The organism is Agrococcus citreus (assembly GCF_039527715.1).
Taxonomy (GTDB): Bacteria; Actinomycetota; Actinomycetes; order Actinomycetales; family Microbacteriaceae; genus Agrococcus; species Agrococcus citreus.
Window position 1 is genome coordinate 643,775 of record NZ_BAAAKK010000001.1, and the last position, 47,798, is coordinate 691,572.

Annotated in this window: 48 protein-coding genes; 29 read left to right on the plus strand and 19 right to left on the minus strand. The window is 72.4% G+C overall.

Features of this window, described 5'->3' with window-relative positions; translation table 11 throughout:
* Window positions 1-305: thiamine pyrophosphate-binding protein (locus ABD106_RS03220; RefSeq protein WP_343917884.1), on the minus strand; the 305-nt coding region annotated here is incomplete at its 3' end.
* A gap of 262 nt (window positions 306-567) precedes the next feature.
* Window positions 568-1,755: an ATP-binding protein gene (locus ABD106_RS03225; protein ID WP_343917235.1), complete on the minus strand. Its 1,188-nt coding sequence runs from the start codon at window positions 1,753-1,755 to the stop codon at window positions 568-570.
* An 87-nt stretch (window positions 1,756-1,842) separates the two neighbouring features.
* Here ABD106_RS03225 and ABD106_RS03230 point away from each other — a divergent pair, with 87 nt between their 5' ends.
* Both ABD106_RS03230 and ABD106_RS03235 read left to right on the plus strand, forming a co-directional pair.
* Window positions 1,843-2,535, plus strand: a complete 693-nt coding sequence (locus ABD106_RS03230; protein ID WP_343917237.1) for a lysoplasmalogenase family protein — start codon at window positions 1,843-1,845, stop codon at window positions 2,533-2,535.
* Between the two features lie 68 nt (window positions 2,536-2,603).
* A complete protein-coding gene (locus ABD106_RS03235) occupies window positions 2,604-3,419 on the plus strand; it encodes an aspartate/glutamate racemase family protein (protein ID WP_343917239.1) in 816 nt (271 codons plus the stop codon).
* Here the strand turns inward: ABD106_RS03235 and ABD106_RS03240 are convergent.
* Window positions 3,312-4,208: a LysR family transcriptional regulator gene (locus ABD106_RS03240; RefSeq protein WP_343917241.1), complete on the minus strand. Its 897-nt coding sequence runs from the start codon at window positions 4,206-4,208 to the stop codon at window positions 3,312-3,314. The two genes, ABD106_RS03235 and ABD106_RS03240, sit on opposite strands and share 108 nt — an antisense overlap.
* Window positions 4,209-4,275: 67 nt before the next feature.
* On the opposite strand from ABD106_RS03240, the gene ABD106_RS03245 reads away from it, so the two are divergent.
* On the plus strand, window positions 4,276-4,569 hold the full coding sequence (locus ABD106_RS03245; protein WP_343917243.1) for a GNAT family N-acetyltransferase: 294 nt from the start codon (window positions 4,276-4,278) through the stop codon (window positions 4,567-4,569).
* Window positions 4,570-4,574: 5 nt separating this feature from the next.
* On the opposite strand, the gene dhaM is transcribed toward ABD106_RS03245, so the two are convergent.
* From dhaM to dhaK, 3 genes are all read right to left on the minus strand, one after another.
* Complete coding sequence (gene dhaM / locus ABD106_RS03250) at window positions 4,575-5,249, minus strand: dihydroxyacetone kinase phosphoryl donor subunit DhaM (RefSeq protein ID WP_343917245.1); 675 nt, start codon at window positions 5,247-5,249, stop codon at window positions 4,575-4,577.
* The gene (dhaL, locus tag ABD106_RS03255; protein WP_343917247.1) at window positions 5,246-5,830 is read right to left on the minus strand and encodes a dihydroxyacetone kinase subunit DhaL; all 585 of its coding nucleotides are present in this window, start codon (window positions 5,828-5,830) and stop codon (window positions 5,246-5,248) included. Before dhaL ends, dhaM begins: the two co-directional genes overlap by 4 nt.
* A gap of 3 nt (window positions 5,831-5,833) precedes the next feature.
* Window positions 5,834-6,838, minus strand: coding sequence for a dihydroxyacetone kinase subunit DhaK (dhaK, locus tag ABD106_RS03260; RefSeq protein WP_343917249.1), 1,005 nt, complete (start codon window positions 6,836-6,838; stop codon window positions 5,834-5,836).
* Window positions 6,839-7,014: 176 nt separating this feature from the next.
* On the opposite strand from dhaK, the gene ABD106_RS03265 reads away from it, so the two are divergent.
* Together ABD106_RS03265 and glpK are read left to right on the plus strand one after the other, a co-directional pair.
* Complete coding sequence (locus ABD106_RS03265) at window positions 7,015-7,803, plus strand: MIP/aquaporin family protein (RefSeq protein WP_343917251.1); 789 nt, start codon at window positions 7,015-7,017, stop codon at window positions 7,801-7,803.
* A 96-nt stretch (window positions 7,804-7,899) separates the two neighbouring features.
* Window positions 7,900-9,411: a glycerol kinase GlpK gene (gene glpK, locus ABD106_RS03270; protein WP_343917253.1), complete on the plus strand. Its 1,512-nt coding sequence runs from the start codon at window positions 7,900-7,902 to the stop codon at window positions 9,409-9,411.
* A gap of 39 nt (window positions 9,412-9,450) precedes the next feature.
* Here glpK and ABD106_RS03275 read toward each other — a convergent pair whose 3' ends face one another.
* The gene (locus ABD106_RS03275) at window positions 9,451-10,404 is read right to left on the minus strand and encodes a hypothetical protein (RefSeq protein ID WP_343917255.1); all 954 of its coding nucleotides are present in this window, start codon (window positions 10,402-10,404) and stop codon (window positions 9,451-9,453) included.
* A 7-nt stretch (window positions 10,405-10,411) separates the two neighbouring features.
* Window positions 10,412-11,464 (minus strand): anthranilate phosphoribosyltransferase, encoded by a 1,053-nt coding sequence (gene trpD / locus ABD106_RS03280; protein WP_343917257.1) that lies wholly within the window; start codon window positions 11,462-11,464, stop codon window positions 10,412-10,414.
* Between the two features lie 77 nt (window positions 11,465-11,541).
* Between trpD and ctaE the strand changes: the two genes are divergently transcribed.
* From ctaE to ABD106_RS03305, 5 genes are all read left to right on the plus strand, one after another.
* Window positions 11,542-12,177 (plus strand): cytochrome c oxidase subunit 3, encoded by a 636-nt coding sequence (gene ctaE, locus ABD106_RS03285; RefSeq protein ID WP_486282180.1) that lies wholly within the window; start codon window positions 11,542-11,544, stop codon window positions 12,175-12,177.
* Between the two features lie 13 nt (window positions 12,178-12,190).
* Window positions 12,191-13,003, plus strand: a complete 813-nt coding sequence (qcrC, locus tag ABD106_RS03290; RefSeq protein WP_343917888.1) for a cytochrome bc1 complex diheme cytochrome c subunit — start codon at window positions 12,191-12,193, stop codon at window positions 13,001-13,003.
* Window positions 13,004-13,066: 63 nt separating this feature from the next.
* Window positions 13,067-14,185 carry a cytochrome bc1 complex Rieske iron-sulfur subunit gene (gene qcrA, locus ABD106_RS03295; protein ID WP_343917259.1) on the plus strand — a complete coding sequence of 373 codons (1,119 nt, stop codon included), beginning with the start codon at window positions 13,067-13,069 and terminating at the stop codon, window positions 14,183-14,185.
* A complete protein-coding gene (gene qcrB, locus ABD106_RS03300) occupies window positions 14,182-15,771 on the plus strand; it encodes a cytochrome bc1 complex cytochrome b subunit (protein WP_343917261.1) in 1,590 nt (529 codons plus the stop codon). The genes qcrA and qcrB overlap by 4 nt, the downstream gene beginning before the upstream one ends.
* A 93-nt stretch (window positions 15,772-15,864) precedes the next feature.
* The gene (locus tag ABD106_RS03305) at window positions 15,865-16,914 is read left to right on the plus strand and encodes an LLM class flavin-dependent oxidoreductase (protein WP_343917263.1); all 1,050 of its coding nucleotides are present in this window, start codon (window positions 15,865-15,867) and stop codon (window positions 16,912-16,914) included.
* On the opposite strand, the gene ABD106_RS03310 is transcribed toward ABD106_RS03305, so the two are convergent.
* Window positions 16,911-18,074, minus strand: a complete 1,164-nt coding sequence (locus ABD106_RS03310) for a phosphotransferase family protein (protein WP_343917265.1) — start codon at window positions 18,072-18,074, stop codon at window positions 16,911-16,913. The two genes, ABD106_RS03305 and ABD106_RS03310, sit on opposite strands and share 4 nt — an antisense overlap.
* 60 nt (window positions 18,075-18,134) lie before the next feature.
* On the opposite strand from ABD106_RS03310, the gene ABD106_RS03315 reads away from it, so the two are divergent.
* Window positions 18,135-19,187 (plus strand): FUSC family protein, encoded by a 1,053-nt coding sequence (locus ABD106_RS03315; protein WP_343917267.1) that lies wholly within the window; start codon window positions 18,135-18,137, stop codon window positions 19,185-19,187.
* On the opposite strand, the gene ABD106_RS03320 is transcribed toward ABD106_RS03315, so the two are convergent.
* Window positions 19,145-19,660 (minus strand): hypothetical protein, encoded by a 516-nt coding sequence (locus ABD106_RS03320; protein ID WP_343917269.1) that lies wholly within the window; start codon window positions 19,658-19,660, stop codon window positions 19,145-19,147. The two genes, ABD106_RS03315 and ABD106_RS03320, sit on opposite strands and share 43 nt — an antisense overlap.
* 33 nt (window positions 19,661-19,693) lie before the next feature.
* On the opposite strand from ABD106_RS03320, the gene ABD106_RS03325 reads away from it, so the two are divergent.
* Window positions 19,694-20,155 (plus strand): phosphohydrolase, encoded by a 462-nt coding sequence (locus tag ABD106_RS03325; RefSeq protein ID WP_343917271.1) that lies wholly within the window; start codon window positions 19,694-19,696, stop codon window positions 20,153-20,155.
* 29 nt (window positions 20,156-20,184) lie between these two features.
* On the opposite strand, the gene ABD106_RS03330 is transcribed toward ABD106_RS03325, so the two are convergent.
* The 4 genes from ABD106_RS03330 to ABD106_RS03345 are packed head-to-tail and all read right to left on the minus strand — an operon-like array spanning window position 20,185 to window position 24,240.
* Window positions 20,185-21,249, minus strand: coding sequence for a lipid II:glycine glycyltransferase FemX (locus ABD106_RS03330; protein WP_343917273.1), 1,065 nt, complete (start codon window positions 21,247-21,249; stop codon window positions 20,185-20,187).
* 9 nt (window positions 21,250-21,258) lie between these two features.
* Window positions 21,259-22,326 (minus strand): lipid II:glycine glycyltransferase FemX, encoded by a 1,068-nt coding sequence (locus ABD106_RS03335; RefSeq protein ID WP_343917275.1) that lies wholly within the window; start codon window positions 22,324-22,326, stop codon window positions 21,259-21,261.
* Window positions 22,323-23,393 (minus strand): lipid II:glycine glycyltransferase FemX, encoded by a 1,071-nt coding sequence (locus ABD106_RS03340; protein ID WP_343917277.1) that lies wholly within the window; start codon window positions 23,391-23,393, stop codon window positions 22,323-22,325. Before ABD106_RS03340 ends, ABD106_RS03335 begins: the two co-directional genes overlap by 4 nt.
* Before the next feature lie 31 nt (window positions 23,394-23,424).
* A complete protein-coding gene (locus ABD106_RS03345) occupies window positions 23,425-24,240 on the minus strand; it encodes an EI24 domain-containing protein (protein ID WP_343917279.1) in 816 nt (271 codons plus the stop codon).
* A 64-nt stretch (window positions 24,241-24,304) separates the two neighbouring features.
* Between ABD106_RS03345 and ABD106_RS03350 the strand changes: the two genes are divergently transcribed.
* The 8 genes from ABD106_RS03350 to metE all read left to right on the plus strand — a co-directional run bounded on the left by ABD106_RS03350 (window position 24,305) and on the right by metE (window position 32,909).
* Complete coding sequence (locus ABD106_RS03350; protein WP_343917281.1) at window positions 24,305-25,345, plus strand: DMT family transporter; 1,041 nt, start codon at window positions 24,305-24,307, stop codon at window positions 25,343-25,345.
* Window positions 25,308-26,192, plus strand: a complete 885-nt coding sequence (locus ABD106_RS03355) for an SDR family oxidoreductase (protein WP_343917283.1) — start codon at window positions 25,308-25,310, stop codon at window positions 26,190-26,192. The genes ABD106_RS03350 and ABD106_RS03355 overlap by 38 nt, the downstream gene beginning before the upstream one ends.
* On the plus strand, window positions 26,192-26,449 hold the full coding sequence (locus tag ABD106_RS03360) for a DUF7218 family protein (protein ID WP_343917285.1): 258 nt from the start codon (window positions 26,192-26,194) through the stop codon (window positions 26,447-26,449). The genes ABD106_RS03355 and ABD106_RS03360 overlap by 1 nt, the downstream gene beginning before the upstream one ends.
* A gap of 22 nt (window positions 26,450-26,471) precedes the next feature.
* Entirely contained in the window at window positions 26,472-27,023 is a 552-nt protein-coding gene (locus tag ABD106_RS03365) for a DUF6328 family protein (RefSeq protein WP_343917287.1), read from the plus strand.
* 90 nt (window positions 27,024-27,113) lie between these two features.
* On the plus strand, window positions 27,114-28,313 hold the full coding sequence (locus tag ABD106_RS03370; RefSeq protein WP_343917289.1) for a MalY/PatB family protein: 1,200 nt from the start codon (window positions 27,114-27,116) through the stop codon (window positions 28,311-28,313).
* Between the two features lie 8 nt (window positions 28,314-28,321).
* The gene (locus ABD106_RS03375; protein ID WP_343917291.1) at window positions 28,322-29,629 is read left to right on the plus strand and encodes an O-acetylhomoserine aminocarboxypropyltransferase/cysteine synthase family protein; all 1,308 of its coding nucleotides are present in this window, start codon (window positions 28,322-28,324) and stop codon (window positions 29,627-29,629) included.
* Complete coding sequence (locus ABD106_RS03380) at window positions 29,626-30,630, plus strand: methylenetetrahydrofolate reductase (RefSeq protein WP_343917293.1); 1,005 nt, start codon at window positions 29,626-29,628, stop codon at window positions 30,628-30,630. The genes ABD106_RS03375 and ABD106_RS03380 overlap by 4 nt, the downstream gene beginning before the upstream one ends.
* Complete coding sequence (metE, locus tag ABD106_RS03385) at window positions 30,627-32,909, plus strand: 5-methyltetrahydropteroyltriglutamate--homocysteine S-methyltransferase (protein ID WP_343917295.1); 2,283 nt, start codon at window positions 30,627-30,629, stop codon at window positions 32,907-32,909. Before ABD106_RS03380 ends, metE begins: the two co-directional genes overlap by 4 nt.
* A 23-nt stretch (window positions 32,910-32,932) precedes the next feature.
* On the opposite strand, the gene ABD106_RS03390 is transcribed toward metE, so the two are convergent.
* Window positions 32,933-33,826 carry a DUF808 domain-containing protein gene (locus ABD106_RS03390; RefSeq protein ID WP_343917297.1) on the minus strand — a complete coding sequence of 298 codons (894 nt, stop codon included), beginning with the start codon at window positions 33,824-33,826 and terminating at the stop codon, window positions 32,933-32,935.
* Between the two features lie 174 nt (window positions 33,827-34,000).
* Here ABD106_RS03390 and ABD106_RS03395 point away from each other — a divergent pair, with 174 nt between their 5' ends.
* From ABD106_RS03395 to ABD106_RS03435, 9 genes are all read left to right on the plus strand, one after another.
* Window positions 34,001-34,213 (plus strand): KTSC domain-containing protein, encoded by a 213-nt coding sequence (locus ABD106_RS03395; RefSeq protein ID WP_343917299.1) that lies wholly within the window; start codon window positions 34,001-34,003, stop codon window positions 34,211-34,213.
* A gap of 13 nt (window positions 34,214-34,226) precedes the next feature.
* Window positions 34,227-34,610, plus strand: a complete 384-nt coding sequence (locus ABD106_RS03400; RefSeq protein ID WP_425545705.1) for a hypothetical protein — start codon at window positions 34,227-34,229, stop codon at window positions 34,608-34,610.
* A 528-nt stretch (window positions 34,611-35,138) separates the two neighbouring features.
* Window positions 35,139-36,737, plus strand: coding sequence for a TIGR04028 family ABC transporter substrate-binding protein (locus ABD106_RS03405; protein WP_343917892.1), 1,599 nt, complete (start codon window positions 35,139-35,141; stop codon window positions 36,735-36,737).
* Between the two features lie 7 nt (window positions 36,738-36,744).
* Window positions 36,745-37,680 (plus strand): ABC transporter permease, encoded by a 936-nt coding sequence (locus tag ABD106_RS03410; RefSeq protein WP_343917301.1) that lies wholly within the window; start codon window positions 36,745-36,747, stop codon window positions 37,678-37,680.
* Complete coding sequence (locus ABD106_RS03415) at window positions 37,677-38,522, plus strand: ABC transporter permease (protein WP_343917303.1); 846 nt, start codon at window positions 37,677-37,679, stop codon at window positions 38,520-38,522. Before ABD106_RS03410 ends, ABD106_RS03415 begins: the two co-directional genes overlap by 4 nt.
* The gene (locus tag ABD106_RS03420; RefSeq protein ID WP_343917305.1) at window positions 38,519-40,201 is read left to right on the plus strand and encodes a dipeptide ABC transporter ATP-binding protein; all 1,683 of its coding nucleotides are present in this window, start codon (window positions 38,519-38,521) and stop codon (window positions 40,199-40,201) included. The genes ABD106_RS03415 and ABD106_RS03420 overlap by 4 nt, the downstream gene beginning before the upstream one ends.
* Window positions 40,201-41,232: an LLM class flavin-dependent oxidoreductase gene (locus ABD106_RS03425; protein WP_343917307.1), complete on the plus strand. Its 1,032-nt coding sequence runs from the start codon at window positions 40,201-40,203 to the stop codon at window positions 41,230-41,232. Before ABD106_RS03420 ends, ABD106_RS03425 begins: the two co-directional genes overlap by 1 nt.
* Window positions 41,222-41,866: a CMD domain protein gene (locus ABD106_RS03430; protein WP_343917309.1), complete on the plus strand. Its 645-nt coding sequence runs from the start codon at window positions 41,222-41,224 to the stop codon at window positions 41,864-41,866. Before ABD106_RS03425 ends, ABD106_RS03430 begins: the two co-directional genes overlap by 11 nt.
* A complete protein-coding gene (locus ABD106_RS03435; protein WP_343917311.1) occupies window positions 41,863-42,459 on the plus strand; it encodes an alkylhydroperoxidase domain protein in 597 nt (198 codons plus the stop codon). Before ABD106_RS03430 ends, ABD106_RS03435 begins: the two co-directional genes overlap by 4 nt.
* A 33-nt stretch (window positions 42,460-42,492) precedes the next feature.
* Here the strand turns inward: ABD106_RS03435 and ABD106_RS03440 are convergent, their stop codons facing one another.
* From ABD106_RS03440 to ABD106_RS03455, 4 genes are read right to left on the minus strand one after another with little or no spacing between them, the layout of a single operon-like run.
* Entirely contained in the window at window positions 42,493-43,338 is an 846-nt protein-coding gene (locus tag ABD106_RS03440) for an ATP-binding cassette domain-containing protein (RefSeq protein WP_343917313.1), read from the minus strand.
* Window positions 43,335-45,125: a dipeptide/oligopeptide/nickel ABC transporter permease/ATP-binding protein gene (locus ABD106_RS03445; protein WP_343917315.1), complete on the minus strand. Its 1,791-nt coding sequence runs from the start codon at window positions 45,123-45,125 to the stop codon at window positions 43,335-43,337. Before ABD106_RS03445 ends, ABD106_RS03440 begins: the two co-directional genes overlap by 4 nt.
* On the minus strand, window positions 45,122-46,063 hold the full coding sequence (locus tag ABD106_RS03450) for an ABC transporter permease (RefSeq protein ID WP_343917317.1): 942 nt from the start codon (window positions 46,061-46,063) through the stop codon (window positions 45,122-45,124). Before ABD106_RS03450 ends, ABD106_RS03445 begins: the two co-directional genes overlap by 4 nt.
* A 59-nt stretch (window positions 46,064-46,122) precedes the next feature.
* A complete protein-coding gene (locus ABD106_RS03455; protein ID WP_343917319.1) occupies window positions 46,123-47,646 on the minus strand; it encodes an ABC transporter substrate-binding protein in 1,524 nt (507 codons plus the stop codon).
* Window positions 47,647-47,798 lie beyond the last annotated feature (152 nt).

Genomic DNA, 47,798 nt, shown 5'->3' on the forward strand with positions numbered 1-47,798 from the left:
CCGACGGCGGTCGCGATCGCCGACTGGTCGACGTCCCACGGGCGCCGGCCCGCGGTCGGCTGGTCGCCGACCACGAGCACGAGCGGCACGCGCGCGATCGCCGCCTCGGCGAGCGGCGTGATCGCGTTCGTGTAGCCGGGCCCGTAGGTCGTGGTCGCGATCGCGAGGCGCCCGCTCGAGCGGTAGTAGGCGTCGGCGGCGGCGACCGTCGCGGCCTCGTGGCGCACGGCGGTCACGGTCATGGCGCCGCGGCGCACGACGGCGTCGAGGAACCAGGCGTTGCCGTTGCCCATGAGCCCGAACACGTCGGTCGCGTGCTGCTCGAGCTCGGCGGCGATGGCTGCCGAGACGGTGGTGGCTGCGGGCGCGGTGCTGGCGTCGGAGGCGGTGCTGGTGGTGGTCGCGTCGGAGGTGACGGCGGTGGGGTGAGACACGGAGTGCTCCAGTGGAGACAGGAGGTTCGGCGACACTGCACGGAACCTCATCGATGGGGTCCATGTGTGTCGCGCGCTGCCGCGTGGCCCCATTTCTCGAGGCCCGGCGCTCGAGGCGCCTGACATGGTGATGCTAGTCGACGGCGGCGTCCGCGCCCGCATCCGCCTCGTCGCGGAACGTCGCGCGCGCCGCGGTCGGCAGGCCGAGCTGCGCGTCGTGCGGATGGTCCCGCAGGTGCTCGCGCATCCGCGGGATGGCGAAGTCGACGCGCCCGCGCTCCGGGGCGACGATGATGCCCGCGTCGAGCAGCCGCGCGCGCTGGCGGCCCGCGTTGCCGACGGATGCGCCCATCCGCTCGGCGACGTCGGTGGTCGACGCGGGCCCGTCGTCGTCGGCCATCGCGATGAGGTAGTCGCGGTCGCGGCCCGACAGCCCGCGCAGCGCCGGCACGATGACGCTCTCGCCCATCGCCGCGTGCGCGACGGCGACGGCGTGCTGCACCGCGTCGGGCACGATCTCGGTGACGCTCGGCTGGTACTCCCACGCGCGGGCGCCGATCGACTGCACCAGGAAGGGATAGCCCTCGCTCGCTCGCGCCGCCAGGTCGAGCGCCGGCTCGCCGATGGTGCGGCCGCGCTCGCGCACCGGCACCGCGATCGCCGCGCGCGCCTCGGCGAGCGTGAGCGTGTCGAGCCGCACCTGCTGCGCGCGGCGGAAGAACGTGAGCCCGTCGGCCTCGAGCGCCGCGGCGATCGAGGCCGGCACGCCCGCCGCGACGATCGCGATGCGCCGGTCCTCGCGCATGAGGTGCTGCACGGCGATCGCGATGCGGCGCAGCTCGTCGAGCGATGACGCCGAGACCTCGTCGAGGGAGAGCAGCACGCCGGCGCCTCGCGCCTCGGCGAGCTCGACGAGCCGCTCGAGCATGCTCTCGAGCCGCCGCTCGCGCGGGTACTGCGGCACGACCTGCGTCGTCGCACCGCCGAGCTGAAAGACCGTGAGGCCGGTCCACTCGCGCGCGTACGCCTCGGGGTCCTGCTCCTCGAGGAGCGCCGGCAGCCGGTCGTGCTCGAGCACCTCGATGAAGCCGACGTGCAGCGTGCCGTGCACGACCGTCCAGTCCCGGGCCCGTGCCTCGTCCTCGAGCGCGTTGAGCAGCACGGTCTTGCCGACGCCGCGCATCCCCGTGACGAGCGCGGCGCGGTAGGGCGACCACGCGCCGAGATCCAGCACCTCGCGCCACTCGTCGAGCAGTGCGTCGCGGCCCGCGAGCATCGGCGGCGAGATGCCGAAGCCCGGTCGGAAGGGATTGTCGTGCACGGCGACACTCTCCCACCCGCCGCCGACACCGGCGCGCGCCACACGGCCCGGCGAGCCGAGGGGCCCGGTCCGTGGAACGATGGGGCCATGCCCACGACCCCGCTGCCCCGGCCGCTGCGCGTGGGCTTCTGGATCGCCGGCGTGCTGCTCGTCGTCAACCTCGGTGCGGCGACGCTGCTCGCGCTCGAGATCGGCGACGCGGGGCTCCTCGAGCAGCTGCGCGTCGCCCTCATGTGGGCGCTCCTGCCCCCGATCTGGATCGCACTCCTCGCGCTCGGGGCGCTCCGGCATGCGGTCGGCCGCTGGCACGTCGCGGCAGCGGTGCTGTGCGGCCTCGGCGACGGGCTCGGCGCGACGACCGGGATCACGATCGTGCTGCTGGGGCTGTTCCTGCTCGGCCACATCGCCTACCTCGTCGCGCTGTGGCCGACGCGCCGCCGCTCGCTCGCCTGGGGTCCCGCCGCGATCGCCTACGCCGTCATCGCGCTCATCGCGGGCGGCGTCATCGCGATCGGCGCCGGCCCGCTCGCCGTGCCCGTGCTGCTCTACTCGCTCGTGCTCGCCGCCGTCGCGGCGCTCGCCGCGATCGATGTGCCCGGACTGCTCGGCGGCCTGCTGTTCATGGTCGGCGACCTCGTGCTCGGGCTCGGCCTGTTCGTCGTCGACATCCCCGACCCGCTGCGCTCCATCGTCGTGCTCGTCGCCTACGCGGCCGCGCAAGCGCTGCTCGCACTGAGCCTGCAGCAGCGGCTCCGCTTAGGGCTCGCGGTCGTCCCATAACCAGTGGTTGGCGCCGGGCGAGGCAACACGGTCTGGACGATGTCCCGCCGGTTTGCTGAGATCGACGCATGGACACCCCTCGGGAGCACGTGCTCGGCATCCTCGGCGGCATGAGCTGGCACTCCACGGCGCAGTACTACCGCGCGATCAACGAGCGCGTCGCGGTGGCGCGCGGCGGGCACGCATCGGCGCGGATCCTGCTCTCGAGCCTCGACTTCGCGGTCGTGCGCGACTGCCAGGTGCGCGACGACTGGGCGACGGCGGCCGCGATGCTCGCGGGCGAGGCCGCGGCGCTCGAGCGCGCGGGCGCCGGGTCGATCGCGATCGCCACGAACCTCATGCACCGCGTCGCCGACGAGGTGCAGGCGGCCGTCGGTGTTCCGCTCGTGCACATCGGCGACGCCGTGGCGGATGCCGCGGGCGCGCTGGGCGCACGGACGCTCGGCGTCGTCGGCACGCAGCGCGTGATGGCCGAGCGGTTCTACGCCGAGCGGCTCGGCCGCCACGGCATTCGCGTCGTCGTGCCGCCCGTCGAGGCCCAGGCGACGATCGACGCGATCATCTTCGACGAGCTCACGCGCGGCGTCGTGACGGATGCGGCGCGCGCCGTCTTCCGCGACGCGTTCGCGGCGCTCGTCGACGCGGGCGCCGAGGCGGTCGTGCTCGCCTGCACCGAGATCATGCTGCTCGTCGACGACCGGGACGCCGCGGTGCCGGTGATCGACTCATGCGCCGCGCACGCCGACGCGCTCGCGCGCATCGCGCTCGGCGAGCGCTCAGCGAGCGCGCTCGCTCCAGAGCTGCTGCATGGCGTCGAGCACGGTGCGGATCGCGGGCACGCGCTCGGCGCCGTGCCGGTGCCGCAGCGAGACCGTCCGGCCTGAGCCGTCGGCGAGCGGCGCGACGACGACGTCGTCGCGCGTGAGCACGCGCAGCGCCATCGACGGCAGCAGCGTCACGGAGCCGGTCGCGGCGACGAACGACTGGGCCGCGACGAAGTCGTCGGTCTCGAACTGGATCGTGGGCGCGAAGCCCGCGTCGGCGGCGAGCGACTCGAGATGGCGTCGGCAGCGCTCGCAGCCGCCCACCCAGTCGGCGCCGGCGAGCGACGCGAGCTCGATCGGCGAGCCGTCGGCGAGGGGGTGGTCGATGGGCAGCACGATGCACGACGGGTCGGCGCCGAGCGCGATGCGGGTCAGCTGCACGTCGTCGTGGAGCTCGTCGTACTCGAACGCGACCGCGACGTCGGCGTCGCCCGCGAGCACCGCCTCGATCGCCTCGGGCGGCTCGAGCTCGATCACCCGCGCGGTGAGGCCCGGCACCGCGAGCCTCGCCGCGGCGATCGAGCGCGGCACGAAGTCGGCGAGCGCCGACGGGAACGCGGCGATCGTTACGGTGCCCGCGCCCTCGGCGAGCGAGCGCAGCTCGGCCTCAGCCGAGCCGAGCAGCCCCGCGATGCCGTCGGCGTGCCGCAGCAGTCGCTGCCCGGCCTCGGTGAGCGTGACGCCGGTCGACGAGCGCAGCAGCAGCCCCTGCCCGACCTCCTCCTCGAGCAGGCGGATGTGCTGGCTCACGGCCGGCTGCGTCCACCCGAGCGCTCGGGCGCCACCGGAGACCGATCCCTCGCGCGCCACGGTGCGGAAGATCAGGATGCGTCGAGGGTCCAGCTGCATGGCTCCAGCATGCCGCACCGCCCGCCCGTTGCGGTGACCCTCAGGATCCCGGCGTAGCGTCGCGGCCATGAGCGAGCAGCAGGAGCAGATCGAGATCGTGGACAACCCCGAGCGCCAGCGGTTCGAGGCGCGCGTCGGCGGTGCTGTCGCCGGCTTCGCCGACTACCGCGACCGCGAGGGCGTCCGCGCGTTCCCCCACACCGAGGTCGACCCGTCGTTCGGCGGCCGCGGCATCGGATCGACGCTCGTCGACGAGGCGCTGCGCGCGACGATCGCCTCGGGCAAGCGGATCGTGCCGCAGTGCTCCTTCGTCGCCGCGCGCGTGCAACAGGACGAGTTCGCCGCGCACGTCGCGCAGTAGCGCCGCTACGACTCCCCGAAGCGGTCGCGCACGAGCGCGCCGATCGCGTCGATCGCCTCCGCCGCTTGCGGTCCGGTCGCCTCGAACGTCGCGAGCGCACCGCGGTCGAGCCCGAGCGCGAGCACGCGCAGCAGGCTCTTCGCGTCGACGCCGTCGACGGTCACCGAGGCGTCGAAGCCGGTCACCGTGCGGACGAGCTCCGACGCCGGCCGGGCGTGCAGGCCGTGCTCGTTCTCGAGCGCGATCTCGAGCCGCGCGGTGGCCGGCTCGGCGCGCTCGGCCGCCGGCTCCGTCGGCGCCGGAGCGGCGGTCGCGGCGGGCTCTGCGGCCGCGACCACGCGGTCGAGCGGCTCTCCCGCCTCGGCCGCGACCGCGGCCGCGACCGCGCCCTCGACGATCGGCGCGTCGGCGATGCGGATGCGCTCGGGCGCGTCGGCGAAGTCGAGCGCCGTCTCTGCGGTGAGCACCGCGGAGCCGAGGTCGCACAGCACGACGACGCCGTCGCCCGACTCCGCCTTGGCGAGCGCGGCCTGGACGCGGTCGAAGCTCGTGCCGATCCCGCCGTCGTCGGTGCCGCCGGCGGCGACGATCGCGACCGACGGCGCCATCTGCGCCGCGAGCTCGACGACGCCCTCGGCGATCCGTGCCGAGTGCGAGACGATGACGAGGCCGACCGTCACCGGGTCTCCGCGGCGGCGCGCAGCATGAGCGCGGTCGACTCGCTGCCGGGATCGCGGTGGCCGACGGCCCGCTCCCCCAGGTACGACGCACGACCCTTGTGGGCGACGAGCGGCTCGGTCGCCGCCGCTCCCTCGGCGGGCGCCGCGGCTGNCGCCGCGTCGACGGCCGGCGTCCACGCATCCACCATCGTCTTGTCGCCGGGCTCCGCCTTGCCGCGCGCCACGATGCCGTCGCGCGCGGCCGTGAGCACCTCGACGAGCGCCGGGGCGTCGAGCTCCGCCCGATCCCCCGCCGCCATCGCGCCCTTGAGGAACGCCGTGCCGTAGAGCGGCCCGGCTGCGCCGCCGACGGTCGAGATGAGCGTCGTCGCGACGAGCTTCAGCACCGCGCCCGGCGTCGCGCCGTCATCGAGCGCGTCGAGCTTGCCGAGCACGGCCTGGAACCCGCGATCGAGGTTCTCGCCGTGGTCGGCGTCGCCGATCGCTCGGTCGAGCGCGGTCAGCTCGAGCTTGCGGCGCGCGACCTCCGCCGCGACCGCCTCGATCCAGCGGCGCGTCCATGCGCCGTCGAGAGCGGCCAAGGCCTACCGCCCCCAGCGCAGCGCCGCGGTGTGCACGGGCGCGTCGTAGAGGCCGAGCATCTCGTCGTCGACCTGCAGCAGCGTGATCGAGACGCCCTGCATCTCGAGGCTCGTCACGTACGAGCCGACGAGCGAGCGGGCGAGCTCGATGCCGTGCTCGGCGAGCACCTCGGCCGCGCGCCGGAAGACGATGTAGAGCTCGGACTGCGGCGTGCCGCCCATGCCGTTCACGAGCAGCACGACGCGGTCGCCCTTCGAGAACGGCAGGTCCTCGAGGATCGGCTGCATGAGCCGGTCGACGATGCGGTCGGCGGGCTCGAGCGCGATGCGCTCGCGCCCCGGCTCGCCGTGGATGCCGATGCCGATCTCGACCTCGTCCTCGCCGAGCGTGAAGCTCGGCTCCTGGGCGTGCGGCACGGTGCAGGGCGAGAGCGCCATGCCCATCGTGCGGACGCGGCTGTTCACCCTGCGCGCGACCTCGGCGACCTCGTCGAGCGAGTCGCCGCGCTGCGCCGCGGCGCCCGCGAGCTTCTCGACCAGCAGGGTGCCGGCGACGCCGCGCCGGCCAGCCGTGTAGAGGGAGTCCTTCACCGCGACGTCGTCGTCGACGATGACGGTCTGCACCTCGATGCCCTCGGCGAGCGCGAGGTCGGCAGCCGTCTCGAAGTTGAGCACGTCGCCCGTGTAGTTCTTCACGATGTGCAGCACGCCCGAGCCGGCGTCGACCTGCTTCGTCGCCTCGAGGATGGGATCGGGGGTCGGCGAGGTGAACATGGCGCCGGGCACCGCGGCGTCGAGCATCCCGAAGCCGACGTAGCCGGCGTGCAGCGGCTCGTGGCCCGAGCCGCCGCCCGAGACGAGGCCGACCTTGCCCTGCACGGGCGCGTCGGCGCGGACGACGACGAACGGCGGGTCGATGACGACGCGCACGAGGTCGGCATGCGCTGCGGCGAAGCCTGCGACGCCTTCGTCGACCGTCTTCGTGGGGTCGTTGATGAGCTTCTTCACGGTGCGACTCTCCTTCTTGGTGGCCGGTGCGGCTCACGCTACGCCCCGACGCCGGGAATCTCGATCGTGCAGTGCGAAGATCTCTCGGATTCTTGGCGCGACCGGGCTATCGTGTGCCGTACCACCCGCGCGGGCGGTACGGGCGATGACGCCCGTGGAAGAGAAAGCAGGTACCTGTGGACCTCGACATCGGTCTGGTATTCCTCTCAGAGCTCGTGGGCACGGCGTTGCTCGTCCTGCTCGGCTGCGGCGTCGTCGCCAACGTCGTGCTCAAGGGCACCAAGGGCTTCGGCGGCGGCTTCCTGATGATCAACTTCGGCTGGGGACTCGCGGTCTTCTCCGGCGTCGTCGTCTCCATCTACTCCGGTGCGCACATCAACCCGGCCGTCACGTTCGGCCTGCTGTCGAACGCGCTCGCGACCGGCGCGGACTACCAGTGGGCGGCGCTCCCCGCCTACCTCGGCGGCCAGCTCCTCGGCGCCTTCCTCGGAGCGGTGCTCTGCTGGCTCGCCTACAAGCAGCACTTCGACGCCGAGGAGGACCCGGGTGCCAAGCTCGGCACGTTCTCGACCGGCCCGGCGATCCGCTCGACCGGCTGGAACCTCATCACCGAGATCATCGGCACGTTCGTGCTCGTGTTCGTCGTCATCGCGTTCGGCTTCCAGGGCGGCGCGGACAGCGACACGCCCGCCGGCCTCGCCTCGCTCGGCGCGCTGCCTGTCGCGCTGCTCGTCGTCGGCATCGGCGCATCGCTCGGTGGACCGACCGGCTACGCCATCAACCCGGCCCGAGACCTCGGCCCGCGCATCGCGCACGCAGTGCTGCCCATCAAGGGCAAGGGCTCGAGCGACTGGGGCTACGCCTGGATCCCGGTCGCCGGCCCGATCATCGGCGGCGTGCTCGCGGGGCTCGCAGCTCCCGCGCTCGTCGCGATGATCGCCGCGGGGCCCGCCGTCGGCGCCTGATCGCACGGGATGGGGGCCGACCCGGCCCCCATCCCGCCGCGGCCCCGTGCCGCTCCACACGCAGCAGCGCTTCCATCACCCAACGAAGGAGTTCCGGTGAACGACTACGTCATCGCCATCGACCAGGGCACGACCTCGACTCGCGCCATCCTCTTCGACCACGCCGGCAGCATCGTGTCGACGGGCCAGCTCGAGCACGAGCAGATCTTCCCCCAAGCCGGATGGGTCGAGCACGACCCGAAGGAGATCTGGAACAACACCCGCGAGGTCATCGGCCAGGCGCTCTCGAAGGCCAACGTCACGCGCCACAACGTCAAGGCGATCGGCATCACGAACCAGCGCGAGACCGCGGTGGTGTGGAACAAGACGACCGGCGAGCCCGTCTACAACGCGATCGTCTGGCAGGACACCCGCACGCAGAAGATCGTCGACCGGCTCGCCGACGGCGACACCGACCGCTACAAGCCGAAGGTGGGCCTGCCGCTCGCGACCTACTTCTCGGGCACGAAGATCGTCTGGATCCTCGAGAACGTCGACGGCGCGCGCGAGGCGGCGGATGCCGGCGACCTGCTGTTCGGCACGACCGACTCGTGGGTGCTGTGGAACCTCACGGGCGGCGTGAACGGCGGCGTCCACGCGACCGACGTGACGAACGCCTCGCGCACCCTGTTCATGGACCTCGAGTCGCTCGAGTGGGACGACGAGATCCTCGCCGACTTCGGCGTGCCGCGGTCGATGCTGCCCGAGATCAAGCCCTCCTCGGGCGAGTTCGGCATCGCGGCGTCCGAGTCGCTGCTGCGCGAGACGCCGATCACCGGCATCCTCGGCGACCAGCAGGCCGCGACGTTCGGCCAGGCCGCCTTCGACAAGGGCGAGGCGAAGAACACCTACGGCACCGGCAACTTCCTCATCTTCAACACGGGCGAGGAGATCGTCCACTCGAAGAACGGGCTGCTCACGACCGTCGGCTACAAGATCGGCGACGAGCCCACGCACTACGCGCTCGAGGGCTCGATCGCGGTCACCGGCTCGCTCATCCAGTGGCTGCGCGACAATCTCGGGCTCATCAAGGACGCGCCGTCGGTCGAGCAGCTCGCGAAGACGGTCGACGACAACGGCGGCGCCTACTTCGTGCCGGCGTTCTCGGGCCTCTTCGCGCCGTACTGGCGGCCGGATGCGCGCGGCGCCCTCGTGGGCCTCACGCGCTACGTCAACAAGGGCCACATCGCGCGCGCGGCGCTCGAGGCGACCGCGTTCCAGACCGCCGAGGTCGTCGACGCGGTCAACGCCGACTCGGGGGTCGACCTCACCGAGCTCAAGGTCGACGGCGGCATGATCGCGAACGACACGCTCATGCAGTTCCAGGCCGACATCCTGCAGGTGCCGGTCATCCGTCCCGTGGTCGCCGAGACCACGGCGCTCGGCGCCGCCTACGCCGCCGGCCTCGCGGTCGGCTTCTGGGCATCGCTCGACGAGCTGCGCGAGCAGTGGCAGGAGGACTCGCGCTGGGAGCCGCAGATGGAGCAGGAGGCGCGCGACCGCACCTACCGCAACTGGAAGAAGGCCGTGCAGAAGACGCTCGACTGGGTGGACGACGACGTGTCCTGACCCGCGGTGCGAGCTGAGGGGGCGGCTGCGGCCGCCCCCTCAGTGCTGCGCGCGGTAGATCGGGTCGCTCAGCCAGATCACGGCGGCCGCGATCGCGAGCACGACCATCGTCGTGCGCGCGGTCGAGACGGCGAGCACGATCGACGCCCACCAGTCGTCCTCCGTCGAGAGCCGGCCGCGAGCCGTCGGCTGCTTCGCCGAGATGGCGACGGGGATCGCGATGAGGTCGAGCCCGGCGAGCATGGTGATAATCGCGGATCGCAGGCGCTGTCCCTCGCCCGTCCGCGACGCGCGCCCCGAGCCGTGCGGCTCCGCGACGTTCGCGACCGGCAGCAGCGCGCGCATCCAGCCGTCGAGCCACCAGCCGAGCAGCACGAGGCCGAGCACGAGCACGAGCATCACGCCGCGCGCGACCACCTCGTCGGCCGCGGTCTGCGCCTCCTCCCACGGGTTCGCGGCGAGCTGCCGCCGGATCGTCGGCAGCGCACGGGCGAAGAACGCGGCGCCCGCCGTCGCGTAGCCGAGCGCGACGATGAGGATCGTGAGCGGATGCCGCATCCGCACGAGCATCCACACCATCACGAGCGCGCCGCCAGCGCAGAACTGGATCGCGTCGAGCGCGCCGTAGGTCGTCGCGCCGAGCAGCGGGGTCGACTGGATCAGGATGATGGCGACGTGGCAGAGCGCGAAGAGCGCGATGCAGTACACCGCGCCGAGCCGATAGCTGCTCGAGGCCGGCGCGACGAGCGCGGCGAGCAGCAGCAGCAGCACGCCGATGCCGCGCAGCGTCAACGACGGCGCGAAGGTCGGCGGCCGGTGGAGCAGCAGCGTGAGGCCGTAGCACGCGAGCAGCCCGCCGATCGCGAGGGCGACGAGCAGGATCGACCGCGAAGCGCGATCCGCCCACGACAGCGGCCACGAGTGCCAGACCTCGTCGCGCGACCAGGTCGACTGGCGCTGCGCGCGCGGTCGCTCGGCGACCTCGGCGGTCACGCGCGGCTCAGCTCGCGGCGGCGCGCCAGGCCTCGAGGGTGCGCGTCGCCGCCCCCGAGTCGATCGCCGCGCGCGCGACCTCGAGCTCCTCCGCGAGCCGCTCGACGAGCGGGCGGTCCTTCTGCCGCACGTCGCCGTCGAGGCGCCAGGCGACGAGCGCGGCTGCCGCGTTCAGCAGCACGATGTCGCGCACCGCGCCCTGCTCCCCCGCGAGCGTCCGTCGCAGCACCTCGGCGTTCTGCTGCGCCGAGCCGCCGCGCAGGTCGTCGAGCTGCGCGCGAGGGATGCCGAGCTCGCGGGGATCGATGTCGTGCTCCACGACGTCGCCGCGCGCGACCTCCCACAGCGCCGAGTGACCCGTGGTCGTGAGCTCGTCGAGCCCGTCCTCGCCGCGCACGACGAGCGCGGTCGCGCCGCGGGTCGCGAACACGCCCACGAACTGCTCGATGACGCGCTTGTCGGCGACGCCCACGAGCGAGACCTCGGGCCGCGCCGGGTTGACGAGCGGGCCGAGGTAGTTGAAGACGGTCGGCACGCCGAGCTGCGCGCGCACGGGCCCCGCGTGCCGGAAGCCGGGGTGGAACCGCGTCGCCCACGCGAACGAGATGCCCGCCGCGTCGAGGATGCGTCGCACGAGCGCCGGATCGTCGTCGGCCGGCACGAGGCCGAGGGCGTCGAGCACGTCCGACGCGCCCGAGGAGGATGAGACGGCGCGGTTGCCGTGCTTGAGCACCGGCACGCCAGCGGCCGCGACCACGATGCTCGCCGTGGTCGAGATGTTGACGGTGTGCTGCCGGTCCCCGCCGGTGCCGACGATGTCGACCACCCGCGTCTCGCCGGGCAGCGGCACGGCGGCCTCGAGGATCGCGTCGCGGAATCCCACGAGCTCCTCCGCGACGACGCCCTTGCCGCGCAGCGCGATGAGGAAGCCGGCGATCTGCGACTCGGTCGCGCGCCCCGCCACGATCTCCGCCATCGCCCATTCGGCCTGGCGGATGGCGAGATCCTCGCCGTCGAGGAGCGTCTCGAGCACGACTGGCCAGGTCAAGAGGCGATCCATGCTCCAAGCCTAGCTTTCCGCGGCACGCTGGCCCGCCGGGTCCGCCGGACGCCGAGTTCTGTCACTAGGATGGGAGCGTGTCCACTACTGCGCTCTCCCCGTCGCCGTCGGCGCCGATGATCAGGCGGCCGAACACCGTTGCGGTCGGCACCATCGTCTGGCTCGGCAGCGAGGTCATGTTCTTCGCCGGCCTGTTCGCCATCTACTTCACGCTGCGCTCGATGTCGGGAGATCTCTTCTCGACCGAGGCCGAGAAGCTGAACGTGATCTTCGCCACCGTCAACACGACCATCCTGCTCGCCTCGAGCTTCACGTGCCAGGCCGGCGCCAACGCCGCCGAGCACCATCAGGCGTTCCGCACCGGCGGCAGGTTCCAGCTCTCCAAGTGGGGCATGGTCGAGTGGTTCTACCTCACCTACGCCATGGGCGCGATCTTCGTCATGCTGCAGGTGTTCGAGTACATCGTGCTCATCAGCGAGAACGTGACGCTGTCGTCGAACTCGTACGGCTCCGCGTTCTACCTCACCACCGGCTTCCACGGCCTCCACGTGACGGGCGGGCTCTTCGCCTTCCTCTTCGTCATCGGCCGGGCGTACGCCGTCAAGCGCTTCGGGCACAAGGAGGCGACGAGCGCGCACGTCATCTCCTACTACTGGCACTTCGTCGACGTGGTCTGGATCGGCCTGTACCTCGTCATCTACTGGCTCAAGTAAGCAACGGTTGGGACTGAGAACGTTGGCATCACGCAAGAAGACCGGTCGTCGGCACCCGCTCGCCAGCGCGGCGCTCCTCATCATCGGACTCGTCGCCGCAGGCGGCGCGTCCGTCGCTGTGGGCTCCGTCGCCAACGCCGAGCCGGCGACGACCCCCCACTCCCAGCTCACCGCGGCAGACGGCGAGGCGATCTTCCGCGCCAACTGCGCGTCGTGCCACGGCCTCAACGCCGAGGGCACCGAGAACGGTGTGAGCCTCATCGGCGTCGGCGCCGCATCCGTCAACTTCCAGGTCATGACCGGCCGGATGCCGATGGCCATGCAGGGCCCGCAGGCGCTCGAGCGCGAGCCGATGTTCACGCAGGAGCAGTCCGACGCGATGGGCGACTACATCGCCTCCCTCGCCCCCGGGCCCGACCGCCCCTCCGAGGAGATGCTCGACACGTCGGTCGTCGACGCCGAGGGCATCGCCTCCGGTGGAGCGCTCTTCCGCATCAACTGCGCGATGTGCCACAACGTCGCCGGCGCCGGCGGTGCGCTCACCGAGGGCAAGTTCGCGCCGCCGCTCGGCGGCGTCGCCCCCGAGCACATCTACGAGGCCATGATCACGGGCCCGCAGAACATGCCGGTGTTCAACGACGCCAACATCTCGCCGGAGCAGAAGCGCGAGATCATCGCCTACCTGCACTACCTCGACGAGAACCCCTCGGTCGGCGGCTTCGACCTCGGCAACCTGGGCCCGGTCTCCGAGGGCCTGTTCATCTGGATCTTCGGTCTCGGCGGCATCGTCGCGATCACGGTCTGGCTCACCTCGAAGCCCAACTGAGCCATGGCCCAGGACACAGGCTCCAGGAACGCAGAGACCCAGCACCCCGAGAGGACCAGCAGCATGTCGGCTGAAGGCCAGTCCGTCCCCGCCCAGCAGCACGAGGTCGCGGTGTACGACCGCGGTGCGGCTGTCGTGCAGTCGGACGCGTTCGAGAACCCCGGCCTGCCGCCGCACCGCCCGCGCCAGACCGACCTGCACCCCGAGAAGGCCCGTCGCGCCGAGCGCCAGGTCGTCGGCTGGTTCCTGCTGTCGATGCTCGGCTCGGTGCTCGCGATCGTCGCGTACATCGCCGTGCCGATCGAGTCCGGCGACATGGGCACCGTGCGTTTCAACAACCTCTTCCTCGGCCTCGGCATCGCGCTCGCGCTGCTCGGCGTCGGCTTCGGCGGCATGCACTGGGCCCGCCAGCTCATGAGCTCGCACGAGGTCGTCGAGGAGCGCCACCTCTCTCGCGGCTCCGAGAAGAGCCGTGCCCGCGCCGTCGAGATCTTCCAGCTCGGCGACGAGGAGTCGGGCTTCTCGCGCCGCTCGCTCATCCGCAACACGCTCATCGGCGCCGTCGCGCTCCTGCCGCTGCCGGCCGTCGTGCTGTTCCGCGACCTCACCCCGTCGACCGACCCGGTCGCGGAGCTGTCGTACACGATGTGGAAGCCGGGCTCGCGCCTAGCGCTCGACCCCTCCGGCACCCCCATCAAGGCATCCGACGTCACGATCGGCTCGGCCTTCCACGTCATCCCCGAGGAGCTCTCGGAGATCGGCCACAACGAGGGCTACCTCGACCAGAAGGCCCTCGCCGCCGTCCTCCTCGTCCGCCTGCCGCTCGACCGCCTCAACGAGCAGCCCGACCGTGCCGGCTGGTCGTACGACGGCATCGTCGCCTACTCGAAGATCTGCACGCACGTCGGCTGCCCCGTGGCGCTGTACGAGCAGCAGACCCACCACCTGCTCTGCCCCTGCCACCAGTCGACCTTCGACGTGACGAACCACGCCAAGGTCATCTTCGGACCGGCCAAGCGCGCGCTCCCGCAGCTGCCCATCACCGTCGACGACGAGGGCTACCTGGTCGCGCAGCGCGACTTCACCGAGCCGATCGGCCCCTCGTTCGCCGAGCGCCTGGGTCGCGTCGACCCGGAACACGTGCCGCTGTCGTCGGCGGCTGACATGGAGAACCGCGCATGACCTCCACAACCCCCCGCCCCACCGTCACCGCTGCGGCGGCGAACTACCTCGACGAGCGCACGAGCCTCTCGACGATGGTCGCGACGCTCGGCCGCAAGGTCTTCCCGGACCACTGGTCGTTCATGCTCGGCGAGATCATCCTGTACTCGTTCGTGGCGATCCTGCTCTCGGGCACCTTCCTCACGTTCTTCTTCGAGCCGTCGATGACGGCCGTGCACTACGAGGGCTCCTACGTGCCGCTCAAGGGCATGGAGATGTCGGCCGCCTACGCGTCGACCATCAACCTCTCGTTCGACGTGCGCGGTGGCCTGCTCATGCGCCAGCTGCACCACTGGTCGGCGCTGCTGTTCGTGGCCGCGATCGGCCTGCACATGCTCCGCGTGTTCTTCACCGGCGCGTTCCGCAAGCCCCGCGAGATCAACTGGGTCGTCGGCTTCATCCTCTTCATCCTCGCGATGGCCGAGGGCTTCACGGGCTACTCGCTCCCCGACGACCTGCTCTCGGGCAACGGCCTCGCGATCATCAACGGCATGGTCAAGGGCATCCCGTTCGTCGGCAACTGGGTCTCGTTCATGCTCTTCGGCGGGCTGTTCCCGGGCGACGACGTCGTGCCGAGGCTCTTCGTGCTGCACATCATGCTGCTGCCGGCGCTCGTGATCGCGTTCATCGGCATCCACCTCGTGCTCATGGTCGTCAACAAGCACACGCAGTTCGCCGGCCCCGGCAAGACCAACGACAACGTCGTCGGCGCGCCGATCATGCCGCTGTTCGCCGCGAAGGCCGGATCGTTCTTCTTCATCGTGTTCGGCGCCCTCGTCGCGATCGCGTCGACCTTCACGATCCTGCCGCTGTGGGAGTACGGACCGTACGACCCCTCACCCGTCTCGGCCGGCACCCAGCCGGACTGGTACATCGGGTTCGCCGACGGCGCGCTCCGCCTCGCACCGGGCCTCGAGTCCGAGATCCTGGGCCTGACGATCTCGTGGAACATCCTCGTCCCGATGGCGGTGCTCGGCCTCTTCATCGTGCTCGTGATGTTCTACCCGTTCATCGAGCAGTGGATCACGGGCGACAAGCGCGAGCACCACCTCGCCGAGCGTCCCCGCAACAACCCGACGCGCACGGCCATCGGCGTCGCCGGCATCGTGTTCTACGCGGTGATGTGGGCCGCGGCCTCGTCCGACCTGATCGCGACGCACTTCCACCTCAACGTGTTCCAGGTCACCTGGGTGCTGCAGGCGACCCTCATCCTCGGCCCGATCATCGGCTACTGGGTGACGAAGCGGATCGCGATCGGCCTCCAGAAGAAGGACCGCGAGATCCTGCTGCACGGCTTCGAGTCGGGCAACATCCGCCGGCTCCCGGGCGGCGAGTACATCGAGGTGCACGAGCAGCTCGACGAGTACGAGTCGTGGAAGCTCAAGGCCTTCGACACCTACGAGCCCGTCATGGTGCGACCGAACGCCAAGGGCAAGATCACCCCGGCGACGCACGTGCGCGCGGCGCTCACGCGCTGGTTCTTCGAGGACCGCATCGCTCCCGTGAGCCGCGGCGAGCTGGAGGCCGCGAAGCACGACCACCACTGATCAGGCACCACTGATCAGGCACGCGAAGGGCCCGGGAGCGATCCCGGGCCCTTCGTCGTGGAATGCCGGCCCTCGCGGCGCGTTGCCCTGAGCATGCCCCTCGAATTCGGTGTCCACACCTTCGCGTCCATCCCCGTCGTCGACGGTGCCCCGCTCAGCCCCGCGCGCGTCCTCCGCGACGTCGTGCAGGAGGGCATCGCGGCCGACCGGGCCGGGCTCGCGTTCTTCGGCGCCGGCGAGCACCACCGGGCGGACTTCGCGATCAGCGCCCCCGAGATCGTGCTGGGCGCGCTCGCGACGGTGACGGAGCGCATCCGGCTCGGCACCGCGGTCACCGTGCTCTCGTCGAACGACCCGGTGCGGGTCTTCGAGCAGTTCGCGACCCTCGACGGCGTCTCGAGCGGCCGCGCCGAGCTCATCGTCGGCCGCGGCTCGTTCACCGAGTCGTTCCCGCTCTTCGGCTACCGCCTCGAGGACTACCAGGACCTCTTCGAGGAGCGCCTCGAGCTGCTCGCGGCGCTCGTGCGGGAGGAGCCCGTCACGTGGTCGGGCCGGCTCCGCGCCCCCCTCGCCGAGCAGTCGGTGCACCCGCGCTCGCACGCAGCCGAGCACGGCGGGCGGATGCCCGTGTGGGTCGGCGTGGGCGGCTCACCCGAGTCGGTCATCCGCACCGCCCGCCACGGCTTCGACATGATGCTCGCGATCATCGGCGGCAGCCCGGCGCAGTTCGCGCCGTTCTCGGGCCTGTACCGCAAGGCGATGGAGCAGTTCGGCCACAGCGGCGGCCGCGTGGGCATGCACTCCCCCGGGCTCATCGCCGAGACCGACGCCGAGGCGAAGCGCACCCTCATGCCGCAGTGGCTCGTGTACCGCAACCGGCTCGGCCTCGAGCGCGGCTGGGGCGAGGGCACCGAGCGCGAGTTCGACGCGGGCGCGGCCGAGCACGGCGCGCTCTTCGTCGGCAGCCCCGAGACGGTCGCGCAGAAGATCGTGTGGGCGCACGAGACGCTCGGCATCGAGCGCTTCGACCTCAAGTACGACTCCGGCACTCGCCACGAGGACAACCTGCGCTCGATCGAGCTGTTCGGCCGCGAGGTCGTGCCACGCGTGCGCGCGCTGCTCGGCGAGCAGCCGGAGGGCTAGGCCAGCAGCGCCTCGGCGCGCTCGAGCAGCTCCTGCGCCGATGCGCTGCCGCGGTCGTCGCCACGGCCGGCGTTGGCGAGCGCATGGCCCATGAGGTGGGTCGCGGCGATCGCCGCGACCCACCGGTCGCTCACCCAGCCGGCCTGCAGCTCGTCGGCGAACGCGGCGAGCGCCCGACCGGCGTCGGTCGCGGGCGTGCGCTCGATCGCCGACACGACGACGTGCCCGAACAGCGCGCCGCGGTCATCGGCCGGGTCGCCGAGCCCCGCGGTGTCGATGTCGAGGATGCCGGTGACCGTCGAGGGCGCGGTGCCGTCGACGAAGATCTGGCCGAGGTGCAGGTCGCCGTGGATCGTCACGGGGCGAGGCTGCGGCGTCGCGCCGTAGTGCTCCGCGACGGAGCGCGCGAGCCGCGCGGTCTGCCGGCCGAACAGCGGGGCCGTCTCCTGCATCCGCTCGGCGTACCAGTCGACGCGTCGCGCGAGCGACTCGCGCGCGCCGATCGAGACGGGCACCGACGCGATGTGCTGCGTGAGCTCGTCGAGCCCGCGCGCGAACTGGGCGCGATCGATGCGGTCGAAGACGTCGATCGCCGGCACGCCGGGCAGCTCGCCCAGCAGCACGAGGCCCGCCTCCGAGAAGCCGAGCGATCGGGGCACGGGCACGCCCGCCGCCCGGAACCGCTCGTGCAGGTCGTGGATCGACGAGGCAAGGGATGGATGCACGACCTTCGCGAACCAGCGGTCGGTCGCCGTCTCGACGCGGAGCACGGCTCGCTTCCCTGGCCGGTACGCCTCCATCCGCAGCTTCGCGCCCTCGGCGGCGATGCCGAACTTCGACAGCACGACGCCCGCGGCCTCGGGGTACGACACCGCCGGGAGCGACGGCAGCGCGGGGTCCTGCGGGTACGCCCACGCGGTCAGGCGACGGCCGGAGGCGTCGACGAGCTCGACGGTGTGCTCGTCCATCGGCGCGCTCGGCGACGTGTTCACGTAGATCGTCACGCGCTCGATGACGTCCTCGCGCGTGCGCACCCCGCACGAGAACCCGACGATGAATCCCTCGTTGACCGGCTCGACGTCCTTCTGCGCGAAGTCGACGAGCTCGCGCCCGCTCTCGGCGACGAGCCGCATCAGGACGGCGGCGGCGTTGTCGAGCATCCCCCCATCCAACACTGCTCGCGCCGGTTCCGGCTGCGACGCGCGTATATCGTGGGGCACATGCGGTGGCTGGGACGGCTCACGGGCGAACAGCAGGCCCCGTGGCTGCAGGTGCTCAAGGTGCTCGTCGCGATCGCGGTCGCGTGGGGCGTGAGCACCCTGCTGCTCGGCACCGAGCTGCCGATCTTCGCGGCGATCGCCGCGCTGCTCGTCGTCGCGCCGAGCGTGAGCCAGTCGATCGGCAAGGGCGTCGAGCGGTCGGCGGGCGTGCTCGGCGGCGTCGTGCTCGCGTGGCTCGCGACGCTCGTGCTGCCATCCGGTCCGCTCATCGTGCTCGCGGTCACCCTCGTCGCCGTCGTCGTCGCCCGCGCGCTGCGGCTCGCGCCGATGGCGGCGAACCAGCTGCCGATCAGCGCGATGATCCTGCTCGCGCTCGGGGCGGGCGCCGGCCCGCTGTTCGGCTTCGAGCGCGTCATCGAGACGGTCATCGGGGCGGCGTGCGCGCTGCTCATCAACCTCGTCGTCGTGCCGCCCGTGCAGCACGAGCCCGCCGAGCAGGTCATGCGCGAGACGGCGCACGCCGTCGCGGACGCCTACGAGCACGTCGCGCGCGCCCTCACCGCGCACGACGACATGGACGGCGCGAAGCTGCTCGCCGAGGCGCGCGCGCTGCGCGCCGGCATCCAGCGCACGCGCGCCGCGATGGACGCGCTCGAGGAGTCGACGAGGCTCAACCCGCGCGCGCGATCGATGGCCGAGCGGATCGAGCGCGACGAGCGGCTGCTGCTGACCCTCACGGTGCTCGTGAACCGCGTGATCGGCATGGCGCGCAGCATCGCCGACCGGTTCGAGGCATCCGTCGCCGACGACCCGACCGTGCACCGCGTGGGCGCAGAGGCGCGCCGCATCGCGCACACGGTGCGCACGCTCGTCGACAGCCACGCGATCGACGACGGCCGCACGCGCTCGATGACGCTGCTCGAAGGGCCGACGCTCACGACCCCGATCACCGTGCCGCGACCGCACCCCACGCACTGGGTGCTCATCGGCGCCCTGCTCGAGGACGTGCGTCAGGCGCGCGAGTCGCTCGAGGCAGGAGCCGTCGGCGAGTAGGGCGCGAGCCACTGCAGCCGCCAGAACTCGTCAGCCGAGAGCTCGAAGGAGTGCGTGTCGATCGCGACGGCGCGGCGCACCGCGTCGGGGTCGAGGTGCGGGCGCGCGAGGATCGAGACCGCGCTCTGCCGCAGCAGCGCCGACCTGCCGTAGTGGATGGCGAGGATGTCGCCGGTCGCGGGCGTGTCGGAGACGACGTAGGCGCTCGAGAGCAGCCGCGAGCGGCCGAGCATTCGCCACGAGAAGTGCCGGCCGGCCCACGCGGCCTCGGCGATCACCTCGCGGTCTCCCTTGTCGGGGCGGTGGTACTCGTACACCTCGCGCAGCTGGAGCGGCGAGTTGCGCACGAGCTCGAAGGTGACGCGCGGGTTCCTGCGCTCGGGGTGGGTCCAGTACGGGAACGTCGTCGCCCGGATGGCCCACGTGCCGCGCAGCAGCCGCGCCAGCTCGGCGGGATCGGCGACTCGTGACATGCGTTCAGGATAGCCACCGGATACGCTCGCGTCATGGCGCATGACGACCTCGACCGCGCGATCGCCGTCGCGGCCCGCGCCTTCGACGGCCGCGTCGACCGGCAGGGAGAGCCCTACATCGCCCACGCCCTCCGCGTGACGCTCGACGTCGAGGGCGACGACGAGCGCGCCGTCGCGATGCTCCACGACGTGTTCGAGTGGGGCACGGTGTCGCTCCGCGAGTTCCACGCGCAGAAGTTCCCCAAGCGGATCGTCGACGCCGTCGACGCGCTCACGAAGCGGCAGGGCGAGTCGATGCCCGAGCACGTCGAGCGCGTGCGCGCGAGCGAGCTCGCGATCGCCGTCAAGATCGCCGACCTGCGCGACAACGCGCTCGCGTGGCGGCTCGACGCGCTCGACGCCGGCACGCGCGACCGGCTCGTGCGGATGTACCGCGAGACGGCGCAGCTGCTCGGCTCGAGCCTCGACGAGATCTGCGGTCGCGAGGTCGAGTAGGTCTGCTGCAGCTGCGGTCCCAGCCGCTGCTACCAGATGCCCCAGGGGCGTCGGCGCACGCGCCGCTCGATCGGCAGCAGCAGCCGCAGGAACAGCCGGTAGCGCGCCTCGTCGAGCACGAGGTCGTGGCTCGGCAGGTGGTCGGTGATCGGCCCGAAGAGGCGCTTGAAGACGCCCGGGCCGTGCATGCGGTGCGACTCGTCGTCGGCCTGCCACGACGGCGGGGTCGCGTACGTGTCGTAGACCTCGCGCCCCTGCTCCTTGAACCACTGCATCGCCGTCCAGCGCATGAGGTGGGCGCCGCCGCGGATCGCGCGGTCCGGCACGCTCCCGCCGTCCTTCGCGAGGGCGTAGCGGCCGAAGCCGATCATGAACGCGGATGCCTGCGGGCCGTCGTGCGCGCCGTCGTAGCCGAACCAGAAGTGGCCCTGCCCGCGCTCGCACAGCTCGCTCCAGAGCGTGCGGTAGTAGTCGTACGACTTCATCGTCGCGACGCCCTTGCCGCCCGCGACGGTCTGCATGAGCGCGTACATCTGCTCGTACGTCTCCTCCGAGTGCGGCGCCTTCTCGACCCGGTACCCGTGCTTGATGGCGTTGCGGATGTGGTTGCGCAGCTTCTTGTTGAAGCCCGCGAAGATGTCGTCGACCGGCGGAGTGAGGTCGACGAGCACGGTGTGCACGTTCTGCTGGATGGTGTTCGTCGCCCGCAGCCCCGCGGCTCTCAGTGCTTCCCGACGCTCGGGCGTGTCGACCTCGAAGGGCTCGAGCTTGATCGCGAAGACGCCCTTGGTGACGTCCTCGCGCGCGGCGCGCAGCGCATCCGCGATGCCCGCGAGGTCGTCGAACGCTGCTCCCGGGCCGAGCGGCAGGTACCAGAAGCGGCCGGCGGCGCTGCGGTGCTCGAGCGCGAGCGCGTGCACGGTCGTCTCGCCGCGCGCGAGCACGAGGAAGACGGGGTGGAGGCGCTCCTGCGCCTTGAGCCGCGCGTAGGCGAGCCCCTGGGTCCACTGGCCCCCGTCGGGGTTGGCCTGCACCCGGGCGTCCCAGTCGGTGAGCTCGTCCTGCCTCGCGCGGCGGATCGTCCATGCGGTCATGCTCGGCTCCTATCGCAGGGCGTCGGTGCCGGGCTTGATGCGCCACTCGATGCGGCGCACGACGTGCTCCCACAAGCGGTGCCGCGTGCCGCGCAGCACGATGTCGAAGGACGGCAGGTAGCTCACGACCGGCCCGAACTTCTTCTTGAACTGGCCGACGCCGTGGTACCAGTGGCTCTCGTCGTCCATGAGGTCGGGGCGAGGGGTGCCGCACAGGTCGAAGGCGGTCCTGCCGTCGGCCGCGGCGTCCTGCATCGCCCGCCACAGCAGCAGCGCCGCACCCCCGGCGATGCTCCGGGTCGGTCGCGACCCGCCGTCCTTGTAGACGGCCGTGCGGCCCGCGAGCGACACGAAGATCGCGGCCTGCGCCTCGTCGGAGTCGTCGTCGTAGCCGAAGTAGAAGCGGCCGTTGCGGGTCTTCGCGAACTCGCCCCAGAAGAGCCGGTAGTACGCGTACTCCCGCATCGCCGCGACGCCCTTGCCGCCGTTGATGGTCCTGAGCAGCTCGTAGAAGCGCTCGAAGTCGTGCTCGGTCGCGTCGTGCGCCTCGATGCGCTCGACCCGGTAGCCCTTGTTCTCGGCGCCCCGGATCGACGAGCGCAGCTTCTTCTGGAAGTCCATGATGAGCTCGTCGCCGCGCGTGAGGTCGAGCACGACCGTGTGCGTCAGCAGCTGCATGTCGCGGCTGCGGATGGCGCCGGTCGCCTCCATGCGCGCGATGCGCTCGGGCGTGCGCAGCAGGTGCGGCTCGACCTTGATCGCGAGCAGCCCCGGTTGGCGCGCGCCGAACTCGCGCATCGCGGCGACCATGCCCTCGAGGTCGTCGCACGTCGGGCCGAGCGGGATGTACCAGTAGCGGCCGAGCCACACGCGGCCCTCGTGGGCGAGCGCGTAGACGGTCTGCGGCCCCTCGACGACGAGGAACCGCGGCTCCAGCCGGTCGTAGCGCTTGATCTCCCCCATCGCGCGCGCGCTCGTCATGATGCCGCCGTCGGGGTTCTGCTCGATGAGCTCGTCCCAGCGCGCGATCTCGTCGTCGGTCGCGAAGCGGACGCTCGTGGTCGCCTGTGCTGTCATCGGAGCGTGTCCGGGCCCTTCCTGATGCGCCACTCGACGCGGCGCACGACCTGCTCCCACACGCGGTGGCGGAGCGGGTGCAGCACGAGGTCGAACGACGGCAGGAAGTCGGTGATCGGGCCGAAGCGGAGCTTGAACTGCGCGAGCCCGTGGAAGGGGTGCGACTCGTCGTCCGCCTGCGCGGCCGGCGGCGTGCCGGCGAGGTCGAACGCGAGCATGCCGTCGGCTGCGCAGTCCTGCATCGCGGTCCACAGCAGCAGCGCGGAGCCGCCGTTGATCTTGCGGTTCGGCCGCGAGCCGCCGTCCTTGTAGACGGCGGTGCGGCCGGCGGTCGTGACGAAGATGCCGGCCTGCGGCTCGTCGCCCTCGTCGTCGTAGCCGAAGTAGAAGCGGCCCGTGCCCGCCTCGGCGAACGCGCCCCAGAACCGGTCGTAGTAGGCGCGCTCGCGCATCCCCGCCATGCCCTTGCCGCCCTGCACCGTGAGCATCATCGCGTGCATGCGGTCGAAGGTCTCCTGGGTGGGCTTCGGCCGCTCGACGCGGTAGCCCTTCTTGACCGCGCCGCGCACCTGGCGGCGGATCATCTGCGAGAAGGAGGCGAACAGCTCCTCCTCGCCCTGCGCGAGGTCGAGCACGACGGTGTGCGTCATCACCTGCATGTCGCGGCTCTGCTCGAGGCCGAGCGCGACGAGCTCCTCGATGCGCGCGGGGCTCGACTCGAGGTGCGGCTCGATCTTCACCACGAGCAGTCCCGGCTGCTGCCGCGCGAACGCGCGGAGCCCCTCGACGACGGCGGGCATGTCGGTCGCCGTCGGTCCCATGGGCAGGTACCAGTAGCGGCCGAGCGACACCTTGCCCTCGAGAGCGAGGGCGTGGATGCGCTCGGTGCCGGTCGGGGACGGCGCGTCGATCACGAGGAAGACGGGTTCGAGGCCGTCGAACCGCTTCGTCTCGGCGAACGCCGACGACTGCACCATGTGCCCGCCGTCGGGGTTCGACTCGATCCGCGCGTCCCAATCGGCGATCTCGTCGGGGGATGCGCGGCGGACGGCAGCTGGAGCGGGCATGGAACCTCTCGGTCGTTCGGGCGGCTCCAGCCTACTTGGCCCGCGGGCCGGGGTCGGCGGCGCCGGGCGCGAGGCCCTGGTCGGCGGCGGGCGTCGTCGGCTCGCCGCGGAGGTCGCGCACGAGCAGGGTGCCGCCGACGATCGCCGCCGGCGTCGCCACCACGGCGAGGCCGGGCACGAGCAGCAGCAGGTAGGCGACCATGCCGAAGCCGAGCGAGCGCCAGCGGTGCTCGGCGAGCAGCGCGCGGCGCTCGGCGAGCGTCATCCCGCGCGCGTCGCCGGCGATGCCGGTGAGCTCCCTCGCGAGCGCTCGGCCGCCGAGCAGCGCGCCCGTGACGAGGCCGAGCACCGTGCCCACGAGCGGGATGAGCCCGACGACGAAGACGACGAGCGCGGTGCCGACGGCCATGCCCAGCAGCGCGATCCCGTCGCGCAGCCCCTTGCCCACCGACCGCCAGAAGCCCTCGTCGGGTGCCCGCTGCACGCCGCCGAGCCGAGCCTCGACCGAGCGCGAGATGCGCTCGTAGAACGGCTCGCCGACGGTGAGGGTGATGGCCGCGAAGGTGAGCACGCACAGCACGATCGCGCCGACGAGCATGCCGAGCGCGAGCGCCGTGCGCAGCACGTCGGCCCAGACGCGGTCCCAGCCGTCGGCGAAGGGCGTGAGCGCGGTCGCCCAGCCGCCCACCTGGAAGCCGAGCAGGATGAGCAGGCCGAGCATCACGAGGCCCACGAGCAGCGCGGGCACGGCGCCGAGCAGCATGAGGCCGGGATCGCGGGACCAGGTGGCGAAGCCTCGCAGCAGCAGGCCCGCGCCGGCGAGCAGCTCGGAGAGTCGTTGGCGCATGCGGCAATGCTGGCACGCGGGGCCTGGCCGCTCGCGGAGCACGCCGCGTCCGTAGGATCGACGCGTGCCGAACCCGCCCGTCCCGCAGCTCGGCGGGCGTCGACCGTCGCACGCGATCGCCGTGCTCCTCGCGGCGGTGCTCTGGGGCACGACCGGCACGGTCGCGCACTTCGCCCCGCCGGGATCGTCCGCGCTCGCCATCGGGCTCGCGACCTTCGGCATCGGCGGTGTCGTGCTCGCGGCGATCTCGCTTCGCCGCGTCGCGCGGGTCCTGCGCCGCCGTGCCGACCTCGGCTGGCTGCTCGCCGGCGCCGTGGGCGTCGTGCTCTACCCGGCGGCGTACTACCCGTCGATGACGCTCGCGGGCGTCGCCGTCGGCAACGTCGTCGCGCTCGGCTCCGGCCCGATCTTCGCCGCGCTGCTCGAGTGGGCGGTCGACCGCCGCCGACCGGATCTGCGCTGGACGGCTGCGACCGGCATCGCGGTCGTCGGCATCGTGCTGCTCGCGATCGGCGGGCACGGCGGCGGCGCGGCCGCGTCGACCGCCGATGCGCCGGCGGGCGTCGCGCTCGCGCTCGTCGCGGGCTTCGGCTACGCCCTCTACGCGTTCGCCGGTGCGCGGCTCATCGGGCGCGGCGCGAGCGCGACGGGGGCGATGGGTGCCCTCTTCCTCGTCGGCGGCCTCGCGTGCCTCGGCTGGCTCGCGATCATCGGCCTCGGACCGCTCGCCTCCGTCGCCGGAGCGGCGACGATCGCCTACCTCGCGCTCGTGCCTATGGCGCTCGCGTACCTGCTCTTCGGCTACGCGCTGCGCGCCCTGCCCTCGTCGAGCGCGACGACGCTCGCGCTCGCCGAACCGGTGGTCGCGACGCTGCTCGCCGTGCTCGTCGTCGGCGAGCGGCCGACAGCGATCGGCTGGGCGGGGCTCGTCGTCGTCGCGGTCGGGATCGCGCTGCTCACCGCGCCGAGAAGGCTGGACGTCCGCCCATTGACGCGCCGACGCCCGCGGGTAGGTTCGGGAAGCACCGACGCAGGACGCATTGCCGAGCCCGGAGGAAATTCCGACCATGACGGAGCAGGACCCCCGCACGAAGCACCACGCTGACGACTTCCCCACCCAGCAGCAGCCGCGACAGCCGGGGCTCACCGAGGCGATGGACCCGAAGCCCGACCACGGCGAGTCGAGCTGGGTCGGCCGGGGCAGGCTCGAGGGCCGGCGCGCGCTCATCACCGGCGGCGACAGCGGCATCGGCCGCGCCGTCGCGATCGCCTACGCCCGCGAGGGCGCCGACGTCGCGATCGTGCACCTGCCCGAGGAGGCCGACGACGCGGCCGCGACCGGCAGGCTCGTCGAGCAGGAGGGCCGGCGGTTCCACGCGATGGCGCTCGACCTCACCGAGGAGCAGGCGTGCATCGACGCCGTCGCGGGCGCCGTCGAGGCGCTCGGCGGGCTCGACATCCTCGTGAGCAATGCCGCGTACCAGCGGCAGCGGGACGGCATCGAGAGCATGCAGGTCGACGAGATCGACCGCGTCCTCCGCACGAACCTCGTCGCCGCGATCCTGCTCGCGCGCGAGGCCGTGCCCCACCTGCAGCCGGGCTCGTCGATCATCTCGACCACGTCGATCCAGGCGGAGGAGCCCGCGCCAGGCCTGCTCGACTACGCCATGACGAAGGCGGCCCTCGTCGCCTTCACCGAGGCGCTCGCGCTCGAGCTCGGGCCGCGCGGCATCCGCGTCAACGCGGTCGCGCCCGGCCCGATCTGGACGCCGCTCATCCCCGCCACGGACTTCCCGGACGAGAAGGTCGAGACGTTCGGGCAGGAGGAGACGCCGCTCGGCCGCGCCGGGCAGCCGGCGGAGCTCGCGGGCGCCTACGTGTACCTCGCGAGCGAGGAGGCGTCGTACGTCTCCGGCGCGATCGTGCCCGTCACCGGAGGGAGGGGGTTCTGATGCCGAATCCGAGCATCAAGGACGAGGAGCTGTACCGGAAGCTCAAGGACGAGGGCAACTCGTCCGAGAAGGCAGCGCGGATCGCCAACGCGGCGGCCCGCGACGGCAGGTCAGAGGTCGGCGAGCGCGGCGGCGACGCGGAGCGCTACGAGGACCGCACGGTCGACGAGCTGCGCGAGCGCGCGAAGGAGATCGGGCTCGAGGGCGTCTCCCGCCTCAAGAAGGCCGAGCTCATCGAGCGCCTCCGCGACCACTGACGCTCGTGGCAGGATGCGTCCTGTGAGCGAGGGCGCGATGCACCAGGCAGGTGGCGACGGGCCGGCGCGCCCGCGGGGCGAGCGCAGCGGTGGCGCGCGCGACGACGGTGGCCGCGACGAGACGCCCGACGAGCGCGCCGACCGCAACTTCTCCGACATCCTGCAGGAGCTGCGCGTCGTGCTCACGGGCACGCAGCTCATCTCCGGGTTCCTGCTCGCGGTCGCGTTCCAGTCGGGCTTCCGCGACCTCGATGCCGACGAGGTGCAGCACTACCTCGTGCTCGTCGCGATCGCGGCGCTCGCGACCCTGCTCGGCATGACGCCGGTGCTCGTCCACCGCCTCCACTTCCAGCGGCGCATGAAGCGCGAGATCGTGCGGCTCGCGAACGTGCTGCTCATCGCGACGCTCGCCGTCGTGTCGATCCTCGTGATCGGCGTGACGAGCTTCATCTTCGAGGTGGTCGTGTCCGCCGCGGCCGGGCTGTGGGCGTCGATGGGATGCGCCGTCGCGGTCGTCGCGCTCTGGGCGCTCGCCTGGGCGGCCCGCAGGAACGGCGGCGACGACCGGGCCTGAACCGCCTGCATGTCGCCGTGTTACCGGCCCGCTGGGCCTCACTCGGCTCGCCTGCTTGTCTGAATCCGTCACCACGACGGAGGGATGGGCATGGACGAGCACCGCCGCGACGCGCACGCCTGGGATGCGATCCAGCGCGTCGATCTCGAGCGCCCCTCGAGCCGGAAGTGGAGCCTCCACCCCGGCACGATCGGCGCTTGGGTCGCCGAGATGGACTTCGGCACCGCGCCGGTCGTGCGCGAGGCGCTCGGCCGGGCGATCGCCGACGACGTGCTCGGCTACCTCTCCCCCGCGACCGCCGCAGAGCTGGGCGAGGCGACCGCCGCCTGGCAGGCGCGCGAGCACGGCTGGCACGTCGACCCCGAGCGCGTGCACGCCGTCTCCGACGTGATGGCGGCGCTCGGCGTCGCGGTCGAGGAGTACTCCCCCGCGGGCTCGGCCGTGATCGTGCCGACCCCCGCCTACATGCCCTTCCTCACCTACCTCGAGCGGCTCGGCCGCTCAGTGGTCGAGGTGCCCGGCGTCGTCGTCGACGGTCGCTGGCAGCACGACCTCGAGGGCCTCGACCGCGCCTTCGCCGCCGGCGCACGCACCCTCGTGCTCTGCAACCCCCACAACCCGACGGGCACCGTGCTCCCGCGCGACGAGCTCGAGGCCATCGCCCGGCTCGTCGATCACCACGGCGGTCGCGTGTTCGCCGATGAGATCCACGCGCCCATCCGCTTCGACGGTCGCCGGCACGTGCCGTATGCATCCGTCTCGGAGGCGGCGGCCGCCCACACGGTCACGGGCACGAGCGCGTCGAAGGCCTGGAACATCCCGGGCCTCAAGGCCGCGCAGCTCATCACCTCGAACGACGCCGACGAGGCCGTCTACCGCCGCTTCGGCTTCGCGGTCGTGCACGGCGCCTCGACGCTCGGCGTGATCGCCGCGACCGCCGCGTACCGCGACGGCGACGCGTGGCTGCGCGGCGCGATCGCCTACCTGCAGCGCAACCGCGACCTGCTCGGCGCGCTCCTCGCCGAGCGGTTGCCGGCGGTGCGATGGCAGCCGCCGGAGGCGACCTACCTCGCGTGGCTCGACCTCGGCGCACTCGGGCGCGAGCGGCTGGGCGGCTCCCCCGCGACGCTGCTGCTCGAGCGCGCGGGCGTCGTTCTCACCGACGGCGCGCTGTGCGGCAGCGGCTTCGACGACCACGTGCGGCTCGTCTTCGCGACGCCGGCGCCCGTGCTCGAGGAGGCCGTCGACCGCATCGCCGCCGCGCTCGCACCGGCCGGGGCCGTCCGATGACCGGCGCGGTGAGCGAGCTCGGCTTCGAGACGCGCCAGGTGCACGCCGGCTCGATCGTCGACGCCGAAGCGGGTGCTCGCGTCACGCCGATCTACCAGAGCGCCGGCTACGTCTTCGACAGCTTCGACGACGGCGTGGAGCGCTTCGCGGGCCGCAGCGCCCGGCGCGCGTACTCGCGCAACGACAACCCGACGAACGTGGTCGCAGCGCGGCGCATCGCCGATCTCGAGGGCGGCGTCGACGGCGTGCTCGTCGCGAGCGGGCAGGCGGCGATCGCCATGGCGCTCAGCGCCCTCGCCCAGGCCGGCGACCACATCCTCACGACCGACCGGCTGTACGAGGGCACGCGCGAGATGATCCGCGGCGCGCTGCGCCGCAACGGCCTCGAGTTCGAGGCGGTGCCGATCGATGCCGACGAGGATGCGTGGGTCGCGGCCGTGCGGCCGCAGACGCGGGCGATCTACGCCGAGTCGATCGCCAACCCGCTCGGCGAGGTCGCCGACCTCGCGCTGCTCGGGCGCGTCTCGGCCCGCACCGGCGTGCCGCTCGTGGTCGACAACACGGTGGCGACCCCCTACCTGTGCCGACCGATCGAGCACGGCGCGGCCATCGTCATCCACTCGACCTCGAAGTGGCTCGGCGGGCACGGCTCCTCGATCGGCGGCGCGATCGTCGACGGCGGCCGCTTCGACTGGACCGCCGCGGCCGCGCGCTTCCCGCACCTCCACGAGCCGCGCCCGCACGGCGCGCCCTCGTTCGCCGAGCGGTTCGGCGACGCGGCGCTCGGCGCCTACCTGCGATCGGTCGTGGTGCTCGAGCACGGCCCGACGGTGCCGCCGACGAGCGCGTTCCTGCTGCTGCACGGCATCGAGACGCTGTCGCTGCGCATGGAGCGGCACGTCGCGAACGCCGTCGCGGTCGCCGCGGCGCTCCGCGAGCACCCGGCGGTCGCGCGCGTGCACTACCCGGGCGTCGGCGACGGGCAGGCGGACAAGGTCGCGCGGCTCCTGCCCGACGGCGCGGGCTCGATCGTCTCGATCGAGCTCGCCGGCGGCAGGGATGCGGCACGCACGTTCCTCGACAGCCTGCGGCTCGTGAGCCAGATGACGCACATCGGCGACGTGCGCACGCTCGCGATCCACACCGGCTCCACGATCCACGGCAAGCTGCGCGGCGAGGAGCGCACGGCGCTCGGCATCACCGAGGGCCTCGTGCGGCTCTCGATCGGCATCGAGCTCGTCGACGACATCGTCGCCGACCTGCGGCAGGCGCTCGACGTCGTGCCCTCCCGCGTGCTCGAGGTGGTGCGAGCGTGAGCGGGCTGCGGTACTCCTTCGAGCTCTTCCCGCCACGCGACGCGGCGGCCGCCCGACGCGTCGAAGCCGCGGTCGACGCGTTCGCCGCGCTCGAGCCCGAGTTCGTCTCGGTCACCTTCGGCGCCGCCGGCTCCTCGACCGCCCACTCGCTCGAGGTGCTGCAGCGCCTGCTCGACCGCGGCGCGAGCCCCATGGCGCACTTGACGTGCGCGGGGGTCGAGGTGGACGAGACCGCTCGGCTCGTGCGGCAGTTCCTCGACGCGGGCGTCTCGAAGTTCCTCGCGCTGCGCGGCGACCCGCCGCTCGAGCAGGCCGAGCCCCCGCGCCGCCCGCTCGGCTCCGCGGCGGAGCTCGTGCAGCTCATCGGCCGCGTCGAGGCGGAGCGCGTGCCCTACGCCGAGACCCCGCTCGCGGACCTGCGGGGCGCAGCGCTCGGTGCGCGGCGCGGCGCCGCCCTCGCGGAGCGGCGTGCCGCGACCGAGATCGCCGTCGCCGCGTTCCCCAACGGCCACCCCGGTGCGGGGACGGGGCGACGCGACGTCGACGCGCTGCTCGCCAAGCAGTCGGCGGGGGCCACCATGGCCATCACGCAGCTGTTCTTCGACCCCTACGACTACGCGCGGTTCGTCGAGCTCGCCCGCGCGCGCGGCGTGACGATCCCGATCGTGCCGGGCATCGTCGTGCCGACCACCGCGCGCCGGCTCACGCGGTCCGCGGAGCTCGCCGGCGAGGCCGTGCCGCGCGTGCTCGCCGAGCGGCTCGAGGCCGCCTCGCCCGCCGATGCGCGCCGGCTCGGCGTCGACGCCGCCGTCGCGCTCATCGGCGCACTCGCCGAGCACGACCCGGGCGCCGTGCACCTCTACACGTTCAACGAGCACGGCCCCGCGATCGAGGTGCTCGACGGCATCGGCGCGCTGTCGACCCCGACTCCCGCCCCCGTGCCCGCCGGCGCACCCGGCCCTGCCCCCGATCCCCTCCCCGTACCGACCGGAGCATCATGACCACCACCGCCACCTCCACGCCCGCCTTCCCGGGCGGGACGATCCTCGGCTATCCGCGGATCGGCCGCCGCCGCGAGCTCAAGCGAGCGCTCGAGGCCCATTGGCGCGGCGCGATCGACGACGCCGCGTTCCACGAGGCCGCCCGCGCCAACCGGCTCGCCGATCTCCGGCGGCTCGTCGCGCTCGGGCTGCGGGCCGACGACGCATCCATCCCGGTCGAGGGCGCGCACTACGACCACGTGCTCGACGCGACGCTCACGTTCGGTGCGGTGCCCGCCCGTCTGCGCGGTCGCCTGCCCGAGGGGCTTGCCGGCGAGTGGCTGCTCGCGAGGGGCGACGGCGACGACGTGCCGCTCGAGATGACGAAGTGGCTCGACTCGAACTACCACTACCTCGTGCCCGAGCTCGACGCCGACTCGACCTTCGCGCTCGCCGACTCGCGCATCGTCGACCGCTTCGGCGAGGCCGGCGAGGCTGGCGTGCATGCGCGGCCCGTGGTCGTCGGACCCGCGACGTACCTCGCGCTCGCGAAGGGCACGGGCATCCGCCCGCTCGACCTCGCCGAGCGGCTGCTGCCGGCGTACGCCGAGCTCGCCGCCGCGCTCGCGGCAGCGGGTGCCACCTGGATCCAGCTCGACGAGCCCGCCCTCATCGCCGACCACGACGACGCGACCCTCACCGAGCTGCAGGCGATCGCCCGCGCGGGTGCCGACGCCGCGCGCGCCGCGGGCCTGCGCGTGCTGCTGCACGTCGGCCACGGCGACGCCGCGGGCCGCGTCGAGCCGCTCGCCGACGCGGTCGACGCGATCGCGGTCGACCTCGTGCGCGGCACGGCGCCCGACGTCGCCGCCGCGCAGCTCGTCGCCGGCGTCGTGCACGGCCGGAACGTCTGGCGCACCGATCTCGACGCCGCCCTCCAGGCGCTGCGCGCCCTCGCCGAGCGCGGCCCGGTCTCGGTCGGCACGAGCACGACGCTCCTGCACGTGCCGCACGACCTCGCCGCCGAGCAGGCGCTCGAGCCGCGGCTCCGATCGTGGCTCGCCTTCGCCGACCAGAAGGTCGAGGAGGTGGCGGCGCTCGCCGCCGCGCTCCGCGGCGATGAGGTCGACGAGTCGGCGTTCGCCGCGGCGCGCGCGTCGATCGCCGACCGCCGGGCGGCACCCGGGGTGCGCGACGGCGGCGTGCGGGCACGACTCGCGAGCCTTCCCGCCGACGCCCGCAGCCGCATCCCCTACCCGGAGCGCGACGCGCTGCAGCGCGCGGCGCTCGACCTGCCGCCGCTGCCGACCACGACGATCGGCTCGTTCCCGCAGACGGGCGACATCCGCGCTGCCCGCGCCCGCAACGCCCGCGGCGAGCTCAACGACGCCGCCTACGCCGAGGTGCTGCGCGCCGAGGTGCGGCGCGTCGTCGAGCTGCAGGAGGAGCTGGGCCTCGACGTGCTCGTGCACGGCGAGCCGGAGCGCAACGACATGGTGCAGTACTTCGCCGAGCACCTCGACGGCTTCGCCGCGACCGAGCACGGCTGGGTTCAGTCGTACGGCTCGCGCGCGACACGCCCGTCGATCCTCTGGGGCGACGTCTCGCGGGCCGAGCCGTTCACGGTCGAGTGGATCGCGTTCGCGCAGTCGCTCACCGACAAGCACGTCAAGGGGATGCTCACCGGTCCCGTGACGATCCTCGCGTGGTCGTTCGTGCGCGACGACCAGCCGCTCGCCGAGACCGCCGATCAGGTGGCGCTCGCGCTCGCCGACGAGATCGCCGACCTCGAGGCGGCGGGCATCCGGATCGTGCAGGTCGACGAGCCGGCGCTGCGCGAGCTGCTGCCGCTGCGTCGCGAGGCGCGACCCGCCTACCTCGACTGGTCGGTCAGGGCGTTCCGCCTCGCGACCGCCGCGGCGGCGCCCGAGACGCAGATCCACACGCACCTCTGCTACTCCGAGTTCAACACCGTCGTCGACGCGATCGACGGTCTCGACGCCGACGTCACGAGCATCGAGGCGGCGCGCTCGAGCATGGAGGTCGTCGACGCGCTCGCCGAGCACGGCTTCTCACGCGGCATCGGGCCAGGCGTGTACGACATCCACTCCCCACGCGTGCCGACGCGGGACGAGCTCGACGAGCTGCTCGCGACCGCGACCCGGGCGATCCCGGAGCGCCTGCTCTGGGTCAACCCGGACTGCGGGCTGAAGACGCGCGGCTACGCCGAGACGGTCGAGAGCCTCGGGAACCTCGTCGAGGCGGCCCGCCGCGCTCGCGCGGACGTCGCGGTGCGGTGAGCCCGCGTGCCGCTCGGCATGCCTCAGTGGGCGGCGCCGACCGGCGGGTTGCGCTTGAGGACGCGGCTGACACCGAGCACGATCCCGACGACGACCATGCCGAGCACGAAGCCGAGCACAGCGGACACGGCGGTGTCGGCGAGCCACACGATGACCGGGCCAGCCGCTGCGACCGCGTCCGTCACCGCGTGCAGCAGGTCGTAGGGAGCGTGCCAGAAGGTCTCGGCGAGGTTGGCGATCACCAGGTGCCCGCCCACCCACAGCATGGCGACCGTGCCGACGACGCTGATGACCTTGAACACGGCCGGCATGGACTGCACGATGCGTGCACCGGTGCGGCGCGCCGCCGGCGCCTCTCTGGTCATGAGGTGCAGCCCGACGTCGTCGATCTTGACCAGCAGGCCGACGGCACCATAGACGAGGACCGTCATCCCGAGGCCGATCACCACGAGTGCGGCGAGCGTCATCCAGATGCCGAGATCCGGATCGAGGCTCGCGAGCGAGATGAGCATGATCTCGGTGGAGAGGATGAGGTCGGTGCGGACGGCGCCGGCCACCAGCTTCTTCTCATCCCGCGCCTCGGTCTCCTCGGCCTTGTGATGGAAGCCGAACCACTCCATGACCTTCTCGGCACCCTCGAAGCACAGGTACGTCCCGCCCACGATCAGCAGGTACGGCAGCACCCAGGGCGCGAATGCCGAGAGGAGGAGCGCGAGAGGGATGATGATCAGGAACTTGTTGAGCAGGCTTCCGCGAGCGATCCGCCAGACGACGGGGAGCTCGCGCGCTGGGCTGAGCCCCTGGACGTACTGCGGGGTGACGGCGGCGTCGTCGATGACGACGCCGGCGGTCTTCGCACTCGCCTTCAGTGCGGCAGAGAGTATGTCATCGACGACGGCGAGCAGTCCGACCGACAAGGGAGCTCCTCAATTGGGGTTGTTGCACCGCTTGCAACATGGCGGCGTGACCGAGGATAGCCGCTGCCCTCCACCCATCCTGTGCGCTCGAAGGGCTCGGCAGCGAGAATCTCGGAGTCGCGGTGCGCTGAACCTGCACCGCTTCGGTGCTTCGGACAGCACTACCGTGGATGCATGCCGCGGATGCAGCCGGTCGAGTCGTCGAGCGTCGACGCGGTCGGCTTCGATCCCGCGCGGAACGAGCTGACCATCCGGTTCGTCGACGGCGGCACCTACGTCTACGGCATGGTGCCGATCGCGATCTTCGAGGCGCTGCTCGACGCCGACTCGATCGGCCGGTTCGTGAACGATCGCATCAAGCCGCGCTACCCGTTCCGGAGCGCGTGATGGTCTGGGGCTCATGATGCTGACGCTCGAGCTCGCTCGCCGCATCCGCGATGCCGGCGTGCTGTGGGAGCCGGCCCCCGGCGATCGCTTCACGATCGACCGCGACAGCGTGGCCGGCGAGGTCTTCTGGATCAGCCACCTCACGATCGACGTGCACGTGATCCAGGGCCAGCCCGTGCTCGGCTTCAACGGCACCACGGAGTGGGCCCTCGACTCCGTCAGCCTCGACAGCGCGCTGTGGCTGCCGCGCGAGGACCAGCTCCGAGAGCTGCTGGGCGACCGGCTGCTCGCGCTCGAGGCGGGCCACGGCTGGGTGGTCCGGACGGTCGACGGGCGCTTCCGCGACCCCGACGCCGAGATCGCCTACGCGCTCGCGCTGCTCGCGGCGCTGGAGTGAGGCCGCCGGGGCGCTCGGCCTCGGCGGGGGTGCCTGCGGCTGTGACCCCACGGCCTTGACGGCGCCGAGCACGCGCCGGTGGCGGCCCGCGCCGCAGCTCATGTGCACGCTGTTGCGGTCCCACGACCTGCCACGCAGCAACAGCGTGCATACGGGCTGGCTCGGTCGCGGCGCGTGTGCACGCAGGTGTCGTCCCGAGCCGCGGCAGACGACAACAGCGTGCACACGGCACGGCCGCGCGCTCCCTGCCCCCCCCCCGCTCCCCTGCCACCCCTGTGTCCCTGCCTCCCCTGCCTCCCCTGCCTCCCTGCCTCCCTGCCTCCCTGCCTCCCTGCCTCCCTGCCTCCCCGGCCTCCGCCGCTCCTTGTGTGACGCCGTGTTGCGCCGCCATGTGCGACGCGCCCCGCGATCGGCTTCGCTTGTGCCAGCACCAAGCACCGCTTATGGAGGTACATCGTGAACCGCACCCCGCGCATCCACAGCCCGCAGCGCATCCGCATCGCGCTCGCCGCCGGCGTCGCGACCACGATGGCGCTCACGGCATGCGCCACGAGCGAGGCGGCCGCGCCCGCCGCGGTCGGCGACGGCGCCCCGGTCGCGGGCGGCACGCTCACCTACCTCGAGCACCAGGCGTACACGACGCTCTACCCGCCGGCCGCAGGCTTCTACCCGAACGGCGCGCTCGTGCACAACCTCACCGCGCGGCTGCTGCACCAGGATCCCGAGACCCTCGAGCTCGAGCCCTGGATCGCGACGGCGCTCCCCGAGGTCAACGCCGACGCGACCGAGTACACCTTCGACCTGCGCACCGACGTCACCTACTCGGACGGCTCGCCGCTCACGGCGGCGAACGTCGTCGCGAACCTCGACCTCTTCGGCACCGGCGACCAGGACCGCGCGCTCATCGTCTCGGAGGCGATCAACGACTACGAGCGCGGCGAGGTCGTCGACGACGACACGGTGCGCTTCCACTTCAGCGCCCCCGCGCCAGGCTTCGCGCAGGCCGTGTCGACGATCAACTCCGGGCTGCTGGCGGACGCGTCGCTCGAGCGGGACTCCGAGGGCTTCGGCCCCGGCAGCGCGACCGAGATCATCGGCGCCGGCCCGTTCACGGTCGAGTCCGAGCAGGTGGGCACGAGCATCCGGCTCGCCGCCCGCGAGGACTACGCGTGGGCACCGCCGTCGGCCGAGAACCAGGGCCGCCCCTACGTCGACGCGGTCGACATCGTGATCGCACCCGAGGACAGCGTCCGCATCGGCTCGCTCGCCGCCGGCCAGGCGCACATCGCGCGTCAGGTCGAGCCCCAGCACGAGGAGCAGGTGACGGCCGCGGGCCTCAGCCTGCACGCGGCGCAGACGAACGGCGTCAACAACGGGCTGAGCCTGCGCTTCGACCACCCGCTGCTGCAGGACATCCGCGTGCGGCAGGCGCTCATCGCCGGGATCGACCGCGAGGAGGTCGTCTCGTCGATCTTCTCGGACGCCTACCCGCTCGCATCGTCGTCGCTCAGCCGCACCGCGCTCGGCTACAGCGAGCAGGACCCGTACGCGCACGACCCGGCGCTCGCCGAGCGCCTGCTCGACGAGGCGGGCTGGGTGGTCGGCGCCGACGGCATCCGCGTCCGCGACGGGCAGCGCCTGCACCTCGTCGTGAACGAGGCGCTCCCCCAGCCCCGCTCGCGCGACGTCATCACGCTCGTGGCGCAGCAGCTGCGCGAGATCGGCGTGGAGCTCGAGCTCTTCCAGGGCGACCAGGCGGCGCAGACCGCGGCGGCGAGCGACATCGACCAGGTGCAGATCTACCACTCGATGGTCGGCCGAGCCGACTTCGACGTCATCAAGAGCCAGTACTCGATCGAGAACCGCGACACGCTGCGCAACGCCGACGAGAGCGGCGAGCCGATCGACGCCGAGCTCGAGGCGCTCCTGCAGCAGGTCGCGTCGGAGCCCGATGCCGAGGCGCGCGCCGCCGCGTCGGCCGCCGTGCAGGCGCACCTCGCCGAGCACGCGTACGTGCTGCCGTTCTTCGAGGAGCCGCAGGTGTACGGCCTGCAGCCGCAGGTGCACGGCTTCGCGACGGAGTCGGTGGGCCGGCCCTCGCTCGCGGGCGTCTGGCTCGAGGGCTGAGCGCCGGATGCGCTACGCGCTCCGTCGCACGGGTCAGGCCGCGCTCGTCGTGGTCGCGACCTTCGTGCTCGCCTTCCTGCTGCTGCAGGCGCTGCCGGGCGACGCCATCGCCGCCCGCTACGCGAGCCCTGAGCTGGGCCTCTCCGCGGCCCAGCTGCAGGAGCTGCGCGTCGTCTACGGCACCGACCAGCCGGTCTGGGTGCAGCTGTGGCACTCGGCGCTCGGGTTCGTGACCGGCGACCTCGGCACCTCGCTCCAGAGCGGCGCGAGCGTCGAGACGCTCATCGGCTCGGCGCTGCCGTCGACCGCGCTGCTCGCCTCGCTCGGCTTCGTCGCCGCCGTGCTGCTCGCGGTCGGCGTCGCCGTCGCCGCCACCAGCGCCCGCGCCGGCTGGCTGCGCCGCGCGTTCCGCTCGCTGCCGCCGCTGCTCGTCTCGATCCCGGTCTTCTGGCTCGGCATCGTGCTGCTGCAGGTCGTGTCGTTCCGCCTCGGGCTCGTACCGGTCATCAACGCGAGCCCCGCGCAAGCGCTCATCCTGCCGGTGCTGACGATCGCCGTGCCGATCGCGGCGCCGCTCGCGCAAGTGCTCATCCGCAGCATCGACGACACGGTCGCCGAGCCGTACATCGCGGTCGCCCGCTCGCGCGGTGCCGGTCCCGGCTGGATCCTGACGCGCGAGGTCGCGCGCAACGCGCTCCTCCCGACGCTCACGATCGCAGGCGTGCTGTTCGGCGAGCTCATCGCCGGCGCCGTGGTCACCGAGACGGTCTTCGCGCGCACCGGCCTCGGCCGCCTCACGCAGGAGGCGGTCGCGAATCGCGACATCCCCGTGCTGCAGGCGATCGTCGTCGTCTCGGCGATCGCCTTCGTGCTCATCAACCTCGCGGTCGACCTCGTCTCCCCCGCGATCGACCCGCGGCTGCGCCGGGCGGTGCACGCATGAGCGCCATCGCCGCGGTGCTCGGCGAGCGCGGCGCCCGCCGAGGCCGTCCACGACCTGCCGCGACGCTCGTCGTCTCGATCGCCGTGCTCGTCGTGGCGCTCGCGTGGGCCGTGCTGCCGTGGCTCTTCACCGGGCACGACCCCATCGCCGGCGTCGCGGCCGACGCGCTGCAGGCGCCGAGCGCCGCGCATCCGTTCGGCACCGACGCGACCGGCCGCGACCTGCTCGCGCGCGTCATCTTCGGAGCCGGCAACTCGCTCTCGGGCGCGGCGATCGCCGTGCTCGTCGGACTGGTCATCGGGACCGGCATCGGCGTGCTCGCGGGCTCGCTCGGCGGCGTGCTCGAGGAGGCGCTCATGCGCGTCGTCGACGTGCTGCTCGCGATCCCCGGCCTGCTGCTCGCGCTCAGCGTGATCGTGCTGCTCGGCTTCGGCGTCGCGAACGCCGCGATCGCGGTCGGCGTCACCTCGATCGCCGTCTTCGCGCGGCTCGCCCGCTCGCAGGTCGTGCGGGTGCGGCGCAGCGACTACGTCGAGGCGGCGTTCGGCTCGGGCGGCTCGTTCCTCGCCGTGCTCGGCCGGCACGTGCTGCCCAACTCGCTCGGTGCCGTGCTCGCGCTCGCCGCGCTGCAGTTCGGCAGCGCGATCCTGCAGATCTCGACCCTCGGCTTCCTCGGCTACGGCGCACCGCCGCCCATCCCCGAATGGGGCCTCCTCATCGCCGAGAGCCGCGACTACGTCGCGACGGCATGGTGGCTCACCACGCTGCCCGGCGTCGTCGTCGCGGCCGTCGTGCTCTCGGCCAACCGCGTCGCCGCATCCATCAGGGAGAGAAGCGCATGAACGACCCACTGCTCCGCATCACCGACCTCGCCGTCTCGTACCGCGCTGGCCGCACTCACCGTGGACACGGACGGCGCACCGTCGTCGACGGGGTGAGCCTCGAGCTCGGCCGCGGCCAGGTGCTCGCGCTCGTCGGCGAGTCGGGCTCCGGCAAGACCACCATCGGGCAGTCGATCATCGGCCTGCTCGCCGCCGGCGGCCGCGTGGACCGCGGTGCCATCGAGCTGCGCCTCGCGGGCGGCCCCGTCGACCTCGCGAGGCTCCCCGCGCGCGCCGTGCAGGAGCTGCGCGGCCGACGGATCGCGCTCGTGCCGCAGGACCCGGGCACGTCCCTCAACCCTGTGCAGACGATCGGCGACTCGGTCGCCGCGCCCTTGCGCATCCACCGCTGGGGCAACCCCGACCGCATCCGTCGCCGGGTCGTCGAGCTGCTCGATCGCGTGGGCCTCGACGACCCCGAGCGACGTGCCCGGCAGTACCCGCACGAGCTCTCGGGCGGCATGCGGCAGCGCGCGCTCATCGCCGCCGCGATCGCGCTCGAGCCGGAGCTGATCATCGCCGACGAGCCGACGAGCGCCCTCGACGTGACCGTGCAGCGACGCATCCTCGACCTGCTCGACGACCTGCGCCGCGAGCTCGGCTCGAGCGTGCTGCTCATCACCCACGACCTCGCGGTCGCCGCCGAGCGCGCGGACGCGATCGCCGTGCTCCGCGCCGGGGCGCTCGAGGAGACCGGACCGGCGCGAGCGGTGCTGCGCGACCCGTCGAGCCCGTACACGGCCGCGCTGCTCGCCGACGCCCCGTCGCTCACCGACGAGTCGCCGCGGCCGCCGCGGCTGCCGGGCGAGCCGCTGCTCGTGGTCGACCGGCTCGCGCACGACTACGGGCGGGGCTCGGATGCGTTCCGCGCCGTCGACGACGTCTCGTTCGCCGTCGAGCGGGGCACGACGCACGCGCTCGTCGGCGAGTCGGGATCGGGCAAGACGACGATCGGCCGAGCGGTGGCGGGCTTCCACGCACCGACCGCGGGCGGCATCCGGATCGGATCGCGCGACGTGCGTGCGGAGCGCCGCGATCGTGGGCTGCGCCGCGTCGTGCAGCTCGTCTCGCAGAACCCGTACGCGTCGCTCGATCCGCGGCGCACCGTCGGCCAGTCCGTCGGCGAGCCGCTGCGCAACTGGAGGGCGGTCGACGGAGGTGTGCGCGATCGCCGCGAGCTCGCGCGGCGCGTCGCCACCGCGCTCGACCGGGTGGCGCTGCCCGCCGACGCCGTCGACCGGCTGCCTGCGGAGCTCTCGGGCGGGCAGCGGCAGCGCGTCGCGATCGCCCGCGCGCTCATCATCGAGCCCGAGCTCGTCGTGCTCGACGAGGCGGTCTCGGCGCTCGACGTCACGGTGCAGTCGCAGATCCTGGCGCTGCTCGACGAGCTGCAGCGCGAGCTCGGCCTCACCTACCTGTTCATCACCCACGACCTCGCGGTCGTGCGACGCATCGCCGACACCGTCACCGTGCTGCGCGGCGGCAGGGCGGTCGAGACCGGCACCGCCCACCAGGTGCTCACCGCGCCGCAGCACGACTACACGAGGGCGCTGCTCGACGCGGTGCCCGCTCCCGATCGGCTGCGCGACCGCAGCCGACCTGATCCCCGAGACCGAACGACAGCACTGGAGGTGGCGTGATGGCGCCAACGATCGGATTCTTCACCCGCGTCCTCGACGACGCCGACGCCGCAGCGCGCTACCGCATCGCGCTCGACCAGATCTCGCTCGCCGAGCAGCTGGGCTACCGCAGCGCGTGGGTCGCGCAGCACCACCTCGACGGGGCGGAGGGCGGCCTCCCGTCGCCGTTCGTGCTGCTCGCGGCCGCCGCCGCCCGCACGTCGCGCATCCGACTCGGCACCGCGATCCTCACCCTCGCGCACGAGCACGCGACGCGCGCGGCCGAGGATGCCGCCGTGCTCGACGCGCTCTCGGGCGGCCGCGTCGAGGTGGGGCTCGGCACCGGCGGCAGCCCGCGCACGCTGACGGCATTCGGCGAGGATCCGGCGCTGCGGCGCGCGGTCTACGACGCGAAGCTCGAGCGGCTGCGCGCGCTGCTCGCCGGCTCCGCCGACGTCGAGCTCTACCCGCGCGCCGACGGCCTCGCCGAGCGACTCTGGCAGGCGACGTTCTCGGCGGCGGGCGCGCGCGCGATCGGCGCGAGCGGCGACGGGCTCATGCTCTCGCGCGTCCAGCCGCCGCCCGCCGACCTCGCCGACGGCGCGACGCCGCCGCGCGTGTGGGACGTGCAGCTGCCGCTCGTCGACGCCTACCTCGAGGCGCTGCCCGCGGGCGTCGCGCCGCGCATCCTCGCGTCGCGCAGCGTCGTCGTCGTCGATCCCGCTGAGCGCCGCGCCGTGCGCGCGCACGCGGAGCACGGCATCGGGCGCCAGCTCGAGCAGCTGCACGGCGTCGTGCCGGGCTCCCTCTCGATCGACGAGCTGCTCGAGCGCAGCGAGACGCACCTCGGCACGACGGCCGAGGTGGCGGAGTCGCTCGCCGCCGACGTCGTCGCCGCCGGCGCGACCGAGGTCTCGATCCAGGTCCACTCGGTCGATCCGCAGCCGCGCATCGCGGCGCGCTCGCTCGAGCTGTTCGCGCACGAGGTCGCGCCCGCGCTCGGCTGGACGGTCGGGCACCAGCACCGCGAGGAGGTGCGCCATGTCGCATGACGTCATCGACCACCTCGCCGAGATCCCCGCGGGGTCACGGCTCGACGAGATCCGACGAGCCCGGCCCGACGCGCGCGAGCACGCGCAGCAGAGCTTCCTCGCGCTGCTCGAGCCCGCCGACCCCGGTGAGCTCGCGCTCGCCGACCGCTACGCCGTCGCCGCGTTCGTGGCGCTGCTGCATGACGTCCCGGGCGAGCCGACGCGGGCGTCGTCGTTCTACCTCGAGCTGCTGGACGACGAGGCCGAGCCCGAGCTCGTGCGCGCCGTGCGCGGCGCGGCCAACGCGGGTCGGGCATCCGGGCCCTACGGGGACTATCGGGAGCCGGGGCTCGCGGCTGAGGCACGACCGGGGCCTGTCGCCGCCGTCGACCGCACGGTGATCGGTGACCGGCTCGCCGCGCTCCTCGAGCACGCGCACCTGCTCGTGCTGCACCCGCGCGACGCCCGTCCGGATGCGCTGCGCGCGCTCGTCGACGCAGGCTGGTGCGCCGACGCCATCGTCTCGGTCAGCCAGCTGGTCGCCTTCCTCGCGTTCCAGCTGCGCCTCGTGCACGGCCTCCGCACGCTCGCCGCGACCGCGACCGCGACCACTGCCACGACCGCCGAGCCCGAGCTGGAAGGGGCGCGCGCATGACCGACATCCAGGACCACGTCGGCCTCTCGCGGCCGGAGCGCTTCACGCAGCGCGGCCTCGGCTGGGTGCCGTGGGCGCCCCCGGTGCCCGAGGACGAGCTCACCGAGCTGCAGCGCCACGCGCTCGTCGAGGCGTCGCGCTCCTCGAGCCCGTACTTCCGGCTGCTCGCGCGCGACCCCGAGGCGCTGCGGGCGCGCACCCTCACCGACCTCGACATCTTCACGAACGAGGCGGGCGGGCTCCCCCGCTGGGAGCGGGAGCTCTCGGCTGCCGCGGCGTCGCGCGTGAACGGCTGCGTGTTCTGCGCCTCCGTGCACGCCCGCGCCGCCTCCCGGCTGTCGGAGCGCGGCGACGACGTGCAGCGGCTCCTCGACGAGGGCGTCGCCGCCCGGGTCGACGATCGCTGGGATGCCATCGTCGACGCCTCCGCAGCGCTGACGGCGACGCCCGCGGCGTTCGGCCCGGAGCACGTCGAGCGGCTGCGCGCCGCGGGCCTCGACGATGCCAGCATCGTCGACCAGATCGCGGGCGCCGCGTTCTTCAACTGGGCGAACCGGCTCATGCTGTCGCTCGGCGAGCCGGAGGTGGCCTGAGGCGCGAGCGCGGTGCGCTCGTGCCCGGCGGCGTCAGGTGAGCCGCATGTACTCCCGACGGCGCGCGGCCTGGCGCTCAGGGTCCGGGACCGGCGAGGCCAGGAGCAGCTTCTGCGTGTAGGGATGCGTGGGCGTGGAGGTGATGATCTCGCCGGTGCCGGTCTCGATGATCTCGCCGCCGAGCATCACCGCGACGTCGTGACTGATGTACCGCACGACGGCGAGGTCGTGGGTGACGAACAGGTACGAGACACCCGTCTGCTCCTGGATGTCGATGAAGAGGTCGAGGATCTTCGACTGGGTCGAGAGATCGAGGGCGCTCACCGGTTCGTCGCACACGATCAGCTTCGGTTCGAGGGCGAGCGCGCGGGCGATCGCGATCCTCTGGCGCTGGCCACCCGAGAACTCCCGGGGCAGGCGCCGCCCCGAGTCCGCCGCGAGCTGGACGCTGTCGAGCAGGGCACCGACCCGCCTCGACGCATCCCTGCGGCTCATCCCGTGCGCGGTGAGCGGCTCTGTGAGGATCGCCTCGATCGTCATCGCCGGATTGAGCGAGGAGTACGGGTCCTGGAACACCACGCCGATGTCGCGGCTCAGGCGCCTTCGCCGCCGCGTAGAGAGCATGGAGATCTCCTCGCCCTCGAACCGGATGCTGCCCGACGCGACGGGAACGAGGCCGACGATCGCGCGACCGAGTGTCGTCTTGCCCGACCCCGACTCCCCGACGAGGCCGAGCGTCCTGCCGCGGTCGATCGAGATCGACACGTCGGTGAGCGCACGGAACGGTGTGCGACGGAAGCCCTTCGCCCGGTAGACGACGTCCAGGTGCGAGACGTCGAGGAGCGGTGGCGCGGCTTCGTGCTTCGCCTCGGTGATCACAGCGCCCCGTTCCCGGTCGGGCGCTGAGAGCGGGGGCGGGCGTCCTCGAGCGTCGCATCGAGCAGCATGCGGGTGTACGGATGCTGCGGCGCAGCGAAGAGCTCACGGACACCGCGCTGCTCGACGATCACGCCGTCCTGCATCACCGCCACGCGGTCGCAGATGTCGGCGACGACGCCGAGGTTGTGGGTGACGAGGATCATGGCCATGTTCCGCTCCCGCTGCAGGTCGCGCAACAGGTTCAGCACGTCGGCCTGCACCGTCACGTCGAGGGCCGTGGTCGGCTCGTCCGCGATGAGGAGCTCGGGGTCGCACGACACGGCGCCGGCGATGAGCACGCGCTGCGCCATGCCCCCGCTGAGCTGGTGGGGATACGCCGCCATGGTGCGGACCGGGTCCGGGATGCCGACTCGATCGAGGAGCTCGCGGGCTCGCTGCGTCGCCTCGGCCTTGCCGATGCCGAGCTTGTGGCGCATCGGCTTGGTCAGCTGCGTGCCGATCGTGAACGACGGGTCGAGGTTCGACATCGGCTCCTGCGGCACGTACGCCATCCGGGTGCCGCGCAGTGCTTGGAGCTGCTGCTCAGAGGCACCGATGAGGGTCGCGTCGCCGAGGGTCATGCGCGCAGCGGAGACTCGCGCCTCGGGCGGCAGGAGCCCGAGGATGCCGAACGACGTCTGCGACTTGCCGGAGCCGGATTCGCCGACGAGGCCGAGCACTTCCCCCCGGTCGACGTGGAGGGAGATGCCTCGCACGACCGGCTTCTCGGTGTCGCCGTCTCCGGGATACGTCACCCGGAGGTTCGCGATCTGGAGCAGCGCATCCTCCGCCGGGACCACTGCGCCCTCGATGGTCGAGACGTCGAGCGACGGTTCGGCGAGCCCCGCTGCCGAGGCGCGCCGCTGCTTCGCCTTCCCGGTGCCGTCGCCACGGTCTGCCCCAAGGGCGTCCGCCATGGCAGCGCCGAAGACGACGAGCGCCATCACGGTCAGGCCGATCGCCGCGCCGGGCGCGATCACGAGCTCGGGCGCGCGATAGATCGTCTGGAACGCTTCGCTGAGCATGCCGCCCCAGCTGGGCCGCGACGGGTCTCCGAAGCCGAGGAACTCGAGCCCGGACTGCACGATGATCGCGAGGCCGAAGACGAAGGAGGCACGCACGAGCAGTGGCCCGAGCACCACCGACAGGATGTGCCGGAAGATGATCCGCGTGCTGCCGAGGCCCGACACGCGGGCGGCGTCGATGTAGAGCTCGTCCCGCACGTTCACCACGACGCTGCGCGTGAGGCGGAACAGGTCCGGCGATGCGAGCACCCCGAGCGTCACCATCGTCGGTGTCAGGCCGCTGCCGAGCGACGTGATGACGACGATGATGACGAGGATCTCCGGCAGCGACATCAGCAGGTTCGCGCACCAGTTGGCGACGCCGTCGAACCAGCGGGAGGAGTACCCCGCGATGAGGCCGGTCGGGACGCCGCAGAGGATGGCAGTGCCGATCATGATCGCGCCGGCCTGCAGACTGACCTGTGCACCCCAGAGCAGCCGGCTGAGCACGTCGCGCCCACTGGCATCCGTGCCCAGCAGGTGCGCACCGCTCGGCGGCAGCAGGGTCTCGGAGAGCTGGATGAGGTTGGGGTCGTACGGAGCCAGCTGCCTCGCGAACACCGCGAGCACCAGGATGCTCAGGAGCACCGCGGCGGCCGCCATGCCGATGGGGTTGCGAGCGAACCGCTTGATCCTCCTGAGCCGGATGCCGTCGGTCGGCGTGGCCTGCACTGCTGCCGTCATGCGTTCCGAACCTTCGGGTTGAGTGCACCGTAGACGACGTCGACGGCGAGGTTGACGAGCACGACGAGGGCCACTGTGAAGAGCAGGACGCCCATGATCACCTGGATGTCGCTGTTGCCGCTGGCGTTGATCGCCACCGAGCCGATGCCCTGCAGGCCGAACACCCGCTCGATGATGGCGGCGCCGCTCATCGCGGCGATGAACTGCAGCGAGAGCATGGTGAGGGCGGGCGGCGCGGCGTTGCGCAGGACATGGGTCAGCAGGATGTTCCGCGACGGCAGCCCCCGGCTGCGCAGCGTCCGGATGTAGTCCTGGCTGTAGACGCTGATCACCGAGTTGCGCAGCTGCTGAGCGATCGCGGCGATGGACCCGATGGCGAGCGCGATCACCGGCAGGGTGATGCTGAGGAGCCAGCCGCTCGGGGAGTCGGCGATGTGGATGTAGCCGGTGGCGGGGAACCATCCGAGGTTCACGGCGAAGACGATCGCCAGGATGATCGCCACCCAGAAGTTGGGGAGCGCGAAGCCGATCACCATGACGACCTGGAGCAGTCGATCGATGCGACCGGGCTTGATGGCGGCGACGAGGCCGAGGAGCACCCCGATCGTCGCGGCGACGACGATGGCGCCGAGCGCGAGGGACACGGTGACGGGCAGCCTCGTGACGAGCAGCTCGATGACCGGCGTGCTCTGGGCAGACGACATCCCGAGATCCCCCCGGATCGCGTGGCCCAGCCAGTCGAGGTACTGCTCGACGACGGGGCGGTCGAGGCCGAGCTGCTGGCGGCGAGTCTCGACCTGCGCCTCGGTGGCGTAGAGCCCGAGGGCGCCTCTGGCTGGGTCGGTGCCGGTGAGGTGGAGGAAGAAGAACATCCCGGTGACGACGGTGAAGGCCAGGCCCAGTCCTGCAGCGGCGCGACGCGCGATGAACCGCAACATGGTGGCTCCTTGGTGGGAGGTGCGGTGGGGCGGACCGGTGGTCCGCCCCACCGCACGGGTCAGCTGGCCGGGGCGAAGAAGCGGAGGCTCGGAACCAGCTGAGCCTGCTGCATCGTCACCGAGATCTCCTCCGAGGAGAGGTAGACGTTCTGCTGGGTCACGATCGGCGCGAACCAGGCCTCTTCGACGAGGTGCGTGTTGAGCTCCCGGTAGAGCTGCGCCTGCGCATCGCCGGTCGCGGCTGGGATCTCCTCGAGCAGTCGCGTGACGGTGTCATCCGTGTAGCCGAAGCTGTTCCACAGCGCCGTCGGGGTGAGCTTGTTCAGCACGTCGGTCCAGGCGGGGATGTTCGTCGAGAACGACAGCATGAACGCGGGCTGCGCGATGAGCGTCTCGAGACCGCCATCGGAGAAGCCGTTGATCGGCACCTGCTCGACCTCCACGCCGATGTCGCCCAGGTACTGGGCGACGATCGGCACGAGCGGCGACATGAAGCCCTCCGAGTACCCGATCGGGATCGAGAAGCCATCGGGATAGCCGGCCTCGGCGAGCAGCTCCCGTGCCCTCTCGGGGTCGTACGGGTAGGCCTCGTTGAGCTCATCGACCCAGGCCTCGCTCGCCGGGTTGAAGGTCTGCGTCGAGACCTGGCCGAATCCGCTGTAGTAGCTCTCGAGGATCGCCTCGCGATCGAGCGCATAGTTGAACGCCTGTCGCACGCGGACGTCGCCCAGGGCCGGCAGCACGGAGCCCCCGCGGTCCTGCATGATGATGCCCTGCCACTCCCCTGGCACAGTCTGCACCGTGAAGCCGGCCGACTCCGCCTGCGCGACCATGTCGGAGGTGCCGTACATGAACTGGATCTGGCCGGTCGCGAGTGCGTTGTATCGAGCGGAGAAGTCCTCGTACGGGCGAATCTCGATCGTGTCGAACGGGTACGCCTCGGCGTTCCAGTAGTCCGGTGCGGCGTCGAACACGTAGCGCACGGCCGACTCCGACTCGCCCGCGTTCAGCGTGTACGGCCCGCTTCCCACCGGCTCGCTGCCGAGCGTGCCCGCCTCGATGGCGGCAGGGCTGGCCATGAACCCGAGGTAGGTGGCCAGGGCCGAGAGCAGCCCCGGGTTCGGTGCCTCGAGGTTGAGCTGCACGGTGTAGTCGTCGATCACGACGACCTCGGTGATCGTCTTCGCCGCCTCGGACGCGCTTCCGGCGCCGGCCCTGCGCGCCTCGATGTTGGCGACCACAGCGTCGGCGTCGAAGGGAGTGTCGTCGCTGAACACCACGTCCTCGCGCAGCTCGAGCGTGAGCTCGGTGAGGTCGTCGTTGTACGTGAATGCCGTGGCGAGGTTCGCCTCGATGGTCGCGTCCGCCGTCTTGCGCAGCAGCGGGTCGTAGACGGCTTCCGCGTACTGGATGATCGCGCCCTCCTTCATCTCGGCGGGGTCCCAGGTGATCGCGTCACCGTTGTTGCCGATGACGAGGCTGGTCGCGGCGGGATCTGCCTCGGGGGTCGCTCCCGGGCTGCATCCGGTGAGCAGCAGCGCGCCGGCGACTGCCAGCGCACCGAGCTTTGTTGCCAATCGCACGATTCGTTCTCCTCTGTGTTCTGATCGAGCCTGCTGTGGGAGTGAGGGATCCGCGCGGCGCTCGGCACGGCCCTGCGACCCGGTGACGGTGGGGGCGCTGCCGTGGACGCTCATGCAGAGCCGCGATCCCTCGTGGCGCGTCCATCGCGCGT

Bases quoted from the DNA above. Each gene is read 5' to 3' on its own strand.
- ABD106_RS03410 (WP_343917301.1), top strand. From the start codon at position 36,745: ATGCGCTACGCGCTCCGTCGCACGGGTCAGGCCGCGCTCGTCGTGGTC.
- ABD106_RS03400 (WP_425545705.1), top strand. From the start codon at position 34,227: ATGATGCTGACGCTCGAGCTCGCTCGCCGCATCCGCGATGCCGGCGTG.
- ABD106_RS03450 (WP_343917317.1), bottom strand. From the start codon at position 46,063: ATGTTGCGGTTCATCGCGCGTCGCGCCGCTGCAGGACTGGGCCTGGCC.
- ABD106_RS03345 (WP_343917279.1), bottom strand. From the start codon at position 24,240: ATGCGCCAACGACTCTCCGAGCTGCTCGCCGGCGCGGGCCTGCTGCTG.
- ABD106_RS03230 (WP_343917237.1), top strand. From the start codon at position 1,843: ATGCCCACGACCCCGCTGCCCCGGCCGCTGCGCGTGGGCTTCTGGATC.
- ABD106_RS03415 (WP_343917303.1), top strand. From the start codon at position 37,677: ATGAGCGCCATCGCCGCGGTGCTCGGCGAGCGCGGCGCCCGCCGAGGC.
- trpD (WP_343917257.1), bottom strand. From the start codon at position 11,464: ATGGATCGCCTCTTGACCTGGCCAGTCGTGCTCGAGACGCTCCTCGAC.
- ABD106_RS03445 (WP_343917315.1), bottom strand. From the start codon at position 45,125: ATGACGGCAGCAGTGCAGGCCACGCCGACCGACGGCATCCGGCTCAGG.
- ABD106_RS03430 (WP_343917309.1), top strand. From the start codon at position 41,222: ATGTCGCATGACGTCATCGACCACCTCGCCGAGATCCCCGCGGGGTCA.
- ABD106_RS03395 (WP_343917299.1), top strand. From the start codon at position 34,001: ATGCCGCGGATGCAGCCGGTCGAGTCGTCGAGCGTCGACGCGGTCGGC.
- ABD106_RS03330 (WP_343917273.1), bottom strand. From the start codon at position 21,249: ATGACCGCATGGACGATCCGCCGCGCGAGGCAGGACGAGCTCACCGAC.
- ABD106_RS03235 (WP_343917239.1), top strand. From the start codon at position 2,604: ATGGACACCCCTCGGGAGCACGTGCTCGGCATCCTCGGCGGCATGAGC.
- ABD106_RS03340 (WP_343917277.1), bottom strand. From the start codon at position 23,393: ATGCCCGCTCCAGCTGCCGTCCGCCGCGCATCCCCCGACGAGATCGCC.
- ABD106_RS03310 (WP_343917265.1), bottom strand. From the start codon at position 18,074: ATGCTCGACAACGCCGCCGCCGTCCTGATGCGGCTCGTCGCCGAGAGC.
- ABD106_RS03335 (WP_343917275.1), bottom strand. From the start codon at position 22,326: ATGACAGCACAGGCGACCACGAGCGTCCGCTTCGCGACCGACGACGAG.
- ABD106_RS03245 (WP_343917243.1), top strand. From the start codon at position 4,276: ATGAGCGAGCAGCAGGAGCAGATCGAGATCGTGGACAACCCCGAGCGC.
- metE (WP_343917295.1), top strand. From the start codon at position 30,627: ATGACCACCACCGCCACCTCCACGCCCGCCTTCCCGGGCGGGACGATC.
- qcrA (WP_343917259.1), top strand. From the start codon at position 13,067: ATGTCGGCTGAAGGCCAGTCCGTCCCCGCCCAGCAGCACGAGGTCGCG.
- ABD106_RS03325 (WP_343917271.1), top strand. From the start codon at position 19,694: ATGGCGCATGACGACCTCGACCGCGCGATCGCCGTCGCGGCCCGCGCC.
- ABD106_RS03405 (WP_343917892.1), top strand. From the start codon at position 35,139: ATGGCGCTCACGGCATGCGCCACGAGCGAGGCGGCCGCGCCCGCCGCG.
- qcrB (WP_343917261.1), top strand. From the start codon at position 14,182: ATGACCTCCACAACCCCCCGCCCCACCGTCACCGCTGCGGCGGCGAAC.
- ABD106_RS03320 (WP_343917269.1), bottom strand. From the start codon at position 19,660: ATGTCACGAGTCGCCGATCCCGCCGAGCTGGCGCGGCTGCTGCGCGGC.
- ABD106_RS03305 (WP_343917263.1), top strand. From the start codon at position 15,865: ATGCCCCTCGAATTCGGTGTCCACACCTTCGCGTCCATCCCCGTCGTC.
- ABD106_RS03435 (WP_343917311.1), top strand. From the start codon at position 41,863: ATGACCGACATCCAGGACCACGTCGGCCTCTCGCGGCCGGAGCGCTTC.
- ABD106_RS03420 (WP_343917305.1), top strand. From the start codon at position 38,519: ATGAACGACCCACTGCTCCGCATCACCGACCTCGCCGTCTCGTACCGC.
- ABD106_RS03370 (WP_343917289.1), top strand. From the start codon at position 27,114: ATGGACGAGCACCGCCGCGACGCGCACGCCTGGGATGCGATCCAGCGC.
- ABD106_RS03315 (WP_343917267.1), top strand. From the start codon at position 18,135: ATGCGGTGGCTGGGACGGCTCACGGGCGAACAGCAGGCCCCGTGGCTG.
- ABD106_RS03360 (WP_343917285.1), top strand. From the start codon at position 26,192: ATGCCGAATCCGAGCATCAAGGACGAGGAGCTGTACCGGAAGCTCAAG.
- ABD106_RS03355 (WP_343917283.1), top strand. From the start codon at position 25,308: ATGACGGAGCAGGACCCCCGCACGAAGCACCACGCTGACGACTTCCCC.
- ABD106_RS03240 (WP_343917241.1), bottom strand. From the start codon at position 4,208: ATGCAGCTGGACCCTCGACGCATCCTGATCTTCCGCACCGTGGCGCGC.
- ABD106_RS03425 (WP_343917307.1), top strand. From the start codon at position 40,201: ATGGCGCCAACGATCGGATTCTTCACCCGCGTCCTCGACGACGCCGAC.